Annotated in this window: 52 protein-coding genes (2 of these 52 running past the window's edge); 29 read left to right on the forward strand and 23 right to left on the reverse strand. The window is 64.6% G+C overall.

The features are described from left to right. Positions 1-807 carry the 5' portion of a LysR family transcriptional regulator gene (locus I6F31_RS22765; protein WP_085969212.1) on the reverse strand. Its footprint begins 57 nt before the window's first position, so only the first 807 of its 864 coding nucleotides appear in the window; the start codon lies at positions 805-807; its stop codon lies off the left edge, out of view. A 101-nt stretch (positions 808-908) separates the two neighbouring features. Between I6F31_RS22765 and I6F31_RS22770 the strand changes: the two genes are divergently transcribed. The 7 genes from I6F31_RS22770 to I6F31_RS22800 all read left to right on the forward strand — a co-directional run bounded on the left by I6F31_RS22770 (position 909) and on the right by I6F31_RS22800 (position 9770). Continuing rightward, complete coding sequence (locus I6F31_RS22770; RefSeq protein WP_050995977.1) at positions 909-2219, forward strand: aspartate aminotransferase family protein; 1311 nt, start codon at positions 909-911, stop codon at positions 2217-2219. A gap of 20 nt (positions 2220-2239) precedes the next feature. Next, the gene (locus I6F31_RS22775; RefSeq protein ID WP_036014028.1) at positions 2240-3850 is read left to right on the forward strand and encodes a gamma-glutamyltransferase; all 1611 of its coding nucleotides are present in this window, start codon (positions 2240-2242) and stop codon (positions 3848-3850) included. 200 nt (positions 3851-4050) lie between these two features. Further along, positions 4051-6195: a GumC family protein gene (locus I6F31_RS22780; protein ID WP_036014025.1), complete on the forward strand. Its 2145-nt coding sequence runs from the start codon at positions 4051-4053 to the stop codon at positions 6193-6195. Between the two features lie 2 nt (positions 6196-6197). Beyond that, entirely contained in the window at positions 6198-7361 is a 1164-nt protein-coding gene (locus tag I6F31_RS22785) for a cellulase family glycosylhydrolase (RefSeq protein ID WP_225186147.1), read from the forward strand. 56 nt (positions 7362-7417) lie between these two features. Next, complete coding sequence (locus I6F31_RS22790) at positions 7418-8977, forward strand: hypothetical protein (protein WP_036014023.1); 1560 nt, start codon at positions 7418-7420, stop codon at positions 8975-8977. Between the two features lie 105 nt (positions 8978-9082). Beyond that, positions 9083-9301 carry a hypothetical protein gene (locus I6F31_RS22795; RefSeq protein ID WP_036014021.1) on the forward strand — a complete coding sequence of 73 codons (219 nt, stop codon included), beginning with the start codon at positions 9083-9085 and terminating at the stop codon, positions 9299-9301. A gap of 10 nt (positions 9302-9311) precedes the next feature. Beyond that, on the forward strand, positions 9312-9770 hold the full coding sequence (locus I6F31_RS22800; protein WP_036014019.1) for a hypothetical protein: 459 nt from the start codon (positions 9312-9314) through the stop codon (positions 9768-9770). An 87-nt stretch (positions 9771-9857) separates the two neighbouring features. On the opposite strand, the gene I6F31_RS22805 is transcribed toward I6F31_RS22800, so the two are convergent. Continuing rightward, positions 9858-10286 (reverse strand): hypothetical protein, encoded by a 429-nt coding sequence (locus tag I6F31_RS22805; RefSeq protein ID WP_036014014.1) that lies wholly within the window; start codon positions 10284-10286, stop codon positions 9858-9860. 42 nt (positions 10287-10328) lie between these two features. On the opposite strand from I6F31_RS22805, the gene I6F31_RS22810 reads away from it, so the two are divergent. Further along, positions 10329-10607, forward strand: a complete 279-nt coding sequence (locus I6F31_RS22810; protein WP_192893365.1) for a hypothetical protein — start codon at positions 10329-10331, stop codon at positions 10605-10607. A gap of 112 nt (positions 10608-10719) precedes the next feature. Here the strand turns inward: I6F31_RS22810 and I6F31_RS22815 are convergent, their stop codons facing one another. The 3 genes from I6F31_RS22815 to I6F31_RS22825 all read right to left on the reverse strand — a co-directional run bounded on the left by I6F31_RS22815 (position 10720) and on the right by I6F31_RS22825 (position 12233). Beyond that, positions 10720-11220, reverse strand: a complete 501-nt coding sequence (locus tag I6F31_RS22815; RefSeq protein WP_057027814.1) for a hypothetical protein — start codon at positions 11218-11220, stop codon at positions 10720-10722. 203 nt (positions 11221-11423) lie between these two features. Further along, the gene (locus I6F31_RS22820; protein WP_051057172.1) at positions 11424-11816 is read right to left on the reverse strand and encodes a hypothetical protein; all 393 of its coding nucleotides are present in this window, start codon (positions 11814-11816) and stop codon (positions 11424-11426) included. A gap of 72 nt (positions 11817-11888) precedes the next feature. After that, a complete protein-coding gene (locus I6F31_RS22825; protein WP_036014486.1) occupies positions 11889-12233 on the reverse strand; it encodes a DUF1236 domain-containing protein in 345 nt (114 codons plus the stop codon). Positions 12234-12724: 491 nt separating this feature from the next. On the opposite strand from I6F31_RS22825, the gene I6F31_RS22830 reads away from it, so the two are divergent. Both I6F31_RS22830 and I6F31_RS22835 read left to right on the forward strand, forming a co-directional pair. After that, a complete protein-coding gene (locus I6F31_RS22830) occupies positions 12725-14044 on the forward strand; it encodes an aminotransferase class V-fold PLP-dependent enzyme (protein WP_036014484.1) in 1320 nt (439 codons plus the stop codon). Positions 14045-14218: 174 nt separating this feature from the next. Next, entirely contained in the window at positions 14219-15058 is an 840-nt protein-coding gene (locus I6F31_RS22835) for a hypothetical protein (RefSeq protein ID WP_225147280.1), read from the forward strand. A 93-nt stretch (positions 15059-15151) separates the two neighbouring features. On the opposite strand, the gene I6F31_RS22840 is transcribed toward I6F31_RS22835, so the two are convergent. From I6F31_RS22840 to I6F31_RS22870, 7 genes are all read right to left on the reverse strand, one after another. Then, positions 15152-15550, reverse strand: coding sequence for a VOC family protein (locus I6F31_RS22840; protein WP_225147281.1), 399 nt, complete (start codon positions 15548-15550; stop codon positions 15152-15154). Between the two features lie 153 nt (positions 15551-15703). Next, positions 15704-16777: a M48 family metallopeptidase gene (locus I6F31_RS22845; protein WP_225147282.1), complete on the reverse strand. Its 1074-nt coding sequence runs from the start codon at positions 16775-16777 to the stop codon at positions 15704-15706. A gap of 28 nt (positions 16778-16805) precedes the next feature. Next, on the reverse strand, positions 16806-17204 hold the full coding sequence (locus I6F31_RS22850) for a DUF2846 domain-containing protein (protein ID WP_225114314.1): 399 nt from the start codon (positions 17202-17204) through the stop codon (positions 16806-16808). Between the two features lie 160 nt (positions 17205-17364). Further along, complete coding sequence (locus tag I6F31_RS22855; RefSeq protein WP_225147283.1) at positions 17365-18387, reverse strand: LLM class flavin-dependent oxidoreductase; 1023 nt, start codon at positions 18385-18387, stop codon at positions 17365-17367. A 54-nt stretch (positions 18388-18441) separates the two neighbouring features. After that, a complete protein-coding gene (locus I6F31_RS22860) occupies positions 18442-18858 on the reverse strand; it encodes a hypothetical protein (RefSeq protein ID WP_225140580.1) in 417 nt (138 codons plus the stop codon). A 286-nt stretch (positions 18859-19144) separates the two neighbouring features. Continuing rightward, a complete protein-coding gene (locus tag I6F31_RS22865; RefSeq protein ID WP_225126976.1) occupies positions 19145-20008 on the reverse strand; it encodes a L,D-transpeptidase in 864 nt (287 codons plus the stop codon). Positions 20009-20196: 188 nt separating this feature from the next. Further along, complete coding sequence (locus I6F31_RS22870) at positions 20197-22398, reverse strand: response regulator transcription factor (protein ID WP_225186148.1); 2202 nt, start codon at positions 22396-22398, stop codon at positions 20197-20199. Positions 22399-22758: 360 nt separating this feature from the next. Here I6F31_RS22870 and I6F31_RS22875 point away from each other — a divergent pair, with 360 nt between their 5' ends. Continuing rightward, positions 22759-23052 (forward strand): antibiotic biosynthesis monooxygenase, encoded by a 294-nt coding sequence (locus tag I6F31_RS22875; protein WP_225150875.1) that lies wholly within the window; start codon positions 22759-22761, stop codon positions 23050-23052. 129 nt (positions 23053-23181) lie between these two features. On the opposite strand, the gene I6F31_RS22880 is transcribed toward I6F31_RS22875, so the two are convergent. Then, positions 23182-24057 (reverse strand): AraC family transcriptional regulator, encoded by an 876-nt coding sequence (locus I6F31_RS22880; RefSeq protein WP_225151993.1) that lies wholly within the window; start codon positions 24055-24057, stop codon positions 23182-23184. 194 nt (positions 24058-24251) lie between these two features. On the opposite strand from I6F31_RS22880, the gene I6F31_RS22885 reads away from it, so the two are divergent. Further along, positions 24252-25370 carry an aldo/keto reductase gene (locus I6F31_RS22885; protein ID WP_036041701.1) on the forward strand — a complete coding sequence of 373 codons (1119 nt, stop codon included), beginning with the start codon at positions 24252-24254 and terminating at the stop codon, positions 25368-25370. A gap of 72 nt (positions 25371-25442) precedes the next feature. Beyond that, a complete protein-coding gene (locus tag I6F31_RS22890; RefSeq protein ID WP_036014475.1) occupies positions 25443-26144 on the forward strand; it encodes a formylglycine-generating enzyme family protein in 702 nt (233 codons plus the stop codon). Positions 26145-26243: 99 nt separating this feature from the next. On the opposite strand, the gene I6F31_RS22895 is transcribed toward I6F31_RS22890, so the two are convergent. The 8 genes from I6F31_RS22895 to I6F31_RS22930 all read right to left on the reverse strand — a co-directional run bounded on the left by I6F31_RS22895 (position 26244) and on the right by I6F31_RS22930 (position 36124). Continuing rightward, positions 26244-27290, reverse strand: a complete 1047-nt coding sequence (locus tag I6F31_RS22895; protein WP_036014474.1) for a transglycosylase — start codon at positions 27288-27290, stop codon at positions 26244-26246. 353 nt (positions 27291-27643) lie between these two features. Continuing rightward, positions 27644-28642 (reverse strand): glycosyltransferase, encoded by a 999-nt coding sequence (locus I6F31_RS22900; RefSeq protein ID WP_036014472.1) that lies wholly within the window; start codon positions 28640-28642, stop codon positions 27644-27646. 321 nt (positions 28643-28963) lie between these two features. Further along, a complete protein-coding gene (locus I6F31_RS22905; protein WP_036014470.1) occupies positions 28964-29959 on the reverse strand; it encodes a methyltransferase in 996 nt (331 codons plus the stop codon). Between the two features lie 710 nt (positions 29960-30669). Further along, positions 30670-31002 (reverse strand): DUF3325 family protein, encoded by a 333-nt coding sequence (locus I6F31_RS22910; protein ID WP_051057169.1) that lies wholly within the window; start codon positions 31000-31002, stop codon positions 30670-30672. Then, positions 30999-31214 (reverse strand): hypothetical protein, encoded by a 216-nt coding sequence (locus tag I6F31_RS22915; RefSeq protein ID WP_225186149.1) that lies wholly within the window; start codon positions 31212-31214, stop codon positions 30999-31001. Before I6F31_RS22915 ends, I6F31_RS22910 begins: the two co-directional genes overlap by 4 nt. 354 nt (positions 31215-31568) lie before the next feature. Then, entirely contained in the window at positions 31569-33590 is a 2022-nt protein-coding gene (locus I6F31_RS22920) for a YgiQ family radical SAM protein (protein WP_225186150.1), read from the reverse strand. Between the two features lie 84 nt (positions 33591-33674). After that, the gene (locus I6F31_RS22925; RefSeq protein ID WP_225186151.1) at positions 33675-35087 is read right to left on the reverse strand and encodes an amidase; all 1413 of its coding nucleotides are present in this window, start codon (positions 35085-35087) and stop codon (positions 33675-33677) included. Positions 35088-35089: 2 nt separating this feature from the next. Then, the gene (locus I6F31_RS22930; RefSeq protein ID WP_225147291.1) at positions 35090-36124 is read right to left on the reverse strand and encodes a LacI family DNA-binding transcriptional regulator; all 1035 of its coding nucleotides are present in this window, start codon (positions 36122-36124) and stop codon (positions 35090-35092) included. Between the two features lie 202 nt (positions 36125-36326). Here I6F31_RS22930 and I6F31_RS22935 point away from each other — a divergent pair, with 202 nt between their 5' ends. The 6 genes from I6F31_RS22935 (at position 36327) to I6F31_RS22960 (ending at position 42076) form a co-directional block, all read left to right on the forward strand. Further along, complete coding sequence (locus I6F31_RS22935; RefSeq protein WP_036014490.1) at positions 36327-37268, forward strand: ABC transporter permease; 942 nt, start codon at positions 36327-36329, stop codon at positions 37266-37268. Continuing rightward, positions 37268-38176, forward strand: coding sequence for an ABC transporter permease (locus I6F31_RS22940; RefSeq protein ID WP_225140567.1), 909 nt, complete (start codon positions 37268-37270; stop codon positions 38174-38176). The genes I6F31_RS22935 and I6F31_RS22940 overlap by 1 nt, the downstream gene beginning before the upstream one ends. Beyond that, positions 38173-39162 carry an ABC transporter ATP-binding protein gene (locus I6F31_RS22945; protein WP_225140566.1) on the forward strand — a complete coding sequence of 330 codons (990 nt, stop codon included), beginning with the start codon at positions 38173-38175 and terminating at the stop codon, positions 39160-39162. Before I6F31_RS22940 ends, I6F31_RS22945 begins: the two co-directional genes overlap by 4 nt. After that, a complete protein-coding gene (locus I6F31_RS22950; protein WP_225140565.1) occupies positions 39159-40187 on the forward strand; it encodes an oligopeptide/dipeptide ABC transporter ATP-binding protein in 1029 nt (342 codons plus the stop codon). Before I6F31_RS22945 ends, I6F31_RS22950 begins: the two co-directional genes overlap by 4 nt. A 25-nt stretch (positions 40188-40212) precedes the next feature. After that, complete coding sequence (locus I6F31_RS22955) at positions 40213-41778, forward strand: ABC transporter substrate-binding protein (protein WP_225140564.1); 1566 nt, start codon at positions 40213-40215, stop codon at positions 41776-41778. Between the two features lie 160 nt (positions 41779-41938). Further along, positions 41939-42076 (forward strand): hypothetical protein, encoded by a 138-nt coding sequence (locus tag I6F31_RS22960; RefSeq protein WP_162130853.1) that lies wholly within the window; start codon positions 41939-41941, stop codon positions 42074-42076. 6 nt (positions 42077-42082) lie between these two features. On the opposite strand, the gene I6F31_RS22965 is transcribed toward I6F31_RS22960, so the two are convergent. Next, a complete protein-coding gene (locus I6F31_RS22965; RefSeq protein WP_225183450.1) occupies positions 42083-42748 on the reverse strand; it encodes a GntR family transcriptional regulator in 666 nt (221 codons plus the stop codon). 7 nt (positions 42749-42755) lie between these two features. After that, entirely contained in the window at positions 42756-44168 is a 1413-nt protein-coding gene (locus tag I6F31_RS22970; protein WP_225186152.1) for an FAD-binding oxidoreductase, read from the reverse strand. A gap of 164 nt (positions 44169-44332) precedes the next feature. Here I6F31_RS22970 and I6F31_RS22975 point away from each other — a divergent pair, with 164 nt between their 5' ends. The 10 genes from I6F31_RS22975 to I6F31_RS23020 form a co-directional block, all read left to right on the forward strand. Beyond that, positions 44333-45217 carry a dihydrodipicolinate synthase family protein gene (locus I6F31_RS22975; RefSeq protein WP_225147296.1) on the forward strand — a complete coding sequence of 295 codons (885 nt, stop codon included), beginning with the start codon at positions 44333-44335 and terminating at the stop codon, positions 45215-45217. Positions 45218-45410: 193 nt separating this feature from the next. Beyond that, positions 45411-47744, forward strand: coding sequence for a TonB-dependent siderophore receptor (locus tag I6F31_RS22980; protein WP_225147297.1), 2334 nt, complete (start codon positions 45411-45413; stop codon positions 47742-47744). Positions 47745-47746: 2 nt separating this feature from the next. Further along, positions 47747-48943 (forward strand): PepSY-associated TM helix domain-containing protein, encoded by a 1197-nt coding sequence (locus I6F31_RS22985; RefSeq protein WP_225186153.1) that lies wholly within the window; start codon positions 47747-47749, stop codon positions 48941-48943. A 76-nt stretch (positions 48944-49019) separates the two neighbouring features. Next, positions 49020-50252: a rhodanese-like domain-containing protein gene (locus I6F31_RS22990; RefSeq protein ID WP_225186154.1), complete on the forward strand. Its 1233-nt coding sequence runs from the start codon at positions 49020-49022 to the stop codon at positions 50250-50252. 125 nt (positions 50253-50377) lie between these two features. Further along, the gene (gene serA, locus I6F31_RS22995) at positions 50378-51622 is read left to right on the forward strand and encodes a phosphoglycerate dehydrogenase (protein WP_036014487.1); all 1245 of its coding nucleotides are present in this window, start codon (positions 50378-50380) and stop codon (positions 51620-51622) included. A 108-nt stretch (positions 51623-51730) separates the two neighbouring features. Next, the gene (locus tag I6F31_RS23000) at positions 51731-52750 is read left to right on the forward strand and encodes a patatin-like phospholipase family protein (protein WP_036026863.1); all 1020 of its coding nucleotides are present in this window, start codon (positions 51731-51733) and stop codon (positions 52748-52750) included. Positions 52751-52753: 3 nt separating this feature from the next. Continuing rightward, on the forward strand, positions 52754-54208 hold the full coding sequence (locus tag I6F31_RS23005; protein ID WP_225133969.1) for an SLC13 family permease: 1455 nt from the start codon (positions 52754-52756) through the stop codon (positions 54206-54208). Positions 54209-54300: 92 nt separating this feature from the next. Next, positions 54301-55962: a tannase/feruloyl esterase family alpha/beta hydrolase gene (locus I6F31_RS23010; RefSeq protein ID WP_225186155.1), complete on the forward strand. Its 1662-nt coding sequence runs from the start codon at positions 54301-54303 to the stop codon at positions 55960-55962. A gap of 49 nt (positions 55963-56011) precedes the next feature. Further along, positions 56012-56461, forward strand: a complete 450-nt coding sequence (locus I6F31_RS23015; RefSeq protein WP_225147301.1) for a MarR family winged helix-turn-helix transcriptional regulator — start codon at positions 56012-56014, stop codon at positions 56459-56461. Between the two features lie 14 nt (positions 56462-56475). Beyond that, positions 56476-56998, forward strand: partial view of an enoyl-CoA hydratase gene (locus I6F31_RS23020; protein ID WP_225147302.1) — the 5' portion only. It continues 248 nt past the right edge of the window; only the first 523 of its 771 coding nucleotides appear in the window; its start codon is at positions 56476-56478; its stop codon lies beyond the right edge, outside the window.

The raw sequence follows: 56998 nt of genomic DNA on the forward strand, positions 1-56998 counted from the left end.
CAGCGTCGTCGCCAGCAGCGAGGGCCTCGCCTCCGAGAATTCGAGCGCGATGCCGATGGTTGGAAGCAGGGGCAGTCCGGCCGAGACGACATGAAGATCGAACGGAACGGCGGTTCGTGTCAGGACGCTGATCGCATGACCGGACCGCGCGATCGCGATCAGGCCGGCGAGGCTGTTGCTCGCGTAGGCGACCCTGTAGCGCCGATTGACCGCGTCCATCGCGGCGCAGGCGGCGCGGTAGTCCAGGCTCATCGGCGCCGCCAGCGCCAGCGGCAGCACATCCTGCGTCAGTATTTTCGGTTCGGCCTCGTTCGCGACCCAGACGAAGCGCTCCTCGCGGATCACCTCGCGCGCTCCGGCATCGGACAGCGAGACCAGCGCCATCTCGATCTGGCGCCGCGCTAGCATCGGGCGCAGCTCGGAGGTCGGTGCGCAGACCATGCGCAGCTCGACATTGGGATGCAGCGCGCAGAACCCCTTCAGCAGCGCCGGCAGGAAAGCGATCGAATAGTCCTCCGGGCAGCCCAGGCTCAGCGTCCCTTTGAGACTCTCGCCGCTCATGTCGGCGAGAATCTCGTCGTGCTGCGCCAGCAGCGTCTCGGCGTGGGCGAGCAGTTTCTCGCCGGCCGCGGTCAGCCTCATGCCGGATCCGCTGCGGTGAAACAGCGGCTGCGTGATCGTCTGTTCCAGCCGTTGCATCTGCATGCTGAGCGCGGACTGTGTCCGGCCAATCTGCAAGGCCGCCAGGCTGATCGAGCCGGTGCGGGCCACGACGACGAAATTCCTCAGAAGGGTGAGATCCAGCATCGACATCAGGAAGATTAATATCCAGATTGAATTATATCAATTAGCCTGAAGTCAAATTCTTGCCTAGAGGTCGGACGTCCCCCAAGCGAGAGGTGGCTGTCATGACCTTAAATGCCGATCCCGATTTCTGGGCGTCCGCCAACACGCATCTGACCCGCTATGGGCCGAGTTTCGAACCCGTCATCATCGAGCGTGCGGCCGGCAGTTTCGTCTACGATGCCGACGGACGCGCCATCCTCGATTTCACCTCGGGTCAGATGAGCGCTGTGCTGGGGCACACGCATCCCGACATCGTCGCCACGGTCGCACGGCAAATGGGTGCGGTCGCTCATCTCTTCAGCGGCATGCTCTCGCGTCCGGTGGTGACGTTGGCCGAGCGTCTCGCTGCGCTTGCGCCCGGTCTCGACCGCGTGCAGCTGCTGACGACAGGCGCGGAAGCCAATGAAGCGGCGATCCGGATGGCCAAGCTCGTCACCGGCCGGCACGAAATCGTCGCCTTCGCGCAAAGCTGGCACGGCATGACCGGCGCGGCGGCGTCGGCGACCTACAGCGCGGGCCGGCGCGGTTATGGGCCGGCCGCGGTCGGATCGTTCGTCATTCCCGCGCCGAACGCCTATAGGCCGCGCTTCAGGAACGTCGACGGCAGCAACGACTGGCAGACCGAGCTCGACGATGCGTTCGCACTGATCGACAGCCAGTCGACCGGTAGTCTGGCGGCCTTCATCGCCGAGCCGATCCTCTCCAGCGGCGGCATTCTGGAACTGCCGCTCGGCTATCTCGCGGCTTTGAAGCAAAAATGCGAGCAGCGCGGCATGCTGCTGATCCTCGACGAAGCTCAGACCGGAATCGGCCGCACCGGGCACATGTTTGCCTTCGAGCGTGACGGCGTGGTGCCTGATATTCTCACGCTGTCGAAGACGCTCGGCGCCGGTCTGCCGCTCGCCGCGGTCATGACGACAAAGGCCATCGAGCAGACCGCGTTCGAGCGCGGCTTCCTGTTCTACACCACGCATGTCTCCGATCCCTTGCCCGCCGCGATCGGCGTCACGGTGCTCGACGTTGTCGCGCGCGACGGGTTGGTGGCGCAGGCAACCGCCAGGGGCAACAGGCTCCGGGATGGATTGCTGTCGCTGCAGCAAAAGTTCGAATGCGTCGGTGACGTCAGGGGCCGCGGGCTTCTGCTTGGTCTTGAAATCGTCGTCGACCGGCAGTCCAAGACGCCGGGGTTTGAACTCGGCGCGCGGATCATGGAGGAGACCATGCGTCGCGGTCTCAGCATGAACATCGTCAAGTTGCCCAGCATGGGCGGCGTATTCCGCATCGCGCCGCCGCTCACGGTGTCCGAGGCCGAAATCGATCGCGGTCTCGAGATCATGTCGGAGGCGATCCAGGCTGCTGCGACGACGCACTGATCGGGGAAGGCCTTTTCCGGATGCAACTCGCCAGGACATATGGGCGTCCGACGCTGTTCTCGCGGCACGGCATGGTCGCCGCCGCGCATCCGCTCGCGGCACAGGCCGGTGCACGAATCCTGATGCAGGGCGGCAATGCGTTCGATGCGGCCGTCGCCACGGCGGCCGCCCTCAACGTGGTCGAGCCGTTCATGTCGGGGCTTGCCGGGTTTGGACTGGCCACGATCTGGGTGGCGATCGAGCAGCGCATTCGCGTGCTCGACTTCGCGCCGCCGATGCCCGCAAGCTTCCCGGTCGGCAGATACACCAGCAGATTCGAGCTCGAGCGCGGTCCGCAGGCAGCCTCGACGCCCGGCAATCTCGCGGGCTGGTGCGAGCTGCTCTCGCGCTATGGACGCAAATCGCTACCGGACGTCTTTGCGCCGGCGATCACGCTGGCGCAGGGCGGCTTTGCGCTCTCGGATTTCGGTGTTGATGAGATCAACGAGCAGGTGCCGCTGCTCGAACCCTGGCCGGAGCTGCACGCCGCACTGGTCAGGAACTATCTCCCGGATGGAATGCCGGTGAAGCTCGGCAGCATCGTCGCGCAGCCTGATCTTGCGCAGACTCTTGCCGAGATCTCCGAATGGGGGCCCGAGCATCTGTATGGCGGCAAGCTCGGCCGGCGGATCGTGGACTATCTCGCCACGCTCGGCGGCAGCCTGACGCTGGACGATGTCATCGCCGTCAAGCCGCACTGGTTCGATCCCCTGACCGTGTCCTATCGGGGGCTCGAGCTTCACGTCCCGGCGCAGCAATGCGGCGGCTTCCAGTTCGCCCTGACCCTCAAGATCCTTGAAGGCTTTGACCTCGGGCGTCTGCCGAAGGACGGCGCCGATCATCTCGACACGGTCTATCGCGCGATCCGTCTCGCCGCCGGCGAGCGCATCGCCCATGGCAATCTGGGACCGGATCAAGCCGCTGCAGCAATGTCCGAGGCGACGATCGCGCGGCTTCGCCAGCGTGTGAGCGACGGCCGGCCGATCACGGGCCCGACGGAGCAATGGATGCCGCAGGATCGTGCCGATCCCGGCCACACCACCTCGTTCTCGATCGCCGACGCCGAAGGCAATCTGGTCTGCATGACGCAAAGTCTCGGCAGCCCGTTCGGCAGCGGCGTCGTGGTGCCGGGGACCGGCGTTTGCCTCAACAATCATCTGCATTGGGCCGACGTGCAGCCGGGAAGCCCGAACCTCGCCAAGCCGGGCGATGCGTTGCCGGTGACGCTGGCACCGTCGATTGCGACGCGCGGCAGCCGTCCGGTGCTCGCGCTGGGGACGCCCGGCAGCTACGGCATCCCGCAAACCCAGGCCCAGGCTTATGTGCAGCACATCGAGTTCGGCCTTCCGCTGCAGCAGGCGATCGAGGCGCCGCGTTCACGGCTGTGGGACGGCCGCTTCATTCAGGCAGAGAACCGCATCGCGCCGGAAACGATCGTCGAACTGAAACGCCGCGGCCACGAGATCGAGATCTTGGACACCGGGTGGACCATGCTCTGCGGCGGCATGCAGGCCATCGCGCTCGATCCGGAAACCGGCGTGATGACGGGTGCCGCCGATCCGAGGCGGGATGGATATGTCATCGCCTTGTGAGCGGTCGCACATCGAGGCGAGCGCAGGCAGGCGCCGCCGATGTGCGCCGCGCCTGAATGGCTGGCCGCGTCGCGTTAACGAATCGTTCACCGCCCAAGACCATGCCAGCCCAGCCGAGCCGTAACCGGCGGTTAACCATGGATATTTACGGTGTAGCAAGCCTCAGAGCTATGACTGTCAGTTGATTTCGAGTCCAACCCATGGCGTTCGGTAGCCGCGCATCTCCGCGAAGCATCGCCCCGACGGAGCAAGCGGCTTCGTGGGAAGCGCCGCGCGCTGGGAAGGCGAAGCTTGACGGCGCCTCGCCGGGACTGACCAAGGGATCGTTGACCGTCTCCGGGACGCTGTCCTTTCTGCGCGAGAACGGCCGGCGCATTCTGACGCTGGCGCTGGCGCTGTTCGCCCTCGGCGTCGTCGCCCTGATGGTGCTTCCGGTCCGCTATGCCGCGACGGCCCTGGTCGTGCTCGATCCGCGCGAGCTGCGCGTGACCTCGGAGCAGGACGTGCTGCCCGGCATCGGCCAGGATGCCGCGGCGCTGCAGAGCCAGATCGAGATCGCCAAATCCGACGGCTTCCTCCGCCCCCTGATCGAGCAGCTCAAGATCGCGGACGACGAAGACATCGCGGGCGGTTATACCGACATGACGCGCCTGCTCGAAAGATTCCGCAACCGCCTCGAGATCACCCGGCGCGGGCTGACCTACGTCATCGCGATTTCCTTCACCTCCAACCGGCCGGATCGCGCCGCCTACTACGCCAATGCCATCGCCGAGGCCTTCGTCGCCAGCCAGGGCCGCGTCCGCACCGAGGCGACGGACGAGGCGGCCGGCTGGCTCCAGGACCGGCTGAAGACGCTGAGCGAGCGCCTGCGCGCGTCGGAAGACGCCGTCGCCGCCTTCCGGCTCGAGCACAACATCGTCAATGCCGGCAAGGAATCCACCACGCAGCAATTGCGGGTGACCGACCTGACCCAGCAGGTCTCCGCCGCCCGCGCCCGCACCGAGGAGGCCAAGGCGCGCTACGAGCAGGTGCAGCGCGACGTCAAGGCCAATGTCGAAGGGCCGGTGAAGCAGGATCTCCTCAGCATGCTGCGCGCGCAGCGCTCGGCGCTGAACGACCAGATCGCGCAGAAGAAGGCGGTTTATGGCGACCGCCATCCCGACCTTGCGATCTCCTACAGCCAGCTGGCGGATATCAACCGGCAGATCGAGATCGAGCGGAAGAAGAACATCGATACGGCCAAGTCCGAATATGAGGCTCAGCTGGAGCAGCAGAACGCGCTGGAAAAGCAGCTCAAGGCGGTCGAGACCAAGATGCTGCGCGACGGCCAGGCGCTGGTGAAGCTGCAGGAGCTGCAGCGCGACGCCGATGCCAACCGCAACATCTACGAGCAGTTCCTGTCGCGGTTCAAGACCACCAATGAGCAGCGTCAGCTGCAGGCGTCCCAGACCAAGATCGCCTCAATTGCCATTCCGCCGTTGCGCTCGACGCGTCCGCCGCTCGCCTTGCTGCTCGCGGCGCTGGCGATCGGCTCGCTGCTGACGTCGACCGCCGCCGTTGCGGTGACGACGAGCCTGTCCGCCGACAAGCCCGAATCCGTTGAGGCGCCTGTCTCACGTGAAGCGGCGGAGACGCCCAACCGGCAAGTTTCCCCTCCTGCCGCCGCCGCGCGCCCAGCCGAGGCGATGCCCCGCCTTCCTGTCTGGGCCCGCATCCCCGAGCTGGCGCCAGGAGGCGGGATCAACACGGTCTGGCAAAGACCGGTCAGCGCGTCGGCCGAGCTCGATCTCGGCCCCCACTTACGGCCGCTGCTCGAACGCATCGACCGCGTGCCGGTGCGCGGCTGCAAGGTCGCGCTGGTCTTGTCGGTCGGTAAGAGCGCCGGCGGCAACACGGTGGCGCGCTCCCTCAATCGCGCCGCCGTCAACCGCGGCATGATGAGCGTGCTGATCCGGCTCCAGCCGGAATTTGCAGGCTCCCAGCCGCCGGTGACCGAATGGCAGGACGGCTCGACCACGGCGGGACTTCAGTCGATCGACGAGTTGCTGAGTGCCGGCCGGAAGCCCGATGCGCGGCCCGAGGACGATATCCGCTCGGAGTTCGACCTGATCGTGGTCCACGCCGGCAATCTCGCCTTGCAGCCCGACGCCATTGCGCTGGCCGCGCATGCCGACCTGATCGTTCTGGTGGCGCGCGCCGGCGAGCTTGGCTCGTCGGCGATGCGCAGAGTGACCGCGGCGCTGTCGAGATACGCGGCGGTGCCGACCGGCCTCGTCGTCAATCACGTGCCCGCTGATTCAATGGTGGCTCAGCCCGACGGTGGCGCTTTGGGCCTTGCGGTGTGACGATGACAGCCTTGCGCTGCCGTCTGCTGGCTGCGGCGATGCTGTTGTCGATCGCGGTCGGCCGTCCGGTATTCGCCGAGGATTGCGTGCCACTGCCGTCGACGGTTTCGCCCGGGCGGCTTGCCGCCCTCTCGCGCGGCTTCAACGCCGACGGCTGGATCAACGGTGCGCCGCCGAGCCGCGCGCTGCTGCAGCAGCTGCGCAAGGCGGGCATGAGCCATGTCCGCCTGCCGGTGCCGGCGGAGCGCGTGATGCCGCGCTTTGCCGCAAAGGACGAGCGCGAGGCGACGCTGCGCGTGCTCGACGGCGCGTTGAAGCAGCTGACCTCGCTCGGCTATTCCAGCTCCGTCGACCTTCATCCGGGCGAGCGCTTCAATCGCCTGCACAAGGATGATCCCGATGCGGCGATGGGCGAGATGCAGGAGGCCTGGCGCGCGCTTGCTGGGGTCATTCGGTCATATCCAGCCGATCTAGTCTTCGCCGAGCTGCTCAACGAACCCGATATCGAAGCGGACAGATGGCAAAAGGAGGTCGAGGCGCTCGCCGCCTTCGTTCGCCGGTTACTGCCCTCCACCACGCTCATCGTCGGTCCGGTCAACTGGCAGCGCGCGGACTCGCTGCCGCGGTTTCGTCCGCTGGCGGACGCTGACGTCGTCTATGCCATCCATTTCTACGATCCGATGGTGTTCACCCATCAGGGCCACTGGGACGCGCGCGATCCGCTGCACGACATCATGGATCTGCCTTATCCGATCAATGCCGGCGATCCCAAGGTTCAGGCGCTTCGGCAGGATTTGCAGGCGAGGGGCGCGGTCAAGGCGCTCGCCATGCTCGATACCGCGATTGGCGCCGCCAAGGAGAAGCCGGGAGCCGATCGCTGGCTCGCGCCGGCGCTCGCATGGCAGCAGCAATTTTCGCGGCCGATCATCGTCAATGAGTTCGGCGTGTTGAAAGCCGGCGCCCCCCGGCAGAGCCGGTTGCGCTGGCTGGCGGAGGTCACTGCCTATGCCCGCGCGCATTGCTGGGGCTGGGCGCATTGGGAACTGGCGCAAGGCTTTGGCCTCGTCGACGCCGCAACCGGCAAGCCCGATCCCGACGTGATGCGGGCGCTGCTCGGCGCGCCCGGCCGGCCCGAACGGGCTCCCGCTGCGCGCCGCGATCGTTAACGGATCCTTACCCCTCGCGCGGCTATCGTGTCCGGCGCGATGGTAAAGGACGATTGATGAGCGCCGGGTACTCACCGCAAGGCCAGAGCGTGCAGGCCGCGCCGTCGCCTCCGGCCTGGCGCGAGCTGGCGGCGACCTTCTGCATCGCCATCGCGACGATCAGCTCTGCGCCAGTTCTGCACCTCGCCAATCCCGCGCTGGCCATCATCATCGAGGTCCTGATCGGTATCGCCATCGTCGTTGCGGTCCCGACCTGGGCCCCGGCGGTCGCGATCTTCGTCCTGTTCTTCCAGAACCTGTTCGTCTCCATCCTGTCGCCGCTGGTCCCGCTCCCCTCCGATCTCGATTTCATCAAGGGCTACAATTTCCTGATTTGCTCCGTGATGTGGCTGGCGACGTTTGCGCTCTACGTGCTGGGCCAGAGGAGCCAGTCGAGGGAAATCAATCAGATCATGCGCTGGGGCGTCGTCACCCTCGCCGTCGTCTCGCTCTATTTCGCGATCGGCTTCGTCCAGGACGGACAGCCGGCGGCGGTCTATTTGCGCAACATCGTTCTGCCGCTGTTTCTGTTTCAGCTGTCGCTCCTGACCGCGGCAACCTTTGAGGTGCGCATCACGCCGTTCCTGGTCGCGCTAGCGGTCCTCCTCATGCTGTGCGGCTATGTCGAGCTCGTCTTGCGCGATGTCTGGCTGGCCGTCACCAACGGCCATACGTTCTGGGGCTTCGACGAGCTCAAGGCGACCCATTCCGGCGTCTGGGAAACCCAGATGCGGCAGACCGGCAACGTGCCCGTCACACTCAAGGATCGTTTCAGCTTCGACTTCCTGAACACGCCCTTGCTCGAAGGCTTCGGCCTGTCGAAGATGCTGCGCATTCACGGCCCGAACATGCACCCGATCAGCTTCGCCTACGGGATCGGCTTTCTCGCCTTGTTCCTGTTCTCGGTCGGACGCCCGCTGCTCGCCCTGGCAGCCCTGCCGCTGCTGGTCTTCTGCAGCGTGAAGGGAGCGCTCATCACCGTCGTCTTCGTGGCTGCGGGCTGGATCGGGACTCGCCTCATCGGTGCCGTAGCGACATTGTTGCTGGGGTTCGCCGGCATGATCGCCTTTGCGATCCTGGCGATCCGCATCGGCCTGCAGATCGGCGACTATCACGTCATCGGCCTAATGGGCGGCCTCGACGGATTCGTGCAGAGACCTTACGGCCGGGGCCTCGGCATCGGCGGCAATTTGTCGGACAGCTATTTTTCGATCGATTGGAGCGCTGCGCAGGCGGCCGGCACGATCGACGGCGCGGTCGAAAGCGCGATCGGCGTCCTCTTGTACCAGATGGGCATCGCGGCCTTCGTGCCGCTGGCCTTCTATTTCGCGATGGCGCTCAAGGCCTGGCGCCTCTACGCGTCGTCGGGATATCTGACGCAGGGCCTCGCCGGCTTCGGCGTGCTCGTCGTTCTGCTCAACGGATTATTTCAGGAAGAGGCCCTGTTCGCGCCGCTCGCGCTGGGCCTGATGCTCTCGCTCGCCGGTCTCGTCATCGGCAGCCATGCGAGGGTGCAGAGCGTTGCAAACGAGGATGCCGAGCCCGCTCGGCTCACCGGCTACCAGCCGGCTGCGTGAGCTGCCGACCTGCCGACGGTCCCAGTACTCGGGACCGTGCCCATCCAGGAACTTCCGTTTTTTCCCGGCGTTGAACACGACCCGCACAAGCGGCCGACGCACGCGATGAAGAATTTTTCCAACGCCGAATTTTCTCCCGAGGTGATCGAGATCATGACGACCGCGCTGGAAGCTGCCGTTGCGACCCTGCCGGATCCCGTGCATTCCTCGCACGTCAACGCGCTCGCCGAATCCATCCTGCGCACCGCCGGCGCTGGCGAGCGGAACGTCGCCCACCTGCAAAGGATTGCCTTGATGGAGCTGCAACTGGCGCCGCGCAAGTGACGAGGCGGACATGAAGACATTGCTTGCCGCAATCATCGCGCTCTGTGCGACATCCTCGATCGCCTCGGCAAGCGGCTGGAGGACTTACCGCATCCCGGAATCCGGAACGACGGTCGACATTCCCGCCTCGATCTTCGCCGAGCCGGCTGGCAAGCCAGACGGATATGGGCAGCAGTTTCGCAGCTCCGACGGCAGTGCAGATCTCACCGTTCAGGCCATCGAGAACCGGCAAGGTCTGTCGCCGGCCGAATTCCTCGCCAGCAAGAATCCGCCGACGGGGATCATCTACAAGCGGATCAGCTCGAACTTCTTCGTGGTCTCGAGCATCAAGCGCGACAAGATCTGGTACAACCGCTGCAATTTCGCGCGCGGCTATGTGCACTGCGTTCTGATCAATTATCCGGCCGCCCAGAAGCGGCGATGGGATGCCGTCGTCACCCGGATCAGCCACAGCCTGCGTGGTGGCTGAGCCGGCTCGCAAGACGGAAAGTCGCAAACGGAAAAGCTGCCCGGGCCAAGCCGGGCAGCAGGTGGTGAGGAATAGAGCCGCGCGATTCTAGCGCGCCGTCGTCGTCGTCCTCGACATGGTCGGCTTCGAGCCCGGCACATGCGACATCGTCTTGGTGGTCGAGCCGACTTGCTCGCCGGCCTTGACCTTGGTGCGGGTGTGCGAGCGGCTGAACGTGCCGCCATCATGGGCTTGCGCGCGAGCGTTGGAGTTCATCACCGGACCGTTGCCCTTGTTCATGCTGACGCCGGTCTTGGTCTTGCCGTCGACGGTAGCGGCGCTTCCGCCGGCCGCGATCGAAGAGCCGGTGCGGCCCGTCGCCGAGGTGGACGTTCCGCCGGTGCCGACGGTGGAGGCGGAGGTGCCGCCTGCTGCAGCCGAGCCGCCGCTGCCGCCGGTGATGCTGGTCTGCGCCAGCGATGGTGAAGTGGCGGCAAGCAGAAGCGCGACCGCCGAGGTCGTAACGAGCGTTCTCATGATTCAATCCTTTCTGTACCCTAAGGCGACGAGGTCGAGATTGTGCAGCCGTTGACGGTGATGGTGCTGGCGCTGGTGGAGCCGGGCCCACCCGCCGTCGACGAGGAGCTCGAGACGTGGCCGCCGCCCGCTTGCACATTGACCGACGATCCGCCGGCAGAGCTCGAGCTCGACAGCGAGCCGCTCGATGCGGTCGAGCCCGTCGTGCCTGAACCCGATGCGCCCGCGGCCGTGATGCTGCCGTCCGCATGCTTCACCACCGTCACCTTGCACGTCTCGCCCGACGCCGTCTTGCCGGTCTTTTCCATGGTAGCCGCCTGAGCTGCGCTAAACGTCAGTGCCAACGCTGCGATCGCAATGATTGATCTGTTCATGCGAGTTCTCCTCCAACAAAGACGAAGGAGCGGCATCGCTGCCGCTCCTGGTCAAGGCACTAGTTCTTGTCCTTCTTCCACTCGTCCTTGTTATGGCCCTTGCCCTTTTCGAGGCCCATGTCGCTGGCGTGGCTACCGGACTTGCCGTCGCCCATGCCGGGCGATTTCGACGAACCGGACTGGCCAACGGTCGAGCCGCCCGCAGCCGAGCCGCCAGTGCCGACGCTGGATGAGCTCTTGCCATCGCCCGCCGATGAACCACCGGTGCCGAGCGTCGAGGCCGAGCCGCTGCCCGAGCCACTGCCGGCCGCCGATCCGCCGGTGCCGACGGTCGAAGAGCTGGTGCCGCCGCCGGCCGAAGAGCCGCCGGTGCCGAGCGTCGAAGCAGAGCCTGACCCGCTGCCGCCAGCCGAAGAGCCACCGGTGCCCACCGTCGAAGAGCTGGTGCCGCCGCCGGCCGATGAACCGCCGGTGCCGACCGTCGAGCTCGATTGCGCAACGGCGAGCGCCGTGCCGGCCAGCAGCGCGGCCGCAGCCGCAGAGAGCTTCAGGATCCTCATGTGCATTTCCTCCAGGTTTCCAAAAATCAAATCGCCAATCAGGCCCGGGATAAATTGGCAATCGCGGAAACGTTCCTTGTGTCGGACACGTTGACGCTTCGATTCAGCCTGAGACAGTTCCGCGACAAGCGCACAGCTTTTATTCATTCAGCGTTCATCTGGTGCTGCGGCCATGGAGTCGCGTTCGCTACGATCGCCGGCTCTCAGAATGCTCCGGCCGTCACCTGACGCGTGGAGAGGCGAGAGGAAGCCGCGCGGCCATTCCGATTCGAATGCAGACCGGCTGCGCGCGCCGTGTCGCGCCGAGATGCCGCGACGTCCGGCGTTCGCGTTTCAAGCATCGTCAATGCGCCGCTCGTACCGCGATCAGGCGCGTCGGCGGCGAGCAGGGGAGTGGAGACGGTGGCGGCGATCCGAGTGGATGTGTCGAAGATGATTTTTTCAGGCAGCGCCCGTGCGGAGTGGATGCGAATGGTGGCCCGAGCGGCCTCCGGGCCGGCAGCACGCTCCGCGGGCTGCGGCAGAGAGCGATCCAGCAACAAGAGCAGCGCCACCGCGAAAATGCTTGCAAATACGACGTATCGGACGATCGGCATCAGGCGCTACCGCAAACGAGCTGTCGAAAGAATGCACGGGCGGGCCGCCTCGACGACCCGCCGCGCGGCGGTTTAGTCAATCTCCTGGACGACCATGCGGCTGCCGGGATCGACCAACATCACGCGGTTGCCCGAATAGACGTAGCGGTATTTGGTGAGCGAGGGACCCCAGTCACTCGGCACGGCTGCGAGCTCGACGTCGCTCGGCACGGGCGAACCGACGACGATCTTTTCGCGCGTTTCGACCGGACGGATCTTGCGCTCGGTGACGTAGGACCGGATCTTGGTGCGGGACTCCGGTTCGATCTGCACGGCCGCGCCGTGCCCGGCCCCGGTCGTGGTGGTGACGGTGGTTTGTGCCATCGCGCCCGTCGACACGAGCAGAGCGGCGGCCGAAATCAACATGAGCTTCTTCATTGCGTTCTCCCTCGCCGCTGCATGCGGCGCTGCAATGAACTCGCCATCAGCTGCGCCGTTCCGGAGAAACCCGGAACGTTTGCCGTTTTTTCCCGTTCTCTCACCGGGAGCACTCAACTGGAGGAGAGGAAAATGCCTGTGTTGATTCTTTGGGCGGTGCCCGCGCTCATCGTCCTGGGCGGCGGCATCTATCTCATCGGCTACCTGCAATGAATGTGAAGGTTCCGGTTTCCGGACAAAGGAAGAAACCGGACCCCACATCCGCTTGCGCGCGTCGAGGCCGGTGCTCCGGCCGCGCCGTCGCCATCGGCTTCCGATCATCGCATTGTCACGCTCCGGTCATCTCCGCTGCATCGTCCGTTGCTCTTGTCCCGCGCGCCAGAGCCTGCTTCGTCCGGTGACGTCGGAACGGAGCTCTGGATCGTCGTTTGGCGTTTTCGCGATGCGATCCCGACGCCGCTTCGCTCGAAAACGCTCTGGGGAGAGCTGACATGCAACTGATCAGGACGTTTTCAGCGGACCGCCGCGCGATGCTCAAGGGCCTCGCGGCAGCAGCCGTGGCGCCGCTTGCGGGGCCGGCCTTTGCCGCCGAGGGACTTCCGCCGCAGCCGACCGGCTCAATGGCCGCCATCGCCACCGACAAGTCCTATTGGGCGGCCGTGAAAGGGCTCTATGCCGTGACGCCGGAAATCGTCAATTTCGAGAACGGCTATTGGGGCATCATGGCCGAGCCCGTGCGGCGCGAGTTCATCCGCCAGTCCGACATGGTCAATTATCAGAACACCTATTACGCGCGGCTGCGTGCGGGTGCGGATTTCGAGGCGGTGCGCACCAAGGTGGCGGAGGCGGTCGGCGCGCTTCCAGCTGAGATCGCGCTCACCCGCGGCGCCACCGAAGCGCTCCAGCTCCTCATCGGCGGCTACAACAGGCTGAAGCCGGGCGACAGCGTGCTCTATGCCGATCTCGATTATGATTCGATGCAATATGCGATGAACGCGCTGAAGGCGCGCCGTGGCGTCGAAGTGGTCAAGTTCGACGTGCCGGAGCCCGCCACCCGCCAGGCTGTGCTCGACGCCTATGCCCGCGCCATCGAGGCGAACCCGAAGACGAGGCTTTTGCTCCTGACCCATGTCAGCCACCGCACCGGCTTCGTCATGCCGGTCGCCGAGATCGCCCGCATGGCCAAGGCCAAAGGCATCGACACGATCGTCGATGCCGCCCATTCCTGGGGACAGCTCGACTTCCGGGTGAGCGAGCTCGAGGCCGATTTCGTCGGCTTCAATCTGCACAAATGGCTCGGCGCGCCGCTCGGCGTCGGCTTCCTCTACATCAGGAAGGATCGCCTCGCCGCCATCGACCGCAACATGTGCGACGAGGATTTTCCGGAAAGCGATATCCGCTCGCGGGTGCATACCGGCACGGTCAATTTCGCCACGATGCTGACGGTGCCCACGGCGCTGGCGCTGCATCAAGAGATCGGCGCGGCGGCGAAGCAAGCGCGCCTGCGCCACTTGCGCGATTATTGGGTGAGCCGCGTCCGCGGCTTCAAGGACATCGAGATCCTGACGCCGGATGAGGCCGGCTCATATGGCGCGATCACGTCGTTCCGCCTCGCCGGCAAGACCGGCAAGACCGACAACGAGGCCATCGTTGCGAAGCTTCGGGACAGCTACCGGATCATGACGGTGCGCCGCGCCGGCGTCGCCAAAGGCCAGTGCATCCGCGTGACGCCGGCGCTCTTCACCGACGAGGCCGATCTCGACCGACTCGTCGAGGCGCTGGCCATCATCACGGGGACGAAGACGGGGTGAGGCTGGTATGACACGGCCGCTCGATCGCCAGAGGTCGCACGCCGGTCGGGCGGGCTCGGCCGTGCACGGCTTCGCAATTCTGTTCCGACGGGGGCGGTGAGTGGGTTACAAGCGCAGGCGATCCAACGGTCGCCGATGCGACTGAGCCGCGACGGCATGGGTAGGAGACGGCTCGTGCCTCACGACAGGAAAGCCCTTCAGATCCTTTTCAATGCCTATTGGTCGCCAAAGGGCTGGAAGCAAAGCGCGGCGACTGATCAGGCGGATTTCGAGTATGCCCGTCAAGCCGGTTACATGTTCGATCCCGTCGCCGTGACGCATGACGACATCGTCGCGCGGCTCGTCTCTATCCGTCCCCGGGTGAATCTGGAACGGGCCGCCAACGCCTTCCTTGCCAGTCTCAGCACCCGCCGGCTCGATTTGCGCTCGGCGCTGGGCAGCTTCTCCTGTGCCGCATATTTCCCTCTTCATGGGCTTCGGGAACAGGCCTCTCGAGCGCTCGGCCGCCGGCTGCCCTGCCGCATCTGCGGGCGCTACGGTGACGGGAGCCCGGCGCAAGAGGATCTCAACGTGCTGAGCTTCGAGAGATGGAAATGGGGCGGCGTTCGTCACGTCGACCCCCTGTACTGCTGGTTCGATCTCGCGCAGTTCGAAAAAGCTGATTTGGTCGAGCCGACGGAGGAAGATTGCTCGATTCTGACGGAGATCGTCGGCATCGCCTCTGGCCTCCCTCCGGACGCAAGGCCGAATGAGCTGGAGAAGCGCATCGGCAAAGTGCTCAAGTCGAACCGAGCCGAGCGGTGCGTTCTCATCCAGATTCTCGGTTATTGCGGCGTCCTGAAGCCGGCGCGCCGCAGCGGCTTCCTGCAGGCCTTTACGCCGGATGAGTTCCGGGACCGGCCTCCCGATCACACCAATGATTGGGCCTACCCGGTCATCTGGTGGCGCGGCGCGGATGGCGTCAATGCCGATGCGCTCAGCCAGCTCTTTCCGAAAGTCGCTTCTATGGTCTGAGCACCTCGGCTGCGAGACGTGATACGCCCCAATCGACGATGCGCCTCAAGGTCGAGATAAGCGCGAGGCAGGCGGAACCGGCGGCGTCGGGCATCAACTGCGGCTGGTCGATTGGATGAGATCCCAGCGGTTGCCGCATAGGTCCTCGAAAACCGGGACGACGCCATAGGCCTCGTGCCGCGGCGGCCGGACGAAACGCACGCCGGCGGCAACCATGCGCGCATGATCGCGCTCGAAATCATCCGTTTCCAGGAAGAGGAAGACGCGCCCGCCGGTCTGGTCGCCGATGCGCGCCGTCTGCGCCGGCCCGTCTGCTCGCGCCAGGAGCAGGCCAGAACCAGGATTGCCCCGCGGCCGCACCACCACCCAGCGCTTGCCGCCGCCGAGCGGCGTGTCCTCGCAAAGCTCGAAATCCAGAGCGCGCGTGAAGAAGGCGATCGCTTCATCATAGTCGGCGACCACGAGACTGACGAGTGACAGACGCTGATTCATCGCGCGACCCGGCGAATGGCGGCAAGCTCGCTGTGGAGGAGACAGGATAGCATAACACTGTCCAGCTCGCGTGATCCTGCCGCCGGTCCCAAGAGCTAGCACGGACACACGAAGATCGTCGAGCAATTGTTCGCTCGGCCAGAGCCCGCACGTTCATCTGCCGACGCTGACCCACTCCTGGACCTTCTTCCGCCATTCCTCATCAAATCGTAAGGTGAGTTGGTTGGCAGCGTCCGGTGAGAGAAGTTGGTCAACCGCGGACATTTTTATCTCGCCAACGTCAGGTACGTCGATGTATCCGAGGCTGGCCAACCGCTGGCCAAAAGGCGGATGTGTCGAATCGGGATCGTGCTGGCGGCTCAGACTGGCGACGGCGGCGGTCATGAATCCCGGCGCTCTTATAGCTGGAATCTGATCTAAGATTCGCGCGAATGGCGGCGATGGCGCCTTGATTGCGCCGAGCACCTCCTTCTGCAGGGGAGCGAAGACGAGATCGGCCAGACGTGCTCCACAAACCTCCATCATCACCAGCGCGCGTGCCATCTCCTCGCGTCCAACCTGCTCGGCCGCTTCCAGATCGGCGGCAAGCTCGTTCTCCCGTGACAATGCCTTGTATTCCTTCTCCAGCCTTTCGAGCAGGGAATGGAGTAGGATGCGAGCAATGTATCCGGTAATCGTGTGCTCCGGATCGGCGTAGAAGAAAACGTTCTCCGCGGCCGCCATGAAATCGGCGAGGTTGGTGCCTCCCGAAGTGTGCCGAAGCCGGGCGTGCGCCACTTCATGAGCGATAACGGCACGAACCGATCGCTGGTCCAGGATCATCAACAATGGCAGACCAATGGTCATCGTGACATGCTGTCCGAACACGCCCGCATACCGGCTTTCTTCCGAGATCGAAGCGTTGAAATCGGTGTCGACCAGCAGAGTGCGGTTCGATCTGACAAAACTGCGATCGAGCTCCCTCCATGCGGCCCAAAGCCCCGGGGCGGTCTGTTCGTCGGCTTCGAAACCGCCATGCTTGCGCGAAGGCAGGAACAGGAGCCCAATTGCGAGTGCTATGGTGGCCATGGAGCTTGTGAACACAATCGGTGCCGTGGCCAGCGCCGCAATCGTGTAGCGGTCCATGATCATCAGCCAGATGGCGAGAATCGTGCATGCCAGCGCGACGACGGGAAGCACCGCATAGCGACCAAGGCGCAAGACGATTTGCAGAATAAGGCGTTTCATCCGCGTTTCGGCCGCGGAGAGCCTCAGATCACGCCTTGCCACATGAGCTGTTGCTCTGATGCAAGCTGGCGACGTCGGCACGACCCTGGCTTTCCGTGACCTGAACCAACGTGATCGCACCGGGCGTGATGATTCCCACCTGTGGCTGGGCGGAGAGGTAGGTGGTGCTGCCGGCGCGCAGATCGAGGCTCACTTTCTCGCTTCCCTGCCCGAACAGGTTGGTACTCAGTGGAAGATTGTTGACCGCAACCTCGTGGCGGCCCGGAGGCAGCTCGCAGGCGACGAACCCTGCAGCCTGGCTGCCTCCAACGACGTTTCCATCGACCGCATAATTTGGCTGGATCGCAAAACCGAGGGCGGACGAGCGATAGATGACAAGCCGCGCAGTGTTGGCCTTGACGTTCTCTGTCAGCGCCGAGCTGCCCATCGGCCCTGACGCACACCCCGCTAGCAAGAATGCTGCAACGAAAATTCCTGGACGCAAGCCCATTCAACCCCCCGATCAGTCCAACAATGCCCCGAGGGATCATTGGCGTCGGTGGTGCATGAAGTCAATCACGACTTGCGGTCGTGTCACGCCTTTCAGGTCACCGCCACCCCAGCGCCGGCGCGACATGCATCAGGATCGCCTCGATCGCATGCGCGCAATAATCCACGCCGAGCTGGTTCGGGATCGTCAGCAGCAGCGTATCGGCTTCGGTGATCGCCTCGTCCTGGCGCAGCTGTTCGATCAGCACGTCGGGCTCGGCCGCATAACTCCGCCCGAAGATCGCGCGCGTGCGCGGGTCGATGAAGCCGATCTCGTCTTCGCTGCCGCGCTCGCCGCCGAAATAGGCGCGGTCGCGATCGTCCATCAGCGCGAAGATGCTGCGGCTGACGGAGACGCGGGGCTCGCGGCTGTGGCCTGCTTCCTTCCACGCCGCGCGATAGGCACGGATCTGCGCCGCCTGCTGCACGTGAAAGGCCTCGCCGGTCTCGTCGTTCTTCAGCGTCGAGCTCTGCAGGTTCATGCCGAGCTTCGCCGCCCACACCGCGGTGGCGTTCGAGCCGGCGCCCCACCAGATCCGTTCGCGCAGGCCGGGCGCATGCGGCTCCAGGCGCAGCAGCCCCGGCGGGTTGGGAAACATCGGCTGCGGATTGGGCTCGGCGAATCCTTCGCCGCGCAGCAGGTCGAGGAAGACCTCCGCATGGCGCCGCCCCATGTCGGCGTCGCTCTGGCCTTCGGCCGGCCGATAGCCGAAATAGCGCCAGCCGTCGATCACCTGCTCGGGCGAGCCGCGGCTGATGCCGAGCTGAAGCCGTCCGCCAGCGATGAGATCGGCGCTGCCGGCGTCCTCCACCATGTAGAGCGGGTTCTCGTAGCGCATGTCGATCACGGCCGTGCCGATCTCGATTCGGCTGGTCTTGGCGCCGACGGCCGCGAGCAGCGGAAACGGCGAGGCCAGCTGCCGCGCGAAATGATGCACGCGGAAATAGGCGCCGTCGGCCCCGAGCTGTTCGGCCGCGACCGCCAGCTCGATCGATTGCAGCAGCGTATCCGCCGCCGAGCGCGTCCGGGATTGCGGCGAGGGCGTCCAGTGCCCGAAGGAGAGAAATCCGATCTTTTTCATGCGGGCAACATATGGCTGATCGGAAGAGTTTGCGAGACGTTCCTGGAGGCGGCCTCAGATTTCGCAGCCGGTCAAGTTCAAAGCCTTGAGCAGGCCGCCGAACGCCTTGAGGCGACACTGCTCGGTCTCGTTGGCCGCCTTTTCGCGCTGAACAGTGGCGGCTCGTTTGACGACAAATGCCTTTGGCTTCGGCTTGGGAGGTTCAGCGGTCGCGATCCGTTTCGGTTTGCTTCGCGGACGGACGATCGGCGTCGGCGCGAATGAACGGACATGCACGTCCTGCGGAGCAACCGGGTTATCCATCGAAGCGGTCTGTGTCGGCATCGCGCGGCTCTCAGCGGCAACCTCGAGGCGATCGGCCTTCGCCAGCGCATCGTGCGAAGCGGGGATGCTTGCGTTCTGCTCGGCAGGCGGCTGGACCGTGGCGGCGATGCGACGCGGTGGAGCGCTCAGCTCCATGGCCGACAGCATTCCCACACTCAACAGGATGAGGAGGCCCAACAACGCCATTCTCAGCATAACGCGCCTCTGACCCAGGTTAGCGCCGCTGAAAATTCTGCGCGTCAATGAGGCAACTTTGCCGGCGGCCGCCGCCCAACGGCAATCATTTGTCGATAGGGTTAATTCGGTGCCGCATCTTGCCAACGCAGACCGGCTTTGGTCGCGCAAGATGGTCTGTTCGGCCGTGGCTATCGACGTGAAGTGACGACTTGAATTGCTCTTTGTCCTCGGGGCAGAGCCAGGAGGAAGGACCGAACTACTGCACCTCGGCGATCTTCGGTCCGGGTGATGGCACCTGTGCGCTCGTTGCCGACGGCCGGTTCGACGGCGAGGCCGGGTCCGGAGATCGGGATGCGGCATCGGGCGGCGTACCCTGGGACGGTCGACGGGCCGCATTCGTCGGAAGCACGATCACCTTCGCGCCGACTTTCACCCGCTCATAGAGGTCGACGACGTCCTCGTTGGTCAGGCGGATGCAGCCGGACGACACCCGCTTGCCGATCGTCTCGGGCTTGTTGGTGCCGTGAATGCGATATTCGGTCTCGCCGAGATACATCGCCCGGGCGCCGAGCGGATTGCCGGGGCCGCCCGCCATGAACCGCGGCAGATAAGGCTGACGCGAGACCATCTCCGCAGGCGGGCGCCAATCCGGCCATTCTGCCTTGCGCGCCACGGTTTGCTCACCGGACCACGCAAAACCTTCGCGGCCCACACCGATGCCGTAGCGCATCGCCTGCGTGTCGCTCAGGACGAGATAGAGGAACGTGTTGTTGGTATCGATGATCACGGTGCCCGGCGTCTGGCGGCTGGCATAGTCGACCACCTGCCGGACCAAGGCTCCGGGAATTTCGGCGTCGGCTTTGGGCGGTTCGACCAGCGGCGCCGGAGTAGGAACCGGGGGCGGCGCGGGCGCTGCTGCGTGAACCTGCGGTGCCACGTAGACCGGCGTTGACGATGCCATGGCCTGGGGCGCGGACGGCTTCCGCACCGGTTGCACGTTTCCCGGGCGAGCCAGCAGGCCATACCCCAATGCTGCGATGGCCACGGCGCCAATTCCGACTCTCGCTGCCATCGGCAGTGCGATCGTCTCGACCTTCCGGCGTTTGGCCCGCTTGCTCATGTCTTCTCCCAGGTCGCCACGCCCAGGAGGAGTACCCAGCAAGATTTAAGAAACTTCGAAGCGATTTCGCTGGGACCGGAACCGTCGACCATGGTTAACGCCGGCTGAGCCCGCGGCGGCCGCGCGGGAGACCGTCGAGCGAAGCGGCGTCATTCGTCCTCTTGCTTTGGCAGCTTCTGCTTGGTCAGCTACACAAACCAATCATGCACTGGATGATGCTCAACGCCCCTCGCGTGATCAACGGCGCTTTGCTCCGCGTGCGAATGGCCAATCAGATCTGCATCTGGGATCAGCGACAGTTCGGGATGTCCGGCACGGTGCGGGCCGTGTTCTGCCGTGTCGGTGCCATAGCCACTCTCGCGATGATCCGAACCCTTGGCCGATGGCATATCGTTCCTGAAATGAAAGGAATCTCCGGGCCCGGGCGCGGCAGCCGCTTGTGCTGCACCGGCGCCGTGGTTCGCCGGGTCGTGGCCGTCAGCCTTTTGGCCCGGCTCTGCATGCGGATTTTGAGAAGCGTTTGGATGCGCCTGGTGCAAGTCACGCTGCGATTCGCCGGAATTGGCATGGCTTGCGGGTCCGTCATCGTCGGCAAGCTGCTTGGCAGCTGCGGAACCGGGTTCCGAAGCGTGATCCGATTGTCCATGATGGGAGTCGTGCCCGGTCGAGCCCTGCTTGTCCTGATGCTTTCCGGCCGCTGCACCGTTTTCCGAACCATGCAAATCACGCTGCGATTGTCCACGAGCGGAATCGCCCTCCGGCGGGCCGAGCTCGGCATGCTTGTTGCCGGCTGCTGCATCCTTCTCCGAAGCGTGCGATTTTCCCTCGCTTGATGCGTGGTCGGGTGGCCCGTGCTCGGTCTCCGGCTTGCCGGCTGCTGCGCCGTCTTCCGAAGCGTGCAAATCGCGCTGCGCTTGTCCATGATCGCGTGCGTCGATCGCCGCTGCCTGTGTCGTGCCGCGTTCGGCATTCCTCGCGCCCGTTGCGGCCGCCTGTTCCAAGCCGCCATGATCACTCAGAGCGTCGATGGCGCCGGATCCGATATGAGGGTTGCCGTTGTCGCCGAAGCCGTCCTCGCGCGCGGCCGCATCGATGATCTGAACCTCGTCGGCTCTGGCCATGGCGTCGCCTCGAGCAGCTTCCAACGCGAATGGTTCATGGTGTGTGTCGGGATCGAGCCAGGGCAGCTTGTCGAAGCCGTCGAGATCGGGCCTGCCGGGACTATCGAGGGCGACCAACTCGCGGGGGGCGTTCGCGTCAGCCCACGCAAAGACATCGCTCGGTCTGTCCCAAGCAGTGAACGCCTGGGCGTGACTGCTCAGGAGCGAGACTCCGACTGCCGTCATCATGAACGTGCCGGCGCTGCTCAAGCCCGGCCTTGCAGGATTGAGTGGCGGCACTGTGATCGTGCTGCCAGCAATATCGGCTCGGGATTCGATGAGCTTGGCGGCTCGCGTCGGCATGTCGGCCGGGGAGCTCTCGATACGGACGGCTCTGGCCATCTTGCCCGGAGCAGGGGCCGTTTTTGCGGAGGTGATCTTGATCGTCACGACCGCGCCGGTGCCATCTGCGGTCATGACCGTGACAGTGTCGGCATCCACAGTATCGACTTCGGTCGCGCCGGCGGATCGAACGTCCTCGAGCGCCGCCCAAATCAGAGCTGCGAGCGCGCCGACCCCGCCGTAAAGGCGCGTCAGGGCGAAGCTTGCGAGCTCCGTCCGGCCGTTGATGTCGAGCCGCGCGGATATGCGATCGATCCGCGCCTGAATGGTGCCTCGGGCGAGCTTGAGCTCGCGAGCAATCTCCTTGTTCGACATGCCGCTGGCGACCAGACGCATGATCCTGCGCTCCTGGTCCGTCAGCGCTGCCAGGCCATTTTCGCCAGACGCGCCATTGCCTGCCTTGCGGGCCGCCGGGTGCGCGTTCGGCGCCACCAGCCGCAGCGACTGCAACAGGTTTTCGGGCTCCTCGCGCATCGGTATGGCGGTGCAGGCACCCGCTGCGACGGCCGCAGCGAGATCGCCGCGTGCGATCGATGCGGTGTAGAAGACCAGCCGTGTGCGAAGGCTTTCGGCGTTGACGGCGGCCAGCATGGCTGAGGCCGTCAGATCGGGAAATCCATCCTCGACAAGCGCGACGTCCGGCGCCAACGTCCGGACGGCTTCGAGGCAATCGGCTCCATTGATGCAGGACGCAACGATCTCGAAGTCACGTTCGGTCGCAAATAGCGTGGCAAAACCCTGCAAAACGATCGGACGGCGATCTGCGATCACGAGTCGGATACGACGCATCTGGTTTGGCTCGCCCGGCTTTCCCGTCTTGATTGGCCCAGCAATGCGACCCGGCCTCAGCCGCGTCACCTTCAAGAGCAGCGCGGCAACGCGCGACACCCTCGTTGGTTCCACGAGGTGTGAAGCCCAGGGATGTCAGTACGGAGCAGCGGATGGGGTCGGCCCATCTTGATTCTTCCGATGCGCCATCCTGCTCCTGTTTTGCCCGACGGTGCAACGCTTTCGTAAATGAGCAGAGTGCGCTGCGGTCATTCGAAAGATCGTGCTTGCTGGAGCAGCCAGGCCCGCCGCGGAGATCTATCCCGTCTCGCCGCGCTCTAAGTCGCTGATTTCGTTGCCCGCGCCTACCGTGCGTGGGGATGTTTTCGACTTTTTGTTGCGGGGGTGCAAAGATATCGGTCCGAACCCGATCTGGTACGGCGCTCGCATTTTCATCCAATCATTTTCCGGAGGCGCATCATGCAGGTTTACAACGTCGTCAAGTTCAAGGTGAAGCCGGGCCAGGAGGGCGCCTTTCTCGATGCGCACCGAGACGGCAAGGCCAAATGGCCGGGACTGGAGCACGGCGTCATCATCAGGACCGGCGATCAGACCTTCTGCCTCATCGGCACGTGGTCCAGCCAGGACGCGCTGGTCGCGGCCCGCTCGGCGATGATCAAGACCCTCGACAGCTTCAGGTCCGTGCTCGAGGACCAGGGCAACGGACGCGGCGTGACGGACGCGGTGTCGGGCGAGGTCGTGCTCGCGCTGTAGCGCGGGCCGGGCCGCGACTTCATCACCCGCAGGGGCCTCGTCGCAAAATGACGCTGGGTTGAGGCGTGTCGTCAGCTATTTGCCGACTGCCGTTGTCCGCCATTGGCCGTCAGGCGCTACTTTCCCCCGTCAAAGATGGAATGAGCGTCGATATTGGGATGGACTCTGGCCGGTCATTGACCGGAAGACGCGGGCAAAATGCGCGGGACTGATAAAACCGACGCGTAGCGCCATCTGCGCGACCGAAAGCTTGCTGCTCGCCAGCAGTTGTTTTGCGATTGCAACTCGCCGCGCATGGACGAATGCCAGCGGCGTCTGCCCCGTCGCTGCCCTGAATGCGCGATGGAAATGGCCTTCCGAGAGCTGCGCAAGATCAGCGAGATCGGCAATCCGAATTGTCGCGCTTAAATGCGCGTCGATGAATTCGGTGACGCGCCGTAACCTCCACGCCGGCAGCTTGATCGATGTATCGTTCACTCTTGCACCACCATATCGGCGTGCAAGGTATACAACGAGAGCAAGGCTCATCGTGTCGCAATAGATCGCGTCGAGACCTCCCTCCAGCGCGTCAACTCGTTCGAACTCCGCGAGCATGTTCCAGACAAAGCTGTCTTCCGAGCCCGACAGGGGGCCCAGTCCTTCGATCGATGCGCCGGCGATTGCTGAAATCCTGGCGGGGTCGAGGGCGATCGCTGCCCATCGCCAACCCACATTGTGAAGCCGAAGCCGTCGTTCGCAGCCAGCCGGGAGAAATGAAACGGTCGACGGCAGATCGGGCCCGTCATAGCGATGCCCGCCATCGGCCGAGATTTCATGTCGCTCGGCGCCGCCGGACAGGGTCGCCATGATGAGGTGATTTGGCGACAGGATGCGTCCTTCGACGATGGAGGTCATCGGCCGGTACGCCGTTTCGAATGCGCCGTTCGCCCATTGGGTGCGCCGCCAGCCATCCGGCCGGGAGCTCAACCGATCGATTGTCGACGCATTCTCAATGACACGGTGCATCGCGACTTCCTGCGAAGCGATGTCGCCTGAATACACATTCAAGCTTGGAACCGCAATTCCTTGCAGGCCGGAAAGGGAGCATCGTCGCGTCAGGATCGGGGTGATTTGGTCAGAATCCCGCGCGACAAAACGAGAGGTCGATCTTTTCTATTGGCGGGCGACAAGTGCCGCAGGCGAAATCACGGAGATTTGCAATGGATAAGACACCACAGGATTGGCCGACGGCGACCGATCGCCGCCAGTTTCTCGGCGCCGCCACCGCGATGGGCGCCATCGCGGCGACAGCTGTTCACGCAACTGCGGTCGGCGTTTCGAGCGCCAGTGCGCAAGCGCCAGCCGGCACTGCATCGCGTGCGCCTGCGGCGGGGCCGGTACTCACCCGAACGATCGGCCGCACCAACGAAAGTCTGCCCGCGCTCGGACTGGGAACGTTTCTGACTTTTGACCTGCTGCCCGGCAGCAATCGCGACGCGCTGCGAGAGGTCACCAGGAAATATATAGATGCCGGCGTCCGGGTGATCGATACATCGCCGCTCTACGGTACCGGCGAGGTCAGCGTCGGTGGATTTCTCAGCGCGATGGGCGTGACGGACCAGATGTTCATCAGCAACAAGATCTGGTCGACCGGCGACTACCTGGCCGACGAAAGCCACGCCTTGGCCAGCATGGAGCAGTCGAGGCTTCGGCTGTGGCGCGACAAGATCGACGTGCTCCACTGCCACAGCCTGGTCAATGTCGACGCGATCGTGCCACTGCTGCGCGTATGGAAGAGAGAGGGCAGGATTCGCTATGTCGGCGCCTCGGTCCACGAGAATGACTATCACAACATTCTCGCAGGCTTGATCGACAAGGATCTGGTGGACATCATCCAGGTCAACTATTCGATCTTCAATCGTCACGCCGAGGAGCGCGTCCTTCGCGCGGCGAGCGACAAGGGCGTCGGCGTGCTCACAAATATGCCGCTCGAAAAAGGCCGCTTGCACAAGATCGTCGAGGGCCGGCCGCTGCCCGATTTTGCCCGCGATATCGCTGCGGAGAATTGGTCGCAGTTCTTCATCAAATGGGTCATGGGCCATCCGGCGGTGACGACCGTTCTTGCCGCGACATCGAACCCGGATCACGCGGCCGAGAATGTCGGCGCGCTGCGCGGTCCTCAGCCGGATCAATCCATGCGGCAGCGGATGGCACGGCATATGGAAAGCATTCCCGGCTTCGCCAATCTCGCGTCGATGCAATGGTATCCTGACAAGCAGAGCATGTACCAGGGCGTCATCCGCCGTTCGCAGGCGGCATTGCGTCAGCGCATGAGTTGATCGATGAATGGCAGGCGCGCAGGGTCGACGCCTGCCCTTCTCACCTGGAAGCAATACAGGAGAAGTTCATACATGAAATGGCGCTCGATTGCTTTGCGATGTGGCTTGATGGCCGTTACCGGCGTTGCATTCGCCGATCCTGCCCAACGCGAGAATCTGGGCAAGTTTGCCATCGACCGGACCGAGGTCACGATCGGCCAGTTTCGCAATTTCGCGGCTGACAAAGCTCTGAAGACCGCGGCCGAACAGGAGGGAGGCGGACACGAATTCGCGGACGGCTGGATCCGTCGCCGCGGCTGGACATGGGCGACACCTTTCGGAGAACCGGGCAGCGACGATGAGCCGGCGGTGCATGTGTCGTGGAACGAAGCTCGTGACTACTGCTTAGCCGTGGGCGGACGCTTGCCGACCCTGGAAGAATGGGAAAGAGCCGCCTATACCGAAACGCGTGCGAATCCTACCGACGATTTCGTAAATGGACGCACCTATCCTTATCCTGTCGGCGATAGACCTGACGGCATGAACACATCCGATAGAGATCGCTGGCCGCGGCATGCAGCCGTGGGTACCACCAAGCGGGGTGTCAACGGTCTGTACGACATGGGTGGCAATGTCTGGGAATGGCTCGCGGATCGGCGGGGCGATGAGGCACTGACGGCCGGCGGGTCGTGGTGGTACGGTGCGGACAAGACAAAAGCGTCAGCCGTACAGTGGAAATCGGCCGACTTTCACGCGGTCTATATCGGGTTTCGTTGCGTTTACACGGCTCAATAGCCCGTTCAGGTGAGGGCCCAACACACCCTGGGTAAAGGCCGACGGCCGGCGAGTTGCGCTAAAGACAAGCAAGCATGCGCGGCGCTGCCGACGACCGACTTATTGGTTTGCCGCCGCCGCAGCAGTCGCCACATATTTCGTGTAGAATTCGGCGACCCGGCCGCGCCACATGCCGACGAACGCTTCTGACGTCACGTTGTCGACCGATTTCCAGGTGCGCTTGAAGGCCGGAAGTGCATTGCCCCAAATCGCGCGTTTGCACCACCGCTCACCCTTCTCCTTGCCTTCGCTGGTGGCGCACATCGATTTCCACGCGGCGCGAGCGGGCCGGCTGATGTGCTCGGCGGCGCCTTCCCAGCCCTGCTGATGAATCAGGTAGAGATCGCTCATGTCCGGCTTACGGTGGGTGATCCACTCGAACAGGACGCCCTCGGTAATGATCTTGTAGGCGGCGGCGACGGCGTTATCCCGCGGACTGCGAATCTGCCCGAAGCCGAACTTCCCGAACTCATAATAGCTCAGCTGAAACAGCCCGATATAGGACCCGGTGCGTTGATTGGGGTTGAAACCGGATTCGATCTTGGCAACCGCCATCATGAAATTGAAATCGAGACCAAACGCGTCGGCAGCGCGCTTGATTTCTTCGGTCGGCGTTCCCAGCGGAATGTCCCTGAACGCACGCAAGACGATCTCCGCCGGTTTCTCGGCGGGCGGCAGTTCGGACCAGACGTAGTAGGCCAGATGACGGAAATCCCGCGTCGACGCCGCTTTCGGCGCACCGTTGGACGCATCGCGTTCCGGCGGCAGCGATTGGACGACATCCTGTCCCAACGAGGCCAACTTTGGCGCGACGGGTTCATCGACAATCTCGGCTTCCGTGCGCAGCGGCCCGGAAGCTGTTGACGTCACCGCGCCCGGCTCTGCTCGTTCCGCCCGAAGCGCCGCCGCAAGTCTGGCGGCTGCGTCTGCGTACGCCGCAGGCGTCACTATGTTCACAGGGGCCGCTGTGCTTGCTGCAGCCGGTATGCTCGCTGCCGCTTCCGACATGAGATCCGGCAACGTCGGGGCCGGTCTGTTAGCGGCGGCCAGAAAGAGTCCCACGGATGCGAGAACAGCCACGATGCAGCTGGTCTGCCAGGCCTTCATTGCCCGAAGTCACCGGATGGCTTCTGTACGAAGGCTGTTGGCATGGTCCTGCGGCCCGTGGGTGAGCACTCTTCGTACAATCTTAAGGTTTAAATGTGGTGAACGAGAGCAGGCATTCTGCTTCGCAACCCGATATGTCCCTCTTGGGCCACAAGCGGCTCCTGGCGGAGGACGCTCGTGGGTCGGCCATGGGCGCACATGCTGGCAATGGGATCCGATCTCAGCGGCTTCCGCGCTACACCCCGCAACCGACGCGCCGACAGCCACCGGAACCTTCGGCTACGGGCCAGAAGCGGAAATGATGCGCCAGTGGCTCTAGCGGGCAGCCTATGCGTCGCGGCGAGCTCGGCTACTCAGCGCCGCTCGTTCCGGAAGATGGATCTGAACAACTCAACTGAAGGCCGCACCAGCTGCCATCCTCGCAATCCAAGCACCTTCTTGCAGGCAAGAAACCACCAACGACGTGAATGTTGAACGCTTGGGTCAATACTCAACGCAAGTTCGGCAAGGCGTGCTGAGGTGTCTATCGCTCCTTCGTTGAAGGCAATGCTTGCGCGGACGATCGCGTCAAGTGCCAATTGGCGGGTCAACCAGTTCCTGAGATCGTTTGTCAGCATCGCGGCGCCGCCATTCAGGAAATGTTCGATAGCCGCCTTGCGTTGGAGCAGGTTTAGCTCCGGTGAAGGCTCACTCGACATGTTGACTGAGTGGTATCGATACACGGCCTGGTCCGCACCAATGAATCCGACGTCGCCATGTGCGGCGAGCCGCATCCACATTTCCATGTCGGAGGCGTAGGGCAAGTCTGCTAGATACCCGCCCAGTTTTTTCTGCAGGCTCGTGCGAACCACGACGGTCGGTGACACCACAATACATTGTGCACGACTAAGAGTGATGAACTCGAGTCCGGACAAGATGCGCGTTCGGAGATCCACTTCCGTTCCATAATAGCTTCTGTAGAATGGATGATCCCCGCGCTGGTCTAGAACAACCGCGCCTCCGAAGGTGAAAGCGACAGAAGGGTGATTGTCCATCAGATCGACCGATGTCGACAGGGCACCGGGCAGCAGGTAGTCGTCCGCAGACAGCAGAAGCATATAGTCGGCGCTCGCCCAGGCAATGCCCTCGTTGGCGGTCGCGATGAGACCTTGATTCCAGATGTGCCTGCGGTAATCGACGCGGGGATCGGAGCACCGTAACTCTTGCGCAACTTCCGCGGTATTGTCAGGTGACGCATCATCGATGATGAGCACGCGCAACTCGGGACCGGATTGCGTCAAAACGCTCTCGACGCACTCTCGCAGGAAGTGCCCATACCTGAAGCAGGGAACAACGACGTCTACGGAGCTCATTTTTGTCGGATTCCACCGACGATCGAGCGTCGATCCATCTGTTCAAGAAAATACTATTGAAAGCGTTCCGGGCCGGCTGGCACCGGCCAGCTCATCCGCTCCAACGCTGCCGATGGCACATCCCCTCCTTGGCAACACGGAGGCCGCAATGGGTCAATCGCGGCGATCCGGCCCGGCTTAGGTTAGGCCCGGTCTACCTCTGACAGCCGACATATCCTCGGTCGTGGGATGCCGCAGCGATGGGCCAAAGGCTGACATGCAGAGGTTTCGACGATCTAAAGGTTCGTTGCGCATGTATGACCCGATGCTTTTTCGAAGACTTCAGGCTCGGCTTGCCTCAAGAACTGAGATCGCCCGGGCGGTCGAAATGACCCGCTCAAGCCGCAGACCTGCGGCGGCAAGCAAAGCGGCAAATTCGCTCTCGGTTCGCTCGACGCCCCCCGTAACGACAAGCATGTTCGCATCGATTAGCTTGATCGTATTTCGTTCGTTTCCCGGGGGAATAATAGTCTCCGCAATTAACACTCGTCCGTGGGGTTTCATTACCTCTCGGCAATTGCGCAGGATGCGTACCGCTTGCTCGTCATTCCAATCGTGAATGACCTTTTTCATGATATAGACGTCCGCACCGGCTGGAACGGCGTCGAAGAAATTGCCGGCCACGAACGAGGTCTGTGGCGGGAAACTTGCCGCATCAGCCCGCGCTGCCTCAACCCCCGCCGGTAGGTCAAACAATATGCCGGAAAGGTGAGGGTGTCTCTTTAGGATCTCCGAAAGCAGCTGTCCATGGCCGCCGCCGACATCGACAATCTGAGAAAACGCACCAAAATCACACGCCTCTGCTACAGCTTCATTGGCGCCTTGGCTAAGCGCGATCATCGCCTGCTGGAATAGCGAAGCCGCGTCCGGATGGTCCGCCAGCCAATCGAACCTGGGCTTTCCAAATACGGTTTCGAACGTCGGCAAACCCGTTTGCACTGAATGAGTGAGCTGAGCGAAGGCGAGATAGGGCTCCCTGTTCATCATTCGGATCAGGTCGCGGGGACTTGAGGGCGCATCGGAAAGCAAGGCTGCGCCCAATTCGGTGAGTTGGAAACGGCGGGCCGAGGTTTCGCTAAAGACCCCCTCGGCGGCGAGAAGCCGCATAATCCTATAGAGCGCATCGCAGTGACAATGCGTTTCCTCCGCCAGATCGTCGACGCTCCGCTCTCCGGCGACCAAGCGATCCGCAACGTTGAGATCTGTCGCAACGCGCAAGGCTTGGGAGACCATGAAGCCAAGGCCCAGGTGAATGAGTTGTTGAGAAGGACTATACATAGCTTTCCTTTCAAACAGCCGCCGCCTCACGGCGCCCGTGGTCTCAATATCACGACCTGAAGTGCCGGTAAGGGATGATAATTTAGCCGAGGGTGCAGTGTTTGTCGTTCGATGTAGACATCCCGCTCAGGTCGATGTCCGGTTCGGGTCAATAATCGACTCGGGTAATCCTCTATCGGGCAGAGATCGCCCAGGCTGGATCGTCGTCCTGAGTGCGCGGCGGCTTCTTTTTCGCTACGGGCAATGGGCGCCTGATATGTCCAAATCTGGCGTTAGGATCAGTAAATGTCCCCGGAATCGCTTCTGGTCGCATTCGCCCAATTTGAACCTGATGCAATTCAGTTGCTGACGAAAAGCGCAGGTGCATGTGCATGGTCAGAACTTCTTCTTACCTTTCGGCATCTGGTCTCGCGCTGCGGATGTGCGACTTACGTGGTTGCGTAAGGTGGTTATCCACCTCTCGCACCGAGAGGCTTTGGATCAAAGCCTAACGAAGTCGACCACCGTCGCGGACGTTCGGTCCGCCTTTGGCAGGCATTTCCAAGCGGACTGGAGGCGATGATCACAAAGAGTCGGCTTCGGGTCAAAAGCTGACGCTAGGCAGGCAGCGCGGCAAGGTCAGCTTTGGACCAGAAGCAGACAAAGTCACGACCATCTATTTGCCGCATCCACAACCGTTTCTGGCCAGCTTGATCACGAAACGAATACCTTCAACGTCGAGTGACGGAGCGGACGCGAGCATCATTCTGTCGACGTCGCGCCGTGCGGGCAGCCAGTCTTCCCCACCCGATCAGCGCACAAAACACGATGGCGGCAGCCATCGTGGTGTGACCGCTGAACATCACGAGGCCCACGCTCCAGCTCTTTGCGGCCACGAGGATGCCGAGCGCCAGCAGCAGCACCCCTGCACCGGCAGCCCGAAGTCCATAGGTCGTCACCCGCGGCAGCGCCTTGCCGAAAATATCGCGCTGCTGGCGGTGCGTGGCGAAAGCCAGCGCAGCAAAGCCCGCCAGACACAGCCCAAGGGCAAGCAGATGGATCATTCTGCCGCACCGCTTGAAGCAATGGCGACCGGCACCTGCGGCGTGCGCTTCGATTGCACAATTGATCGGTTCCGGGCGGTGCGAACAGCCAGAACAACATGGAGCAGTGCGAGTGCCCAGCACGTCACGTCGATGCCGGCGAACACCCAGTCGCCTTGCGTCAGGCTGTGCCACAGCGGCCGCTGCGTCGTCAGCGCGTTGAGGACGGGCAACAGGGCGCTCGTCGCGAACCTGCAAGCCAAGCCGGAGAAATTCGGGCGCGGCGCGGTGAGCTCAAGCTATCGATACGGAGCAGCAGGACGGGTTCGTCTCATCCACGTTCCGCGATGGTGGCATCATACGCCTGTTTTGCCCGACGATCAAGCTAATTTCGCAAAAACGGAAATTGACCGTTTCCCCAGGCCGATCATGCCTCGATTTGCGGTCGATGTTCGCGCCGATCTCATCGCGCTCGTAAGCCGTTGATCTAGCTGCCCCCGGCTACTGTGCATGGGGTTGTTTTCGAGCTTTCGTCTTGCCGACGCGAAGACGCCACACCAAACCGTGCCAGATCCGGCTCACGCCCGCTACTTCATCACCCGCAGGCCCTTGGTCGTGAACCGCTGCGTCTTGCCGCCGGGCCGCATTGGCCGCTTGGTGCCGGCGGCCTTGCCGGTGCCGGGAGGCTGGTGCGCAGGCACGAGCTGGTGCGGCTGCGAGCCGATCAGGTCGCGGCGGCCCATCTCGATCAAGGCTTCGCGCAGCAGCGGCCAATTGTCGGGGTCGTGGTAGCGCAGGAATGCCTTGTGCAGGCGCCGCTGGCGCAGGCCCTTGATCGCCTCGACCTTGTCGCTGCCGCCGTGGCGCACGCCGCGCAAGGGGTTGACGCCGGTGTGGTACATCGCGGTCGCGGTCGCCATCGGCGAGGGCAGGAAGGTCTGCACCTGGTCGGCGCGATAGCGGTTCTTCTTCAGCCACAGCGCGAGGTTCATCATGTCCTCGTCGGTCGTGCCCGGGTGCGCCGCGATGAAATAGGGGATCAGATAATATTTCTTGCCGGCCCGTTCGGCCGCCTCGTCGAACATGCGCTTGAACTTGTTGTAGGCGCCGATGCCCGGCTTCATCATCTTGTCGAGCGGGCCGCGCTCGGTATGTTCGGGGGCGATCTTCAAATAACCGCCGACGTGATGGGTGACGAGCTCCTTGATGTATTCGGGGCTCTCGACGGCGAGGTCGTAGCGCACGCCGGAGGCGACCATCACCTTCTTGATGCCTTTGGTCTCGCGCACCTTGCGATAAAGCCGGATCAGATCGTCATGCGAGGTGTTGAGGTTCGGGCAGATCTCGGGGAAGACGCAGGAAGGACGGCGGCACGCCGCCTCGACCTTCGGGTCCTTGCACGCCATCCGGTACATGTTGGCGGTGGGGCCGCCGATGTCGGAGATGACGCCGGTGAAGCCGGGCGTCTTGTCGCGGATGCGCTCGATCTCGCGCAGGATCGAGCCTTCCGAGCGGTTCTGGATGATGCGGCCCTCGTGCTCGGTGATCGAGCAGAAGGTGCAGCCGCCGAAACAGCCGCGCATGATCGTCACCGAGAACTTGATCATCTCCCAGGCGGGGATGCGTGCATCGCCATAGGACGGGTGCGGCGCGCGCGCGTAAGGCAGGTCGTAGACCGCGTCCATCTCTTCCGTGCTGAGCGGGATCGGCGGCGGATTGAGCCAGAGGTCGCGGTCGCCGTGACGCTGCACCAGCGGCCGTGCATTGCCGGGATTGCTCTCCCGGTGCAGCACGCGCGAAGCGCGCGCATAGGCTTCCTTGTCCTGCTCGACCTGCTCCAGCGCCGGCAGGCGGATCACGGTCGCACCTTTCTGGCGCGATGCGCCCTCGTCGGCTGAATCGAGATCGTCGGCGTGCAGCTCGGCGTAATCGTCCGGCACTTTTCGGAACAGCGCCACGCCCCTGATGTCGTCGAGCTCGCGCGGCGCTTCGCCGGCGGCGAGCCGGTGCGCCACTTCGACGACGGCACGCTCGGCGTTGCCGTAGAGCAGCAAGTCCGCCTTGGCGTCCGCCAGCACCGAGCGGCGCACCTTGTCGGACCAGTAATCGTAATGTGCGATCCGGCGCAGCGAGGCCTCGATGCCGCCGAGCACGATCGGCACATCCTTGAACGCCTCGCGGCAGCGCTGGGCGTAGACGATGGTGCAGCGGTCCGGCCGCTTGCCGCCCTCGCCGCCCGCCGTATAGGCGTCATCGCTGCGGATGCGCCGGTCGGCGGTGTAGCGGTTCACCATGGAATCCATGTTGCCGCCGGTGACGCCGAAGAACACTCTTGGCTTGCCGAGCGCCTTGAACGGCTCCGCCGAATGCCAGTCCGGCTGCGCGATGATGCCGACCCGAAAACCCTGCGCCTCCAGCAGGCGGCCGATGATCGCCATGCCGAAGCTCGGATGGTCGACATAGGCATCCCCGGTCACCAGCACGATGTCGCAGGCGTCCCAGCCGAGCGCGTTCATCTCGGCGCGGCTCATGGGGAGGAACGGCGCCGGCTTGCGCGGGCGCGCCTGGGCCATCAGCGGCTTTTCGGCGGTGATCATCTGGGTGTCCATGGCGCCTACGCATAGGGCTCCGAGGCGATGAATTCAACCGACGGGCGCGTGAAAGATCAGGTTCCGCGGGACATCGCCTTTCCCTCAGGATGGCGAGGAAAACGCCTGCTCGATCCGCGCCGCGAAGGAGATCAGGCGCTCCTCGCTGTGCGGTGGGCCGACGATCTGCAAGGAGACGGGCATGCCGGCTCCATCGCGGCCGGCGGGCACCGCCAGCGCAGGGCAGCCGAGGATCGACCAGACATAGGTGATCATGATCCAGTCGATGTAGATCTTCGATGCGGTCCCCTCGATCTCGGCCGGCCACATGATCTCGACCGGAAAGGGCGCGACCTGCACGGTCGGGCAGATCAGGACGTCGATGTCGCCGAAGAAGTCCTGCATGCGCCGGTATATGGCCGCGCGCTGCTCTATCGCGGCCGCGATGTCTGTTGCGGAGAGGCTTTCACCATGGGCGATGTCGCCTGCCACCTCGGGCGTGAAGGCCGCGCGCGATTGCGGCCAAAGTCTGCCCCAGGTGGCAAGATAGGCGAGACCACGTAGCGCGCGGATCACGCGCGGCAGCCCGGCGAGATCAGGGGCGGTCTCGCTCATCCTGCAGCCTGCGGGTTGGAGCCGGTCGATCGCGCCGCGGAAGGCGGAACGAATGTTCCGATCGACCGGCAACAGGCCGAGATCCTCGGACACCGCTATGCGCCCCGCCCATCCGGGTCGTGCGGCGGCGTTGCGGAACGATGCGGGATGCTCGCGCGACAACAGATCGGGCGGATGGAAGCCGGCCATCGCATCCAGCATCAAGGCAAGATCGGGAATCGTCCGCGCCATCGGTCCCTCGACGAAAACGGTGTCGAATGGATCGGAGAGCGGCTTTCTCGGCACGAGGCCCGGTGTGGGCCTCAGCCCCGCAACACCGCAAAATGCGGCCGGCGTGCGCAGACTGCCGCCGACATCGTTGCCATGGGCGAGATAGACCTGATGCGCGGCCAGCGCCGCTGCCGATCCGCCGGAGGAGCCGCCCGCGGTCAGCGCAGGAAAGAACGGATTGCGCGTCGCGCCGAACAGCGCGTTGGTGGTGTTGGCGCCGCCGAGCTCCGACAGATTGCTCTTGCCCACGACGATGGCGCCATTGCGCTGGAGACGATCGATCGCGGGATTCGATATCTCGGGGGCGCCGCGGGCCGTCAGCGCGCTGCCGCCGCTGGTCGGCACGCCTGCGACATCGGTGTTGTCCTTGACCGCGAGCGGAAGCCCGCAGAGCAGGGGCCAGTCCTCACCGGCCGCCTTTTTCTCCATAAGCCGCCGTGCTTCACCCCGTGCGGCCTCGAAGCAGCGAACCGGAATCGCGTTGATTCCCGCATCCGTCGCTTCGATCCTGTCGATCGCGGCATCGACCACGTCGAGCGGCGACAGATGGCCTTTGCGAATCTCGGCAATGGCGTCGACGGCGGACAGCGCAAGAATGCCGGTGGAAGGCGCAAGGCTGGGCGCATCACTCATCTCTAGGTCCGGATCGCGGCGGTGGACCCGCGCACCACCAGCGCCGGCTGAAGCTGGATCGATCTCGCCTCTCCCTCGACGCCGGAACGTCCCTCCGAAACTCGCGACAGCAGGGTCGAGACCGTGGTTTGGGCAATCGCCTCGGATGGCTGCGTCACGATGGTCATGCCCGGCCGCACCAAGCCGGCCCACGGAGGCTCGTCGACCGCGATGACGGAGAGGTCGTCGGGAATCGAGAGACCGCGCTCGGCAATGGCGCGAAGCAGTCCGAGCGACAGATGATTGTTGGTGGCGAAGATCGCGGTCGGTCGCTGCGCATGCCGCAGGAGCCGCATTGCGGCGGCATGGCCGGCGGCCTCGGAGAAATTGTCCTTCTCGATCAGCCGTTCGTCGAGGGTGGTGCCGCGCGAGGCCAGGCCGCTTCGGAGGCCATCGAGGCGGTGGCGCGCGATCTGATGCTCGGGCGATCCCATGATCACGGCGATGCGGCGATGGCCGAGATCGTCGAGATGTTCGGCCGCGAGCCGTCCCAGCGCAACGTTGTCGGTCGTGACCGAATCGAGGTCGAGCCCCTCGATGCGTCGGTCCACCAGAATGCCCGGCATCGGCAAGTCCGCCAGCGCGGCCTGGCGTCCGCTCCAGCCGCGCCGGGTCGGGATGACGATGACGCCGTCGGCGCGCTGCGACAGCAGCATGGCAAGATGCCGCTCTTCGCGCCCGGGGTCTTCGGCACTGTTGCAGAGAATGACGGAATAGCCCGCGGCGCTCGACAGCCGCTCGATGCTCTCGACGAGCCTCAGGAAATAGGGATTGGCGAGGTCTGCCACGAGCAGCCCGAGGATGCGCGTAGCGCCGCTGCGCAGGCTGCGGGCGCTGGCATGCGGTGCATAGCCGAGCTTGCGTGCTGCCGCATTGACGCGCGCCTGGAGGAGCTCGCTGACCTTGCCCGACCGGTTGAGCGTCTTCGACACGGTGGCCACGGAGACACCGGCGAGCCGGGCGACCTCGTGGATAGTGGGCAATGGCCCTGCCGGCATCAACCATTCTCCTGTTAAACGTTTTTGTATTGGTTGGATTGACTGGAGGCAAGCCATAAGAGCATGAGAAGTGTACAATACCGTTGCGATAGACCAGCTTCCGTGCTTCATTAGAAAAACGTTTAACTAAGACCAGGGAGGCAATGGTGCGTGGGCTGGATGGCGTCCGGCGATCGCCGGTCTGCATTTGCAGGCGCTCGGCATGACCGGCTATGTGGTCGGTCGGCTGTTCGCGGCCATCCCCGTGCTGCTCGCCGTCGCGGTATTCGTCTTTCTGCTGCTCAGCCTCGTGCCGGGTGATCCCGCCGTGCTGATCGCCGGTGACTTCGCCTCGCCGCCACAGGTGGAGGCGGTGCGCCAGGCGCTCGGACTCAATCTGCCGCTGCTGCCGCGTTTCCTCGCATGGGCCGGCCGCATCCTGAGCGGCGATTTCGGCCTGTCGCTGTTCAGCCGCATCCCGGTCTCGCAGCTCGTCGCCCAGCGGATCGAGCCGACGCTGCTTCTCTCTCTCATGACGATCACGATCGCGGTCGTCGTCGCCGTGCCGCTCGGCCTCGTCGCCGCCTATCGTCCGAGGGGGCTCGTCGCGCGCCTGACCATGGCGGGGGCGGTGCTCGGCTTCTCATTGCCGGTCTTCGTCGTCGCTTTCGCGCTTGTCTATACGCTCGCACTCGGCCTGCACTGGTTTCCGGTGCAGGGCTATAAGCCGCTGTCGCAGGGCGTGCTGGCCTGCCTGCATTCGCTCGTGCTGCCCGCGATCTCGCTGAGCTTCCTCTATATCGCCTTGATCGCGAGGGTGACGCGCGCTGCGGTGCTGGAGGTGCTGCGCGAAGATTATGTCCGCACCGCCCATGCCAAGGGGCTCGCGGCCCGCAAAATCATCGTACGGCACGTGCTCAGCAATGCCGCAGTCCCGATCATCACGGTCGTCGGCATCGGATTTGCCGCGCTGCTTGGCGGCGTCGTCGTTACCGAGACCGTGTTTTCCATTCCCGGCCTCGGCCGGCTGACCGCAGACTCCATTCTCCGGCGCGACTATCCGGTGGTGCAAGCCCTGATCCTGCTGTTCGCCTTCGTCTATGTCGTCGTCAATCTCGTGGTCGACATTCTCTACGCTGTCGTCGATCCGCGGATCCGGTACTGATGCAGGACGAGCCGATGGCGATGACCCACGCAGCTGAAGGGCTCGATGCGCCGGACATCGGTGTCAACCGGTTTGCGCAGATCGCGAGCCTGCCGGTTCGCCAGCCCATACTGGCTCTGAGTTGCGTTCTGCTGCTCGCCTTTGGCGTGACGGCCGTCGTGAGCCCGTGGATCACCGCGGATCCCGCTGCGCTGGACCCGCTGAACCGGCTTCAGCCGCCGTCGCCGGCGGAGCCCTTCGGCACCGATCAAGTCGGACGTTCCGTGTTTGCCCGCGCGCTGGTGGGAACGCGGGTTTCGCTGTCGGTCGGCATTGCCGTTGCGGTTCTCACCACGCTGATCGGCGTGTGCATCGGTGTCATCGCCGGTTATTTCCGCAGCGTCGACAAGATCGTAATGCGCGCGATGGATGCGGTGATGGCGATCCCCGCGATCCTGCTCGCGATCGCACTCGTGGCGCTGATTGGCGCTTCGCCCATCGTGATCGTCACGGCGATCAGCCTCCCGGAAATTCCCCGCATGGCGCGCGTGGTGCGCGCCAGCGTTCTCAGCTTGCGCGAACGCGTCTATGTCGAGGCCGCCATCACTTGTGGCGGGCGTCCCGTGACCATCCTGCATCGTCACATCCTGCCCGGCGCTGCCGGGCCGATCATGGTGCAGTCGACCTACGTCTTTGCCTCCGCGATGATCCTGGAATCGATCCTGTCGTTTCTCGGTGCAGGCACGCCGCCCGACGTGCCGAGCTGGGGCAACATGATGTCGGAGGGACGGCAGTTCCTGCAGATCGCGCCGTGGATTCTCGGCTTCCCAGCCTTGATGCTGGCGATGACGGTGCTCGCCGCCAACCTGCTCGGCGATGCGCTTCGCGACCTGCTCGATCCGAGCTTTGCGGGAGGCGAGATGCGATGAGTACGCCGCTGCTCTCCGTCGAGAACCTCTCCATTACACTCAACAGGCGAGGCACCCCGGTGCCGCTCGTCCGCAACGTCTCGTTTGCGATCGATCGGGGTGAAACGCTGTGCCTCGTCGGCGAGAGCGGCTGCGGCAAGAGCCTGACCGCGCTCTCCATCATCGGCCTGCTCAACCGAAGCGTCATGCAGGTCGCTTCCGGTCGCATCCTCTTCGAGGGGCGCGATCTCGTCACGCTCGGGGCCGAGGAACTGCGCAAGCTCCGGGGCGACCGTCTCGCGATGGTGTTTCAGGAGCCGATGACGTCGCTCAATCCGCTGCTGCGGGTCGGCGAGCAGATCGCGGAGGTGATCGTCGAGCATCGTGGCGTGTCCGAGGCGGACGCGCGGCGGCAGGCGGTCGGATTGCTCGATCTCGTCCGCATTCCGGATGCGCGGCGACGGGCCTCCGAATTTCCGCACCAGCTTTCCGGTGGCATGCGGCAGCGCGTGATGATCGCGATGGCGCTCGCCCTGCGCCCTGCATTGCTGATCGCCGACGAGCCGACCACCGCGCTCGACGTCACCATCCAGGCCCAGGTCTTGACCCTGATCGACGATCTGCGTCGCGAGTTCGGCACGTCCGTGCTCCTGATCACGCACGATCTCGGGGTGGTCGCGGAAATGGCCGACCGGGTCGTCGTGCTCTACGCCGGCAGCATCGTCGAGCAGGCCGGCGTCAACGGCATCTTCGATGCCGCGGCCCATCCCTATACGCGCGGCCTGCTTGGGGCGATCGGCCAGCTCAACAGCGGCATCCGCGATCGTCTCGTCGAGATTCCCGGCAGCGTGCCGAGCCCGGTCTCGCTCGGCACCGGCTGCGCCTTTCGCCAGCGCTGCGGCGCGGCGATGCCGGTGTGTCACTCGGAGCCGCCGTTGTTGTCGGGCGCTGACGAGCACCTGACGGCATGCTGGCTGGGCAAGGCCGGCGCGATGGTGCCGGCATGAGCGCCGTCCTCGAGGTCTCAGGTCTGACCCAGATCTTCACCTCACGGCAGGGGCCGTTCGGATTGTTCGGCCGGCGCGATCTTCGCGCCGTCGACGACGTCAGCTTCGTCGTCGCGCGCGGACGTACCTTCTGCCTCGTTGGTGAAAGCGGCTGCGGCAAGACCACGATCGGCCGCATGGTCGTGCGCCTGTTGCGGCCGACGGCCGGCTCGGTCCACATCAATGGCGAGGACTTCGGCAATCTCTCCGGCGAGACGCTGCGCAGGAAGCGCCAGCAGGTGCAGATGGTGTTCCAGGATCCCTTCGCCTGCCTCAACTCGCGCATGACCGCGGCGGAGATCGTCGAAGAGCCCTTGCAGAATTTCGGCATCGGCGATGCGGTGTCGCGACGGCGGAAGGTCGCGCGTCTGTTCGACCAGGTCGGACTGCCCCAACATTTTCGCGCACGTCTGCCGCATCATCTGTCGGGCGGACAGCGGCAGCGCCTCGGCATCGCGCGGGCGCTCGCCGCGGATCCCGCGCTGATCGTCGCGGACGAGGCGGTCGCGGCGCTGGACGTGTCGATCCGCTCCCAGATCCTGAATCTCCTAAAGGATGTCCAGCGCGAGATCGGGATCTCCTATCTGTTCATCTCGCATGATCTCGCCGTGGTGCGCTATCTCGCGGACGACGTGGCGGTGATGTATCTCGGCGCCATCGTCGAGCAGGGGCCGGCGAAAGCCGTGTTCGCTGCACCGGTGCATCCGTATACGCGGGCGTTGATCGATTCCGTCCCTGCGGTCCACCCGCGCAACCGGCGCCGCCGCGCGGCTCTCGAAGGCGAGGTGCCGAGTGCCGCTTCGCTGCCGTCCGGATGCCGCTTTCGCACGCGCTGTCCGTTCGCGACGGACATTTGCGCGCAAGCGGCGCCGGCGATGACTGAAGTCACGCCCGGCCATGCCGTCGCCTGTCATCACGCAGGATCGCTGCCACGCTTCGACGCGCCGGGTCCGGGCCGGGCCGTAGCCCCCGACGCAGTTGCCTAGAAACAGAAAACGGGAGGAGTACCAAATGAGATCGCCGAACGGAACATTTGCGGTCATGATGGCGGCAGGTTGGCTGGGTGCAATATCGCCTGCCGTTGCGGAGACGGTGCTCAAGATCCGCCCCTTTGGCGATCTCAAGCAGATCGATCCCGTGATCACGTCCGACTATATGGTTCGTAACCACGGCTATATGGTGTACGACACGCTGTTCTCGCTGGACGAGAAGCTCGTCGCGCAACCGCAAATGCTGGAGTCCTTCGCGGTCAGCGGCGATCAACTCACCTATTCCTTCACGCTGCGCGGCGGCCTGACTTTCAGCAACGCGCAGCCGGTCACCGCCGAAGACGCGGTCGTTTCGCTGAAGCGCTGGTGGCAGCGTGACGGCCTTGGGCAACAGCTTGCCTCCGTCAGCGACAGCCTGACCGTTAAGGACGAAAAAACCTTCGAGCTGAAGCTCAAACGTCCTTGGGGGCTGGTGATCGACGCGCTCTCCAAGCCGAGCTCCAATGTGCCCTTCATCATGCCGAAGGGGATCGCTGCGACGCCGGCGGACACCGCCATCACGGATGCGACCGGCTCGGGTCCCTTCATCATGAAGAAGGACGAGTGGGTTCCGGGCTCCAAGGTCGTTTACGTCAAGAGCCCGTCCTACAAGTCGCGCGCGGAGCCGGCGAGCGGGCTTGCCGGCGGCAAGCTCGCCAAGGTCGACCGGGTCGAATGGCATTACATCCCGGATGCGCAGACCGCGCTCAATGCACTCCAGGCCGGCGAGATCGACATTTTCGAGGAGGTGCCGCCGGACTTCCTGCCGACGCTTGCCGGCAATCCCGACATCAAGACGATGCCGCAGGACACGCTCGGCATGCAGATGGTGTTCCGCATGAACATTTCGGTCCCGCCGTTCAACAATCCAAAGGTCCGGCAGGCGATCAGCTACATGATCGACCAGGACAAGTTCGCGCGAGCCTATGTCAGCGACCCCAAGCTCTACAAGAGCTGCCCGAGCTTCTACATGTGCTCATCACCCTATTTCACGGCTGCCGGCTGGACCAAGCCCGATATCGAAAAGGCCAAGAAGCTGATCGCCGACAGCGGTTATGACGGCACGCCCGTCGTGGTGCTGCATGCCACCGAAAGCGGGCCGACGAATACGTTCAGCCTCGTCGCCGAGCAGATGATGCGCCAGATCGGCCTCAAGGTCGAGCCGCAGGCGATGGACTGGGGCACGCTGGTTGGACGCCGCGCGTCCAAGGAAACCGTCGACAAGGGCGGCTGGTCGCTGTTCATGTCGGGACCGACGGGCGCCGACATGTTCGAGCCGGTCGGCCACCTTGGGCTGCGCGCAAACTGCGACAAGGCCTGGTTCGGCTGGCCTTGCGACGAGCAGATCGAAAAGCTGCGCAACGAATTCGCGTTGGCGACAGATCCCGAGCAGAAAAAGAAGATCGCAGCCGACCTCCAGCTCCGCGCCGTCGACTATGTGCCGTATTGGCCTGCTGCACAGCTCTATCTGGTGCGGGCGGTACGCAGCAACGTTGACGGCCTCGTAAAGGGAGCGGTCCCGGTCTACTGGAACATCACCAAGAAGTAGTGCGATCCGGCACGGCGCCGGAGGAACCAATCGCTCCCAGCAACATTCAAATTGAGGGTTCGACGCGGGCCCGGGTTGCGCGCGCCTCCATCGTCTCGGCGTCCGTGACGTCGCCTCTGGCGATGGGGGAATCGTGGGTACGGTCATAGAGAACTTGCTGATGCGGAAGCAGAAGCTGGTGGAACAGCTCGAACAGGCGCCATCGGTGGAGGATCGCGACCGAATCGAGCACCAGCTCGAGCAAATCAACACCGCGCTCGATTTTCTCGACAGGCCGGGATCGAAGGAGGAGCGGTAGAGGCGCTCAATCCACCTTCAACGCCCTAGCATAGACCATTCCCGAATTCGTGATGTGCGTCGTCATCAGGCCTTCGAAGGCGGCGAACTCGCCGCGCGCGAACAGATCGAGCAGCTTGCGGTGCTCGTCGAAGGACGTGCGGGTGCGCACGTCGATCGGCGAGGTCAGATTGGTGCGCAGCGCGGCGACGCGGCCGGAGACGAGCTGATAGGATTCGGCGAGATAGCGGTTGCCGCAATGGGCGAACAGCGCCTCGTGAAAAGCGGTGTCGGCGCGGCCATAGGCGATGTTGTCCTTTGCCGCGACGGCCGGCTCCATCGCCGCGATCGCCGCGCTCATGGACGCAATCGCGCCGTCGCGGTCATTGCGGAAGGCGAGCTCGGCGGCCTTGGGCTCGAGCGCAATGCGGAAGGTGCAGAGCGCATGGATGTCGTCCGCACTCGGCGTGAAGACGAAGCTGCCGACCTGGGGTCGGATCACCACGAGTCCCTGCGCCTGCAGCTGGCCCATGGCCTCGCGCACCGGTGTGCGGCTGACGCCGAAGGAATTGGCCACCATCTCCTCGGAGATGGCAGCGCCTAACGCGAACTCGCCGTCGATGATGGCCTGGCGCAGCCGCAGCATCACCCGCTGCGACAGCGATTTCGGCGTATCGAGCTTGAGCGATCGCATGGTGCGTTCAGATCACCTTGCCGGGATTGAGCAGGTGATCGGGGTCGAGCGCCGCCTTGAGCGTGCGCATCAGCGCGATCTCGGCCTCGCCCCTCGCATGGCCCAGCCATTGCTTCTTCAAGGTGCCGATGCCGTGCTCGGCGGAGACGCTGCCGCCGAGCTCGCGGACCAGACCGTAGATGATCGCGTCCATCTCCTCCTTCGGCTGTTGCGCGACGGAAAGGCCGGTGACCCAGGAGACGAGATGCAGATTGCCGTCGCCGATATGGCCGTAATAGACGCTCTCGCAGCCCTCGATGCCGGTCGCGAGCGCCGTCTTGCAGCGCGTGACGAACTCGTTCATGCGTGCCACGGCAAGGCCGATATCGTAGGAGATGTGCGGCCCCAGCACCTGGCCGAACTCGGCGCAGATGTCGCGCACGCGCCAGAAGGCCTGCGTCTGCGCCAGCGATTGCGCCACCGCGGCATCCGCCAGCAGCCCGCGCTCCATCAGCTCCTCGAGCCAGCTCTCAAAGCGCGGCGCATCGATGCTCTCGTCGGTGCCCTGCGCTTCCACCAGCACGTAGAGACCGTGGCCTGGGGCGACCGGGGGCTTCACGCCGGCGCGCGCCGTGATCACCTCCCAATAATCCGGCCACATCACCTCGAAGGCGGACAGCAGCGGGCCGAGCCCTGAGCGTGCGGCATCGAGCAGCGCGATCACCGCGGCATAATCCTTCAAGGCGCACAGCGCGGCCATGGTCGAGCGCGGCTTCGGGAACAGTTTTAGCACCACGCGCGTGATGATGCCGAGGGTGCCTTCCGAGCCGATGAACAGATGCTTCAGGTCATAGCCGGCATTGTTCTTCATCAGCTTGTTGAGGCTGGTGATGACGGTGCCGTCGGGCAGCACCACTTCGAGACCAAGCACCAGCTCGCGCGTCATGCCGTAACGGATCACGCGGTTGCCGCCGGCGTTGGTCGAGAGATTGCCGCCGATCGCGCAGGAGCCGCGCGAGCCGAGATCGAGCGGAAAGAAGAAGCCGGCTTCGTCGGCCGCCTTCTGGATCGTCTCCAGCGGCGTGCCGGCTTTCACCGTCATCGTCATCGAGGCGCGATCGATCTCCTCGATGCCGGTCATGCGCTCCAGCGAGATCGCGACCCAGCCCGCTTCGGGCGAAGCGCCGCGGCACAGTCCGGTCAGTCCGCCCTGCGGCACGAACGGCAGATGCGCCTGCCGGCAAGTCGTAATCGCGTCGGCAACGCCCTGCGCATCGACGGGGCGGATCACCGCGCGCGGCGTCTGCGGCAGGCTCGCGCTCCAGTCGTTGCAATTGCGCGCCGGCACATCTGTGCCAACAAGCACTGCCAGCGCGCCGAGCCTGTCGCGCAACGCGCCGAGCAATTGGTCGGGGCGTCCGGTGGGGGTCACCATGTTCATGCGAGACCTCCTCAAGATCTGGCCGCGCACATGGCGCGGATGATTGCATGAACGTTGTATGTAAGGTACAAGACCAAAAGTAAAGTGAAAACAAGGTCTCGGCAAGCGCGAAAGATCGTTGGAGATCAGCGGCTTGGCCGGGTGCGGCAGCAAAGGGTGGTGTGATGGCCGAGGCAATTTGCGGGTTCTGGGTGGCGTCGGCGACGCCGCTGGCGACGGACGGCAGTGTCGACGCCGCCAAGCTCGCCTCTCACGCCAAGCACCTCTTCGGCAAGGGCGTCGACGGCGTCGTGCTGTTCGGCACCACCGGCGAGGGGACCTCATTCAACGCCGCCGAACGGATTGCGACGATCGAAGCGATGCTCAAGGCCGGGGTCGCGGCGGAGCGCATCGGAATCGGCGGCGGCTTTCCGGCCATCACCGACAGCATTGCGCTGACGCGCGCCGTGCTCGGCCTCGGCCTGCGCCACGTGTTGCTGCTGCCGCCCTATTTCGATCGGAGTGTCACGCATGAAGGCATCGAGGACGCCTTTGCGGCCGTCATCGACGGTGTTGCCGACGATCGCCTGCGCGCCTCGCTCTACCACATTCCGCAAGTCTCGGGCGTTGCGATCCCGACGACAGTCGCCGCAAGCCTGCGCAAGCGCTACGGCCAAGTGGTTGCCGGTCTGAAGGACTCCAGCGGCGACTTCAAGCAGTTCCAAGCATTCCGTGCCGCCGCGCCCGAGCTCGCCATCACCGTCGGCAACGAACCCGATATCACTCGCGCGATCGCCGCCGGCGGCGCCGGCACCATCTGCGGCATGGCCAACATTGCGCCGGAGCTGGTCAAGGCGATGGTTGACGGCAAGAACGTCGAAGCGCGCATGCAGGCGGCGGTCGACGTCGTGCTGAAGACGCCCTCCCTTGTCCCAACGCTGAAGGCGATCCTTGCGGCGCAGACCGGCGATGCAGGTTGGTTGCGCGTGCGTCCGCCGCTCCGCGCTTTGTCGGACGGCAGTGCGTTCAAGCGGAAGCTCGACGAGTTGATCGCTCCCGCCATCGCGTGATCCGTGAAATCTCGGGTCACGATTTCGCGTGCAGCGTGTCATGCGCGGTGCACCGGCAATTCATGATTGCTGTTCAGCATCCGCCTCCTCTTAGAACAATTCAACACTAGAGCGATTCAAGCCCGGCTACGGTTCTCCTTGATCGCGGCGGCTGTTACAGGCGCACACTTCAATGCTCCTGACTTGAAGTGGAATGAAAGTGCGTGCCTTCGTGGATGGCCAACGTGACAACGGCCATCGAACCCGTGCCGGCAAGAGCCGTGCAGGTCTTCTCATGGGAGCAGCGGTGCTGCTCATCGAATATCCCTCCATCACGACGAGCGCACAGGCGCAATCGGCTCTGCCGCCGGTGACGGTGGAGGCGCCGGCGCCACGACCGAAGCCGGCACGTGCATCGGAGCAGTCGTCACGCCGCGCGCAAACGGCGGCGCGCCGCCAGCCCAGCCGCAATCCCGCACCCGCGGCGCCGACGCTGTCGGAGCGCGCCGCTGCCGTAGCCGCCGCACAGCAAGCCGCAAAGCTCGGCTACCGCGCGATGCCGAGCGCGACCACGCTGCGCAGCGGCGCCTCGCCGCTCGACACCTCGCAGGCCGTCAACGTCGTGCCTGCGCAGGTGCTGAAGGACCAGCTCCCGCGCAACATCGACGACGCGCTGAGCAACGTCTCCGGCGTCACCCAGACCAACACGCTCGCCGGCAGCCAGGACGCGGTGATCCGCCGTGGCTTCGGCGACAACCGCGACGGCTCGATCATGCGCAACGGCATGCCGCTGGTGCAGGGCCGCAGTCTCAATCCTGCGGTCGAAAGCGTCGAGGTGCTGAAAGGTCCGGCTTCGCTGCTCTACGGCATCATGGATCCCGGCGGCATCGTCAACACCATCAGCAAGCGGCCCGAGCTCTATCAGCATGGCTCGGTCACGCTGCTCGGCTCGGCCTTCAGTGCCTCCAAGACCGGTGCCGACGGCCTGCTCGACGTCACCGGTCCGATCGGCGACCAGGGGCTCGCCTATCGTTTCATCGGCTACGGCGTCAGCGAGGATTATTGGCGGAATTTCGGTCGTCACCGCGAGATGCTGGTTGCGCCCTCGCTCGCGTGGTACGGCCAGGACACCACGGTGCAGCTGAACTACGAGCACCGCGAGTTCATCTATCCGTTCGACCGCGGCACCGCGTTCAATCCGGTGACGAAGGCGCCGCTGGCCGTGCCCGCTACGCGCCGGCTGGATGAGCCTTTCAACAACACCTGGGGCACGTCCGATCTGATCCAGGCTTCGGTCGAGCACCGCTTCAACCAGGATTGGAAGCTCTACGCAGGCTACAGCTACAACACCGAAACCTTCAGCGCCAACCAGCTCCGCATCACCGGCATCAATTTCACGACCGGCGTCGAGACGCGCAGCAACGACGGCACGGGAAGCTCGCTAAGCAATGTCAGCTATGGAACATCCTATGTCTCGGGCGGCTTCTGGCTCGGCGACATGCGCAACGAGGTGCTATTCGGCGGCGACGGTCAGTATCGCACGATCTATCGCGACGTCTTGATCCGGCAGACAACTCCCGCCTTCAACGTCTACGATCCTGTCTATGGGCTGATCGGGCCTGGAACCAGGGTGTCGAACCCCGACAGCGCCCAGACCGACAAGCTTGGCCAGTGGTCGCTGTTCTTCCAGGACACGCTGCATCTGACCGAGCGGTTCGCACTGGTCGGTGGTGTGCGCTATATGGACTACGATCAGATCGCCGGACGCGGAAAGCCGTTCAACACCAACACAAACGTGTCGCAAGACAAGGTGCTCCCGCTTGGCGGCGCGATTTTCAAGCTGACCGACCAGATCTCGCTTTATGCGAGCTACACCGAATCGCTGAAGCCGAACTCGACGATTGCGCCGATCGGCGTGGTGATCGACTCCAGGGTCGCGCCCGAGGAGGGTGTGTCGTACGAGACCGGCGTGAAGTTCGACATCAACCGGCGCATCTCCGGGACCGTCGCATTCTACGACCTCGACAAGAAGAATGTGCAAACGACGAAGACGAACAGCGCGGGCGTGGTGGAGCTTCACACCGTCGGCCGCGCTCATTCGCGCGGCCTCGAAATCGACGTCACCGGCAGGCTCACCGACAGTTGGGCATTGATTGGGAGCTATGGCTATACCGACGCCCGCGTGACGGTCTCCGAGGATCTGACGTTGCTCGGCAAGAAGCTGCAAAACGTCGCCTTGAACACCGCTTCGCTCTATCTGGTCTACGACTTTGGCACCGCCTTGCCCGGCCAGCTCCGTCTCGGCGGCGGCGCGCGCTATGTCGGCGACCGTCCGGGCGATTCGATCAACAGCTTCTTCCTGCCGTCCTATGTCGTCGCAGACCTCTTTGCGACTTACGAGACGAAACACGAGCAGTTTCCGGTGGTGTACCAGGTGAACGTCAAGAACCTGTTCGACACGGTCTACTATCCCTCAGCCGTGAATAATTTAAACGTCGCTATCGGCGACGCGCGCCGGGTGTCTCTCTCGGCAACGGTGAAATTCTAGCGATGGCAGCGCGGCCGGGGCACATGATCAAAGCTATCCTGCTCCAGGTCCATTCCATCGCGGGCCTGGTGCTCGCGCTGCTGCTCGCTTTGATCGCGCTGACCGGCGCGATCATGAGTTTCGAGGACGAGATCGTCGATCATCTCAACGCCGGCATCATGCACGTCGTGCCGCGCGAGATGCCGGCGCTGATGCCGGACGAGCTGGTCGCGCGGCTGAAGGCGGGGCAGGATTTCGGTCAGGTCTCGGCCGTCATGCTGTCGAGCGATCCGACTGCGGCCGTGCGGGTCCGCTTCGCGCGCGACGAGCAGGGCGCGCGGCCGAATTCGCTCTATGTCGACCCCTATGATGCGCGCGTGCTGGGTGCGCCGCGCGGCGAGGCGTTTTTCGCGACGGTTCGGAAGCTGCATCGCTGGCTGCTGATATCAGGCGATGCCAAGGGCTGGGGCCGCCAGATCACCGGTGTGGCCGCGCTCGGCCTGATCGTCATGCTGGTCTCGGGCCTCGTGCTGCGCTGGCCCCGTCGCGCGCGCAGCGTGAAGATGTGGCTCAAGCCCAATCTCGGTCTCAGCGGACGCGGGCTGCATCGCTCGCTGCATGCGGTGATCGGCACCTGGGTTCTTCCGGTCTATCTGGTGATGACGCTCACGGGCCTGTGGTATTCGTTCGACTGGTACAAGGACGGCGTCGTCTGGCTGCTGTCGCGTCCAGAAGTCTCTGCCGCGAAGATGCAGCCAAGAATGTCCGCGAAGGCGCCGCGTGCGGCGGCTCGTTCCGAGCCGGCTCAGCCGATCGGGTTCGACCTGGCATGGACGACGTTCCGGCGTGAGGAGGGCGACCGCTTTGCCAGGGCTCTGCTGACGCTGCCGCCGGGGCCTGGCACGGCGATACGGATCCGGTCGTGGGGGAAGGATTCGACGCTGGACACCACGCGCGATGAATTCCGCATCGATGCCGTCACCGGTCAGGTCGCCTCCGCCGAACGTTACGCCGACAAGACGTTCGGCGAGAAGATCATCGCCAACATGCTCGATATCCATCGCGGCGCGGTCCTGGGCTGGCCCGGCAAGCTCGCCTTCATGATTGCGGCGGCCCTGATGCCGCTGTTCTCGGTCACCGGCATTTTGCTCTATCTGTCGCGCCGCAAGCTGCGGCGCCCGGCGCAGCCGCCGCTCGGCCGGCTCGTTCCGGGCGAGTGAGTTGCTGCCGAAGAGGCTAGCCAACACCTCGACAATCGTTCAAAAGCCCGTGGCACGTCCTTGTCAGGTTTTCGCCATGAAGCTTCCCACCGTCACCCCCGCCGATATCCGCCGCGCCCTGCTCCTGCGCGAAGAGATCGCGCTGCTCGATCTCAGATACGAGGCCGCCTTTGCCACCGGCCATCCGCTGTTCGCAGCCAACATGGCCGCCGACCGGATTGTGATCGAGGCCGAGGTGCGGCTGCCGCGCAAGGACGTGGCGATCGTGCTCTATGATGACGGCGAGGGGCTGGTCGCGACGGGCGCCGAGCGTCTGGCTGCACTCGGCTACACCAATGTCAGCGCACTCGACGGCGGGCTGAAGGCGTGGCGCGATGCGGGGTTCGAGGTTTTCGAGGACGTCAATTCCTATTCCAAGGCTTTCGGCGAGCTGGTCGAGTCGCGTCGCCACACGCCCTCGCTGAGTGCCGACGAGGTGGCAAAGCTGATCGCCGACAAGGCCAACATCGCCATCCTCGACGTCCGCCGCTTCGACGAATACGCGACCATGAACATCCCGGGCTCGGTCAGCGTGCCCGGCGCGGAGCTGGTGCTGCGGGCAGGCCAGGCCGCGCCCGATCCTGAAACCACCATCATCGTCAATTGCGCCGGCCGCACCCGCTCCATCATCGGCACCCAATCGCTGATCAATGCCGGCGTGCCCAACAAGGTGCGGGCGCTGCGCAACGGCACCATCGGCTGGACGCTGGCGAGGCACGCGCTCGATCACGGCGCCGACAGGCGCGGCGCGATCGGCCCGTTCGAGGGCGGTCCGGCCAATGCCCGCGATGTCGCCTATCGCGCCGGTGTCCGTCACATCGGCGCGAACGAGATGGCGGCGCTGGTCGCAGAGACCCATCGCACGCTGTATCGCTTCGACGTGCGCGATGCCGAGGACTATGCGGCCGGGCATCTCCCCGGCTTCCGCCATTATCCCGGCGGCCAGCTCGTGCAGGAAACCGACATGGCAGCGCCGGTGCGCGGCGCGCGCATCGTCCTGACCGATGACAAAAGCGTGCGCGCCGACATGACGGCGTCCTGGCTGGCGCAGATGGGTTGGGAAGTCTACGTGCTCGAAGGCGGCTATGACGGCGCGCTCGAGGTCGGCCCGCCGCACGCCTTGCCGAAGCCGGATCCGGCCCACCGTTACCGCCGGCCCTATGAAGGCACCGATGTGGCCGAAGCTGCGATGCAGGCCTATCTCGATTGGGAATACGGCCTCGTCGAGCAGCTCCGCCGCGACGGCACGCACGGGTTCTATGTGATTTGACCGAGCTCTGGGATGCCAAGCGCATCCTCGGCTCCGGCCGTCTTCTCCCCGTATCCGTTCCCTATTGTGCTGCGCACCGCCCGCGGTCTATGTGCGAAGGCAAAGCTGCCATCTACGGAGATGCCATGTCCGCCCCAGGCCAAAGCCCTGAGCGAAGCGCCAAGGCGCTGCTGCTCGAAGGCGTCAATGATAGCGCTGTCGACCTGTTCGCGAGCGCCGGCTTCACCAATGTCGAACGGCTGACCAAGGCGCTGGACGGCGCGGATCTGCGGCACGCGCTCGAGGGCGTGTCGCTGCTCGGCATCCGTTCGCGCACGCAGATCACGGATGAGGTTCTGGCGGCGGCCGGCCAGCTTCTCGCGGTCGGCTGCTTCAGCGTCGGCACCAACCAGGTCGATCTTTCGGCGGCGCGCAAGCGCGGTATTCCCGTCTTCAACGCCCCGTTCTCCAACACGCGCAGCGTCGCCGAGCTCGTCATCGGCGAGATCGTGATGCTGCTGCGGCGGATCTTTCCGCGTTCGGTGTCGGCCCACGCGGGGGGCTGGGACAAGTCGGCGGCGGGCAGCCGTGAGGTGCGCGGCCGCACGCTCGGCATCGTCGGCTACGGCAATATCGGCTCGCAGCTTTCGACTTTGGCCGAAGCCATGGGCATGCGCGTGATCTATTTCGACCGCACCGACAAGCTTCGCCACGGCAACACCGAGCCGGTCGAGAAGCTGGAAGATCTGCTGGCGCAGAGCGACGTCGTCAGCCTGCACGTGCCGGAGACGCCGGAGACTGCGGGCATGATCGGCGAGAGGGAGCTGCGGGCGATGAAGCCGGGCTCGTTTCTGATCAACAACAGCCGCGGCACCGTGGTCGATCTCGATGCGCTGGCGCGTGCCTTGCGCGACGGTCATCTCGCCGGTGCGGCCGTCGACGTCTTTCCCGTCGAGCCTTCGTCGAATGCCGATCGTTTCAATAGTCCCATTCAGGGCATCGAGAACGTCATCCTCACCCCCCATATCGGTGGGTCGACTGAGGAGGCGCAGGAGCGCATCGGCGGCGAGGTCGCGCGAAAACTGGTCGACTATTTCATTACCGGCTCGACGATGGGCGCGGTCAACTTCCCGGAGGTGCAGCTGCATCTTCGTCCCTCCGGTGCACGCTTCAGCCATGTCCATCGCAACGTGCCCGGCATGTTGCGGCGGCTGAACGAGGTCTTCCTTCAGCGCGACATCAACATCGCCGCGCAATATCTGGAGACCGCCGGCGACCTCGGCTACGTCGTGCTCGACGCCGATCTCGGCGGTCAGGATTCCGGCGAGCTGCTGCGGCAGATCCGCGGCCTCGAGGGAACGGTCGGGGCGCGGCTGGTATTTGAGCACTAAACCGCCCACGTTCCGGTTGCATCTTGCGGCCGGTGCTCCCACACTGCGGTCGAATTCGACGTGTTCCAATCACGTCGAATTTGAGCTTCAGTTGCGTGAGTGTCCGCCATGGAACGGGACGCCGTACTGATTGATCTCGCGCTGCAGGGCGGCGGTTCGCATGGCGCCTTCTCCTGGGGTGTGCTCGACCGTCTTCTGGAAGAGAAATGGCTGGAGATCGCCGCGATCTCCGGAACCTCCGCAGGCGCGATGAATGCGGCGGTCCTGGCGGACGGGTGGACGGCCGGCGGCGCCGAGGGGGCGCGTGAGGCGCTCGACCGATACTGGCGTCGTATCTCGAAGGCCGCGGCCTTCAGCCCGCTACAGCGCTCTCCGCTCGACCGCTTGATGGGGCGCTGGACCCTCGATACGTCGCCGTTCTACATCCTCACCGATTTGATGTCGCGTGTGCTCTCGCCCTACGACCTCAATCCTACCGGTTACAATCCGCTGCGCGCGGTGCTGGCCGAGAGCATCGATTTCGAACGGCTCGTGCGCTCGCCGATCCAGCTATTCATCACCGCGACCCGGGTACGCACCGGGCGCGGACGTATCTTCCGCAACGCGGAGATCACGGCCGACGTGCTGCTGGCATCGGCCTGTCTTCCAACCATGTTCCGCGCGATCGAGATCGACGGCGAGCCCTATTGGGACGGCGGCTATGCCGGCAACCCGACCATCACGCCGCTGGTCCGCGAAAGCGACGCGCATGACACCATTCTCGTCCAGATCAATCCGACCGAGCGGCCGGAGCAACCGCGGACGGCTGCGGAGATCCTCAACCGTCTCAACGAAATCTCCTTCAACTCGCCGCTGATGAAGGAGCTGCGCATGATCGCGCTGCTGCGCCAGGCGGCCGATCCGGGCAGCGGCGAGGGCGCGCGCTGGGCGAAGATGCGCACGCACCGGATCAAGAGCGACATGCTGGCGAAGTTCGGGGCCTCCTCGAAGCTCAACGCGGAGTGGGAGTTCGTCTCGATGCTGCGCGCCGAGGGACGCATGGCCGCGGACAACTTCCTCGCCGAGCACGGCGCGGAGATCGGCCGCCGCTCGACCGCCGATCTCGATGTCCTGCTGTCGGAGTGCTGAGGCATGGGTCTCCTCGGCCTCCTCGTCGGACTCGGTCTGCTCGTCCTATTCGCCTTCCGCGGTTGGAGCGTCCTGCTGCTCGCGCCGTTCGCCGCACTCATTGCTGCGTTGTTCGGCGGTGAGCCGCTGCTCGCGAACCTGACCCAGGTGTTCATGGTGAACGCGGCGGGATTTCTGGCGCAGTTCTTTCCGATCTTTCTGCTTGGTGCCGTCTTCGGCAAGTTGATGGACGACAGTGGCGCGGTGACGTCGGTCGCCGGCTTCATGGCGGAGCGCCTCGGCGAACGCCGCGTGATCCTGGCGGTCGTGCTCGCCGGCGCGCTGGTCACCTATGGTGGTGTCAGCCTGTTCGTTGCGTTCTTCGTCATCGTTCCAATGGCCCGCTCGCTGTTTCGTGCCGCTTCGATTACGCCTCGTCTGATCCCGGCCGCGATCGTGCTGGGAACGTCGACCTTCACCATGTCGGCCCTACCTGGCACGCCGTCGATCCAGAATGCGATTCCGATGCCGTTCTTCGGCACGACGCCGTTTGCCGCGCCGGGCCTCGGCGTCGTCGGCTCGCTCATCATACTCGGCGCGGGATTGTGGTGGCTGCATCGCGCCGAAGCTGCGGCGCGCCGCGCCGGGGAAGGCTATGGCGACGACGCCGAGGGCGCGATCGAGCAGGCCGCTGCTGACGAGCTCGTGCGCGAGCGCGCGACGACTGCCCGCGAGTTCGATCCGGCGGAGCTACAGCACGGTCATCGCAGCGAGCGGCCGTCGCCCGTGCTGAACGCCATGGCGCCGCTCGTCGTTGTCGTGACCGTCAACCTGGTGATGTCGCTGGTGGTGCTGCCGCGGCTCGATGTCAGCTATCTCGCCGAGCCGCGCTTTGGCGACACGACGCTTGCGGCGGTCGCAGGCGTGTGGTCGGTCGCGGTGGCGCTGGCTGCCGCCATCGTCACGACCATCGCGCTGAACTGGGCGCGCCTGCCGGTGCTGCGCCGGACCATGGACGCCGGGGCCAATGCGTCGGTCCTGCCTGCGTTCAGCGTCGCCAGCCTCGTCGGCTTCGGCGCCGTCGTGGCCTCGCTGCCGGCGTTCACGATCGTGCGCGACTGGGTGCTGGCGATCGAAGGGGGACCGCTGGTCTCGCTCGCCGTCGCGACCAACATCCTGGCCGCGCTGACCGGGTCGGCGTCGGGCGGCCTGACCATCGCCCTCGATGCTCTCGGCCCGACCTATGTCGAACTTGCCGCGCGCCACGGCATCGACCTTGCGCTGATGCATCGCGTGGCGGTGATCGGCGCGGGAACGCTGGACATCCTGCCGCATAACGGTGCGGTGGTCAGCCTGCTCGCGATCTGCGGCCTGACCCATCGCGACAGCTATTTCGATATCGTCATGGTCGGTATCGTGACCTCGCTCCTGGCGCTGCTGGCGGTGATCGCCCTGGGCACTGCGCTGGGCTCGTTCTGACGGAAAGCCGGCGTCAGCGATTGACGGACGGGCGAAGGTTGCATTGAATGCGGCCAAGTGCCGAACGCAACAGGACAAGCCGGGTTGAAACGATGAAGCGCAACAGAGCGAAGCTGTGTGCATGGCTGGTGGGCACTGCGGCCGCAATGAGCGCGAGTGGTGCCTCAGCGGCAACGCTGGCCGAAGACGCCGAGACCGTCTGCAAAGGCCTCGTCGGCGGCGCTGACGCCGTGAAGATCAATTCCGCGACCCTGCAGGCGCCGTCGCAATTGGCCGTGGCCGAGCGCGGGCCGACGCCGTCAGCACGCATCACGCCGGCCAATCCGCGCTTCTGCAAGGTGCTCGGCCATATCGATCCCACCGATCCCACGGCGCCCCCGATCAAATTCCAGGTCAACCTTCCCGTCGAATGGAACGGTCGCTCGCTGCAATATGGCGGCGGCGGCTTCAATGGTGTGCTGATCACGGGCCTTGCGCTGCCGCCGGCCTATCCCTTCGACAGGCCCTCGCCGCTGGCGCGCGGCTTCGTCACCTACGGCACCGACTCCGGCCACGAGACCAAGCAGGGCGAGCCGCCGCAGGTCTTTGCGCTGAACGACGAAGCGTTCGAGAATTTCGCCCATCGCGCCTACAAGAAGGTGCGCGACGCTGCGGTCGGGCTGATGCAGCGTGCCTACGGCAGGAAGCCGGAGAAGCTGTACTTCATGGGCTCGTCAGAGGGCGGCCGCGAAGGCCTCGCCATGGCGCAGCGCTATCCCGACGATTTCGACGGCATCTTCGCCCGTGTGCCCGTGATCAACTGGGTCGGGCTGCAGCATGCCGGCACGCGCTCGGGTCTCGTCACCATGGGCGAGGGCTGGATCAACCCGGCGCAGGTCAAGCTCGTAGGCGAGGCCGTGCGCGCGGCTTGCGACAAGGCCGACGGCTCCGACGATGCGCTGGTGCAGGATCCCGTCGGCTGCAAGGCGGCGTTCAAGGTCGAGACGCTGCGCTGCGCGGCCGGGCAGAGCGGCGACCAGTGTCTCACCGATGCACAGATCAAGGCGGTGAACACGCTGCACGCCACCTACAAATTCCCCTTCGCGCTCGCCAATGGTCTCGACGATTATCCGGGCTGGGGCGTCTCCGGCGAGGACATCCCCGCGGTCGGGCCGACCGGCGGCTGGGTCTCCTGGTGGCTCGGCACCGCGCCGCCGGCGCAGCCGCCCGCGCCGAACAACGGCATCGCCTGGATCTACGGCGCCGGCGGCATCCAATATGTCTTCGCGCGCGATCCGAAGCTCGACGTCACCACCTACAAGGTGGAAGAGCACAAGGCGCGGCTGCTCGAGGTGTCCAGCCTGATGGATTCCACCGATCCCGATCTCAGTCGGTTCCGGGCGCGGGGCGGCCGGCTGATCGTGCTCGAGCACATGGCCGACTACGCCCAGAGCCCCTATGCCGGCATCCGCTACTTCGAGAGCGTCGAGCGCAAGATGGGCAAGGCCGAGACCGCGGAGTTCGCGCGCCTCTACACCGCGCCCGGCGTCGACCATGTCGGCTCCGGCGCGCCCGCCAATGTCGACATGCTGAGCGTGCTGGTCGACTGGGTCGAGAATGGCAAAGCGCCCGGCGACTTAGAGGTCAGGGAGCAGAAGGTCGAGGCGCCGTCGTTTGCCGCGACGCGCTCGCTGCCGCTGTGCCGCTGGCCGGCCTGGCCGCACTACAAGAGCGGCCCGGTGACGGAAGCGGCGAGCTTCACCTGCGCGCCATAACCAAGAGGGCCCGTTTGACAACGCGCCTGCGTTTCACTATCTATTTCGCATGCGAAATAACAGCGCCGTCGCTCGGCATCCCCGGCTGATCTACTTGCTGAGTGTCGCCCAGCGCCGGCTGCAGCGCTGGATGGCGGCGCGGCCCGAGAGCGCGGTGACGCCGGCGCAGGCGGGGCTACTGTTCATCCTTGGCAAGCAGGATGGCGTCCTGATGGGCGAGGCTGGGGCGGCGCTCGACATGGGACCGGCCGGCATTTCGGGTCTCGTCGACCGGACGGTGGCTGCGAAACTGGTCGAGCGGCGGGCCGATCGCGAGGACGGCCGCGCCTTTCGCATCTGGCTGACGCCGAAGGGGCGCACCGCGCTGGCGCAGGCCAAGACCAGCGCGGCGGAGGTCAATGCGGCGCTGACGGAAGGTTTCACGGCCGCGGAAATCGACATCGTCGCACGCTGGCTGACGAGCATTCAGGACAAGTTTCCAAGACGTTCAGACGAATAACACGGAGCAGACTAATGACCGAGCACGTCCGGATCGAGAATAGCGGCGGAGTCCTCACCCTCACGCTGGCACGTCCCGACAAGAAGAACGCGCTGACGGATGCGATGTACGGCAAGCTCGCCGATGCGATCGAATCCGCCGAGTTCGACCCATCCGCCCGCGTGATCCTGATCCGCGGCGAGGGCGACATGTTCACCGCCGGCAACGACGTCGGCGAGTTCGCGGCCGTCGCGGCCGGCAAGTCCGAAGGCAGCCGCAACGTGGTGCGCTTCATCCAGTCGCTGGCGCGTTGCACCCGGCCGCTGGTCGCGGCCGTGCAGGGCCGTGCCGTCGGCGTCGGCACCACGATGCTGCTGCATTGCGACCTCGTCGTGCTCGCCGACAACGCGCAATTGTCGACGCCGTTCGTCAGCCTCGCGCTGGTGCCTGAAGCCGCCTCCAGCCTGTTGATGCCGGCGCGCATCGGCTATGCCCGCGCCTACGAGATGTTCGCGCTTGGCGAAACCGTGCCGGCCAGGTCGGCGCTGGAATGGGGAC

Origin of the sequence: Bradyrhizobium sp. NBAIM01 (genome assembly GCF_020194115.1) — a bacterium.
Taxonomy (GTDB): domain Bacteria; phylum Pseudomonadota; class Alphaproteobacteria; order Rhizobiales; family Xanthobacteraceae; genus Bradyrhizobium; species Bradyrhizobium yuanmingense.

Excerpts from the sequence above, each read along its gene's own strand:
- I6F31_RS22770 (WP_050995977.1), top strand. The coding sequence starts at position 909 with ATGACCTTAAATGCCGATCCCGATTTCTGGGCGTCCGCCAACACGCAT.
- I6F31_RS22775 (WP_036014028.1), top strand. The coding sequence starts at position 2,240 with ATGCAACTCGCCAGGACATATGGGCGTCCGACGCTGTTCTCGCGGCAC.
- I6F31_RS22780 (WP_036014025.1), top strand. The coding sequence starts at position 4,051 with ATGGCGTTCGGTAGCCGCGCATCTCCGCGAAGCATCGCCCCGACGGAG.
- I6F31_RS22785 (WP_225186147.1), top strand. The coding sequence starts at position 6,198 with ATGACAGCCTTGCGCTGCCGTCTGCTGGCTGCGGCGATGCTGTTGTCG.
- I6F31_RS22790 (WP_036014023.1), top strand. The coding sequence starts at position 7,418 with ATGAGCGCCGGGTACTCACCGCAAGGCCAGAGCGTGCAGGCCGCGCCG.
- I6F31_RS22795 (WP_036014021.1), top strand. The coding sequence starts at position 9,083 with ATGAAGAATTTTTCCAACGCCGAATTTTCTCCCGAGGTGATCGAGATC.
- I6F31_RS22800 (WP_036014019.1), top strand. The coding sequence starts at position 9,312 with ATGAAGACATTGCTTGCCGCAATCATCGCGCTCTGTGCGACATCCTCG.
- I6F31_RS22805 (WP_036014014.1), bottom strand. The coding sequence starts at position 10,286 with ATGAGAACGCTCGTTACGACCTCGGCGGTCGCGCTTCTGCTTGCCGCC.
- I6F31_RS22815 (WP_057027814.1), bottom strand. The coding sequence starts at position 11,220 with ATGAGGATCCTGAAGCTCTCTGCGGCTGCGGCCGCGCTGCTGGCCGGC.
- I6F31_RS22820 (WP_051057172.1), bottom strand. The coding sequence starts at position 11,816 with ATGCCGATCGTCCGATACGTCGTATTTGCAAGCATTTTCGCGGTGGCG.
- I6F31_RS22825 (WP_036014486.1), bottom strand. The coding sequence starts at position 12,233 with ATGAAGAAGCTCATGTTGATTTCGGCCGCCGCTCTGCTCGTGTCGACG.
- I6F31_RS22830 (WP_036014484.1), top strand. The coding sequence starts at position 12,725 with ATGCAACTGATCAGGACGTTTTCAGCGGACCGCCGCGCGATGCTCAAG.
- I6F31_RS22840 (WP_225147281.1), bottom strand. The coding sequence starts at position 15,550 with ATGAATCAGCGTCTGTCACTCGTCAGTCTCGTGGTCGCCGACTATGAT.
- I6F31_RS22845 (WP_225147282.1), bottom strand. The coding sequence starts at position 16,777 with ATGAAACGCCTTATTCTGCAAATCGTCTTGCGCCTTGGTCGCTATGCG.
- I6F31_RS22850 (WP_225114314.1), bottom strand. The coding sequence starts at position 17,204 with ATGGGCAGCTCGGCGCTGACAGAGAACGTCAAGGCCAACACTGCGCGG.
- I6F31_RS22855 (WP_225147283.1), bottom strand. The coding sequence starts at position 18,387 with ATGAAAAAGATCGGATTTCTCTCCTTCGGGCACTGGACGCCCTCGCCG.
- I6F31_RS22860 (WP_225140580.1), bottom strand. The coding sequence starts at position 18,858 with ATGCTGTCGGCCATGGAGCTGAGCGCTCCACCGCGTCGCATCGCCGCC.
- I6F31_RS22865 (WP_225126976.1), bottom strand. The coding sequence starts at position 20,008 with ATGAGCAAGCGGGCCAAACGCCGGAAGGTCGAGACGATCGCACTGCCG.
- I6F31_RS22875 (WP_225150875.1), top strand. The coding sequence starts at position 22,759 with ATGCAGGTTTACAACGTCGTCAAGTTCAAGGTGAAGCCGGGCCAGGAG.
- I6F31_RS22880 (WP_225151993.1), bottom strand. The coding sequence starts at position 24,057 with ATGCACCGTGTCATTGAGAATGCGTCGACAATCGATCGGTTGAGCTCC.
- I6F31_RS22885 (WP_036041701.1), top strand. The coding sequence starts at position 24,252 with ATGGATAAGACACCACAGGATTGGCCGACGGCGACCGATCGCCGCCAG.
- I6F31_RS22890 (WP_036014475.1), top strand. The coding sequence starts at position 25,443 with ATGAAATGGCGCTCGATTGCTTTGCGATGTGGCTTGATGGCCGTTACC.
- I6F31_RS22895 (WP_036014474.1), bottom strand. The coding sequence starts at position 27,290 with ATGAAGGCCTGGCAGACCAGCTGCATCGTGGCTGTTCTCGCATCCGTG.
- I6F31_RS22900 (WP_036014472.1), bottom strand. The coding sequence starts at position 28,642 with ATGAGCTCCGTAGACGTCGTTGTTCCCTGCTTCAGGTATGGGCACTTC.
- I6F31_RS22905 (WP_036014470.1), bottom strand. The coding sequence starts at position 29,959 with ATGTATAGTCCTTCTCAACAACTCATTCACCTGGGCCTTGGCTTCATG.
- I6F31_RS22910 (WP_051057169.1), bottom strand. The coding sequence starts at position 31,002 with ATGATCCATCTGCTTGCCCTTGGGCTGTGTCTGGCGGGCTTTGCTGCG.
- I6F31_RS22920 (WP_225186150.1), bottom strand. The coding sequence starts at position 33,590 with ATGGACACCCAGATGATCACCGCCGAAAAGCCGCTGATGGCCCAGGCG.
- I6F31_RS22925 (WP_225186151.1), bottom strand. The coding sequence starts at position 35,087 with ATGAGTGATGCGCCCAGCCTTGCGCCTTCCACCGGCATTCTTGCGCTG.
- I6F31_RS22930 (WP_225147291.1), bottom strand. The coding sequence starts at position 36,124 with ATGCCGGCAGGGCCATTGCCCACTATCCACGAGGTCGCCCGGCTCGCC.
- I6F31_RS22935 (WP_036014490.1), top strand. The coding sequence starts at position 36,327 with ATGACCGGCTATGTGGTCGGTCGGCTGTTCGCGGCCATCCCCGTGCTG.
- I6F31_RS22940 (WP_225140567.1), top strand. The coding sequence starts at position 37,268 with ATGCAGGACGAGCCGATGGCGATGACCCACGCAGCTGAAGGGCTCGAT.
- I6F31_RS22945 (WP_225140566.1), top strand. The coding sequence starts at position 38,173 with ATGAGTACGCCGCTGCTCTCCGTCGAGAACCTCTCCATTACACTCAAC.
- I6F31_RS22950 (WP_225140565.1), top strand. The coding sequence starts at position 39,159 with ATGAGCGCCGTCCTCGAGGTCTCAGGTCTGACCCAGATCTTCACCTCA.
- I6F31_RS22955 (WP_225140564.1), top strand. The coding sequence starts at position 40,213 with ATGAGATCGCCGAACGGAACATTTGCGGTCATGATGGCGGCAGGTTGG.
- I6F31_RS22960 (WP_162130853.1), top strand. The coding sequence starts at position 41,939 with ATGCGGAAGCAGAAGCTGGTGGAACAGCTCGAACAGGCGCCATCGGTG.
- I6F31_RS22965 (WP_225183450.1), bottom strand. The coding sequence starts at position 42,748 with ATGCGATCGCTCAAGCTCGATACGCCGAAATCGCTGTCGCAGCGGGTG.
- I6F31_RS22970 (WP_225186152.1), bottom strand. The coding sequence starts at position 44,168 with ATGAACATGGTGACCCCCACCGGACGCCCCGACCAATTGCTCGGCGCG.
- I6F31_RS22975 (WP_225147296.1), top strand. The coding sequence starts at position 44,333 with ATGGCCGAGGCAATTTGCGGGTTCTGGGTGGCGTCGGCGACGCCGCTG.
- I6F31_RS22980 (WP_225147297.1), top strand. The coding sequence starts at position 45,411 with ATGAAAGTGCGTGCCTTCGTGGATGGCCAACGTGACAACGGCCATCGA.
- I6F31_RS22985 (WP_225186153.1), top strand. The coding sequence starts at position 47,747 with ATGGCAGCGCGGCCGGGGCACATGATCAAAGCTATCCTGCTCCAGGTC.
- I6F31_RS22990 (WP_225186154.1), top strand. The coding sequence starts at position 49,020 with ATGAAGCTTCCCACCGTCACCCCCGCCGATATCCGCCGCGCCCTGCTC.
- serA (WP_036014487.1), top strand. The coding sequence starts at position 50,378 with ATGTCCGCCCCAGGCCAAAGCCCTGAGCGAAGCGCCAAGGCGCTGCTG.
- I6F31_RS23000 (WP_036026863.1), top strand. The coding sequence starts at position 51,731 with ATGGAACGGGACGCCGTACTGATTGATCTCGCGCTGCAGGGCGGCGGT.
- I6F31_RS23005 (WP_225133969.1), top strand. The coding sequence starts at position 52,754 with ATGGGTCTCCTCGGCCTCCTCGTCGGACTCGGTCTGCTCGTCCTATTC.
- I6F31_RS23010 (WP_225186155.1), top strand. The coding sequence starts at position 54,301 with ATGAAGCGCAACAGAGCGAAGCTGTGTGCATGGCTGGTGGGCACTGCG.
- I6F31_RS23015 (WP_225147301.1), top strand. The coding sequence starts at position 56,012 with ATGCGAAATAACAGCGCCGTCGCTCGGCATCCCCGGCTGATCTACTTG.